This is a genomic window from Erwinia sp. OLFS4, from assembly GCF_002752165.1.
Lineage (GTDB): Bacteria > Pseudomonadota > Gammaproteobacteria > Enterobacterales > Enterobacteriaceae > Izhakiella.
In genome coordinates this window covers 1-57,671 of record NZ_MOMB01000050.1, presented here as the reverse complement: position 1 = coordinate 57,671, position 57,671 = coordinate 1, and the positions used below count along the sequence as shown (strand labels likewise).

53 protein-coding genes and 2 pseudogenes (1 of these 55 running past the window's edge) are annotated in these 57,671 nt (G+C 52.2%); 24 read left to right on the top strand and 31 right to left on the bottom strand.

Translation table 11 applies throughout. The features are described 5' to 3' along the window. The 6 genes from BL249_RS11370 to serC form a co-directional block, all read right to left on the bottom strand. On the bottom strand, positions 1 to 391 hold the 5' end (the start) of the coding sequence (locus BL249_RS11370; protein WP_099705250.1) for a DNA internalization-related competence protein ComEC/Rec2. Its footprint begins 1,877 nt before the window's first position; 391 of the gene's 2,268 nt are visible here — the first part of the coding sequence; its start codon is at positions 389 to 391; its stop codon lies beyond the left edge, outside the window. 176 nt (positions 392 to 567) lie between these two features. Further along, positions 568 to 852, bottom strand: a complete 285-nt coding sequence (gene ihfB, locus BL249_RS11365) for an integration host factor subunit beta (RefSeq protein WP_099705249.1) — start codon at positions 850 to 852, stop codon at positions 568 to 570. A 91-nt stretch (positions 853 to 943) separates the two neighbouring features. After that, positions 944 to 2,617 carry a 30S ribosomal protein S1 gene (rpsA, locus tag BL249_RS11360; protein WP_099705248.1) on the bottom strand — a complete coding sequence of 558 codons (1,674 nt, stop codon included), beginning with the start codon at positions 2,615 to 2,617 and terminating at the stop codon, positions 944 to 946. A 105-nt stretch (positions 2,618 to 2,722) separates the two neighbouring features. Beyond that, positions 2,723 to 3,412, bottom strand: coding sequence for a (d)CMP kinase (gene cmk / locus BL249_RS11355; RefSeq protein WP_099705247.1), 690 nt, complete (start codon positions 3,410 to 3,412; stop codon positions 2,723 to 2,725). Between the two features lie 167 nt (positions 3,413 to 3,579). Then, entirely contained in the window at positions 3,580 to 4,866 is a 1,287-nt protein-coding gene (gene aroA, locus BL249_RS11350) for a 3-phosphoshikimate 1-carboxyvinyltransferase (protein ID WP_099705246.1), read from the bottom strand. 94 nt (positions 4,867 to 4,960) lie between these two features. Beyond that, positions 4,961 to 6,046 (bottom strand): 3-phosphoserine/phosphohydroxythreonine transaminase, encoded by a 1,086-nt coding sequence (gene serC / locus BL249_RS11345; RefSeq protein WP_099705245.1) that lies wholly within the window; start codon positions 6,044 to 6,046, stop codon positions 4,961 to 4,963. 302 nt (positions 6,047 to 6,348) lie between these two features. On the opposite strand from serC, the gene ycaO reads away from it, so the two are divergent. The 4 genes from ycaO (at position 6,349) to pflA (ending at position 12,552) form a co-directional block, all read left to right on the top strand. Then, on the top strand, positions 6,349 to 8,106 hold the full coding sequence (gene ycaO / locus BL249_RS11335) for a 30S ribosomal protein S12 methylthiotransferase accessory factor YcaO (protein WP_099705243.1): 1,758 nt from the start codon (positions 6,349 to 6,351) through the stop codon (positions 8,104 to 8,106). A 325-nt stretch (positions 8,107 to 8,431) separates the two neighbouring features. Then, positions 8,432 to 9,289 carry a formate transporter FocA gene (gene focA, locus BL249_RS11330; RefSeq protein WP_099705242.1) on the top strand — a complete coding sequence of 286 codons (858 nt, stop codon included), beginning with the start codon at positions 8,432 to 8,434 and terminating at the stop codon, positions 9,287 to 9,289. 76 nt (positions 9,290 to 9,365) lie between these two features. Continuing rightward, positions 9,366 to 11,648 (top strand): formate C-acetyltransferase, encoded by a 2,283-nt coding sequence (gene pflB / locus BL249_RS11325; RefSeq protein WP_099705241.1) that lies wholly within the window; start codon positions 9,366 to 9,368, stop codon positions 11,646 to 11,648. 163 nt (positions 11,649 to 11,811) lie between these two features. After that, positions 11,812 to 12,552 (top strand): pyruvate formate lyase 1-activating protein, encoded by a 741-nt coding sequence (pflA, locus tag BL249_RS11320; protein ID WP_099705240.1) that lies wholly within the window; start codon positions 11,812 to 11,814, stop codon positions 12,550 to 12,552. Between the two features lie 56 nt (positions 12,553 to 12,608). On the opposite strand, the gene BL249_RS11315 is transcribed toward pflA, so the two are convergent. The 7 genes and pseudogenes from BL249_RS11315 to lrp form a co-directional block, all read right to left on the bottom strand. After that, complete coding sequence (locus BL249_RS11315; RefSeq protein ID WP_099705239.1) at positions 12,609 to 13,760, bottom strand: MFS transporter; 1,152 nt, start codon at positions 13,758 to 13,760, stop codon at positions 12,609 to 12,611. 642 nt (positions 13,761 to 14,402) lie between these two features. Further along, a complete protein-coding gene (gene serS, locus BL249_RS11305) occupies positions 14,403 to 15,695 on the bottom strand; it encodes a serine--tRNA ligase (RefSeq protein WP_099705237.1) in 1,293 nt (430 codons plus the stop codon). Positions 15,696 to 15,787: 92 nt separating this feature from the next. Then, the gene (locus BL249_RS11300) at positions 15,788 to 17,137 is read right to left on the bottom strand and encodes a replication-associated recombination protein A (protein WP_099705236.1); all 1,350 of its coding nucleotides are present in this window, start codon (positions 17,135 to 17,137) and stop codon (positions 15,788 to 15,790) included. 7 nt (positions 17,138 to 17,144) lie between these two features. Next, entirely contained in the window at positions 17,145 to 17,756 is a 612-nt protein-coding gene (lolA, locus tag BL249_RS11295; protein WP_099705235.1) for an outer membrane lipoprotein chaperone LolA, read from the bottom strand. 179 nt (positions 17,757 to 17,935) lie between these two features. After that, a pseudogene (locus BL249_RS11290) lies at positions 17,936 to 20,077 on the bottom strand (DNA translocase FtsK); the annotation flags it as partial. A gap of 624 nt (positions 20,078 to 20,701) precedes the next feature. Beyond that, positions 20,702 to 21,103: pseudogene (locus BL249_RS19500) on the bottom strand (DNA translocase FtsK 4TM domain-containing protein); the annotation flags it as partial. 231 nt (positions 21,104 to 21,334) lie between these two features. Next, a complete protein-coding gene (lrp, locus tag BL249_RS11285; protein WP_017347019.1) occupies positions 21,335 to 21,829 on the bottom strand; it encodes a leucine-responsive transcriptional regulator Lrp in 495 nt (164 codons plus the stop codon). 509 nt (positions 21,830 to 22,338) lie between these two features. On the opposite strand from lrp, the gene trxB reads away from it, so the two are divergent. From trxB to infA, 5 genes are all read left to right on the top strand, one after another. Next, positions 22,339 to 23,304, top strand: coding sequence for a thioredoxin-disulfide reductase (gene trxB, locus BL249_RS11275; RefSeq protein ID WP_099705232.1), 966 nt, complete (start codon positions 22,339 to 22,341; stop codon positions 23,302 to 23,304). A gap of 137 nt (positions 23,305 to 23,441) precedes the next feature. After that, positions 23,442 to 25,211: a heme ABC transporter permease/ATP-binding protein CydD gene (gene cydD, locus BL249_RS11270; RefSeq protein ID WP_099705231.1), complete on the top strand. Its 1,770-nt coding sequence runs from the start codon at positions 23,442 to 23,444 to the stop codon at positions 25,209 to 25,211. Further along, entirely contained in the window at positions 25,211 to 26,941 is a 1,731-nt protein-coding gene (gene cydC / locus BL249_RS11265; protein WP_099705230.1) for a heme ABC transporter ATP-binding protein/permease CydC, read from the top strand. The genes cydD and cydC overlap by 1 nt, the downstream gene beginning before the upstream one ends. Before the next feature lie 31 nt (positions 26,942 to 26,972). Next, positions 26,973 to 27,665 (top strand): leucyl/phenylalanyl-tRNA--protein transferase, encoded by a 693-nt coding sequence (gene aat, locus BL249_RS11260; RefSeq protein WP_099705229.1) that lies wholly within the window; start codon positions 26,973 to 26,975, stop codon positions 27,663 to 27,665. Positions 27,666 to 28,000: 335 nt separating this feature from the next. Next, positions 28,001 to 28,219, top strand: a complete 219-nt coding sequence (infA, locus tag BL249_RS11250; protein WP_002211347.1) for a translation initiation factor IF-1 — start codon at positions 28,001 to 28,003, stop codon at positions 28,217 to 28,219. Between the two features lie 95 nt (positions 28,220 to 28,314). Here infA and clpA read toward each other — a convergent pair whose 3' ends face one another. Next, positions 28,315 to 30,591 (bottom strand): ATP-dependent Clp protease ATP-binding subunit ClpA, encoded by a 2,277-nt coding sequence (gene clpA, locus BL249_RS11245; protein WP_099705228.1) that lies wholly within the window; start codon positions 30,589 to 30,591, stop codon positions 28,315 to 28,317. A 28-nt stretch (positions 30,592 to 30,619) separates the two neighbouring features. Next, complete coding sequence (gene clpS, locus BL249_RS11240) at positions 30,620 to 30,940, bottom strand: ATP-dependent Clp protease adapter ClpS (RefSeq protein ID WP_099705227.1); 321 nt, start codon at positions 30,938 to 30,940, stop codon at positions 30,620 to 30,622. 313 nt (positions 30,941 to 31,253) lie between these two features. Between clpS and cspD the strand changes: the two genes are divergently transcribed. Then, positions 31,254 to 31,475, top strand: a complete 222-nt coding sequence (cspD, locus tag BL249_RS11235) for a cold shock-like protein CspD (RefSeq protein ID WP_099705226.1) — start codon at positions 31,254 to 31,256, stop codon at positions 31,473 to 31,475. A gap of 126 nt (positions 31,476 to 31,601) precedes the next feature. On the opposite strand, the gene BL249_RS11230 is transcribed toward cspD, so the two are convergent. After that, a complete protein-coding gene (locus tag BL249_RS11230; RefSeq protein WP_099705225.1) occupies positions 31,602 to 33,269 on the bottom strand; it encodes an ATP-dependent nuclease in 1,668 nt (555 codons plus the stop codon). Between the two features lie 135 nt (positions 33,270 to 33,404). Here BL249_RS11230 and BL249_RS11225 point away from each other — a divergent pair, with 135 nt between their 5' ends. Both BL249_RS11225 and poxB read left to right on the top strand, forming a co-directional pair. Continuing rightward, a complete protein-coding gene (locus tag BL249_RS11225) occupies positions 33,405 to 34,304 on the top strand; it encodes a lysine exporter LysO family protein (protein ID WP_099705224.1) in 900 nt (299 codons plus the stop codon). A gap of 113 nt (positions 34,305 to 34,417) precedes the next feature. Then, positions 34,418 to 36,139, top strand: a complete 1,722-nt coding sequence (gene poxB, locus BL249_RS11220; protein ID WP_099705223.1) for a ubiquinone-dependent pyruvate dehydrogenase — start codon at positions 34,418 to 34,420, stop codon at positions 36,137 to 36,139. Between the two features lie 108 nt (positions 36,140 to 36,247). On the opposite strand, the gene BL249_RS11215 is transcribed toward poxB, so the two are convergent. After that, positions 36,248 to 37,072: an N-acetylmuramoyl-L-alanine amidase gene (locus BL249_RS11215; RefSeq protein ID WP_275094172.1), complete on the bottom strand. Its 825-nt coding sequence runs from the start codon at positions 37,070 to 37,072 to the stop codon at positions 36,248 to 36,250. Beyond that, a complete protein-coding gene (locus BL249_RS19010; protein ID WP_158233098.1) occupies positions 37,069 to 37,230 on the bottom strand; it encodes a hypothetical protein in 162 nt (53 codons plus the stop codon). The genes BL249_RS11215 and BL249_RS19010 overlap by 4 nt, the downstream gene beginning before the upstream one ends. 107 nt (positions 37,231 to 37,337) lie before the next feature. Here BL249_RS19010 and BL249_RS11210 point away from each other — a divergent pair, with 107 nt between their 5' ends. The 6 genes from BL249_RS11210 (at position 37,338) to BL249_RS19005 (ending at position 41,437) form a co-directional block, all read left to right on the top strand. Next, positions 37,338 to 37,877, top strand: coding sequence for a lipoprotein (locus BL249_RS11210; RefSeq protein ID WP_099705221.1), 540 nt, complete (start codon positions 37,338 to 37,340; stop codon positions 37,875 to 37,877). Between the two features lie 183 nt (positions 37,878 to 38,060). Continuing rightward, positions 38,061 to 38,789 (top strand): arginine ABC transporter ATP-binding protein ArtP, encoded by a 729-nt coding sequence (artP, locus tag BL249_RS11205; RefSeq protein ID WP_099705311.1) that lies wholly within the window; start codon positions 38,061 to 38,063, stop codon positions 38,787 to 38,789. A 17-nt stretch (positions 38,790 to 38,806) separates the two neighbouring features. Beyond that, positions 38,807 to 39,538, top strand: a complete 732-nt coding sequence (gene artJ / locus BL249_RS11200) for an arginine ABC transporter substrate-binding protein (RefSeq protein WP_099705310.1) — start codon at positions 38,807 to 38,809, stop codon at positions 39,536 to 39,538. 4 nt (positions 39,539 to 39,542) lie between these two features. Beyond that, the gene (gene artQ / locus BL249_RS11195; protein ID WP_099705220.1) at positions 39,543 to 40,265 is read left to right on the top strand and encodes an arginine ABC transporter permease ArtQ; all 723 of its coding nucleotides are present in this window, start codon (positions 39,543 to 39,545) and stop codon (positions 40,263 to 40,265) included. After that, complete coding sequence (artM, locus tag BL249_RS11190) at positions 40,259 to 40,927, top strand: arginine ABC transporter permease ArtM (RefSeq protein WP_099705219.1); 669 nt, start codon at positions 40,259 to 40,261, stop codon at positions 40,925 to 40,927. The genes artQ and artM overlap by 7 nt, the downstream gene beginning before the upstream one ends. A gap of 360 nt (positions 40,928 to 41,287) precedes the next feature. Further along, on the top strand, positions 41,288 to 41,437 hold the full coding sequence (locus BL249_RS19005) for a hypothetical protein (protein WP_158233097.1): 150 nt from the start codon (positions 41,288 to 41,290) through the stop codon (positions 41,435 to 41,437). A 169-nt stretch (positions 41,438 to 41,606) separates the two neighbouring features. On the opposite strand, the gene rlmC is transcribed toward BL249_RS19005, so the two are convergent. The 6 genes from rlmC to potF all read right to left on the bottom strand — a co-directional run bounded on the left by rlmC (position 41,607) and on the right by potF (position 47,831). Further along, positions 41,607 to 42,740, bottom strand: a complete 1,134-nt coding sequence (gene rlmC / locus BL249_RS11180; protein WP_099705217.1) for a 23S rRNA (uracil(747)-C(5))-methyltransferase RlmC — start codon at positions 42,738 to 42,740, stop codon at positions 41,607 to 41,609. 52 nt (positions 42,741 to 42,792) lie between these two features. Continuing rightward, positions 42,793 to 43,272 carry a YbjO family protein gene (locus BL249_RS11175; RefSeq protein WP_099705216.1) on the bottom strand — a complete coding sequence of 160 codons (480 nt, stop codon included), beginning with the start codon at positions 43,270 to 43,272 and terminating at the stop codon, positions 42,793 to 42,795. Positions 43,273 to 43,614: 342 nt separating this feature from the next. Continuing rightward, positions 43,615 to 44,460, bottom strand: a complete 846-nt coding sequence (gene potI / locus BL249_RS11170) for a putrescine ABC transporter permease PotI (protein WP_099705215.1) — start codon at positions 44,458 to 44,460, stop codon at positions 43,615 to 43,617. Continuing rightward, the gene (gene potH / locus BL249_RS11165) at positions 44,457 to 45,416 is read right to left on the bottom strand and encodes a putrescine ABC transporter permease PotH (protein ID WP_099705214.1); all 960 of its coding nucleotides are present in this window, start codon (positions 45,414 to 45,416) and stop codon (positions 44,457 to 44,459) included. Before potH ends, potI begins: the two co-directional genes overlap by 4 nt. 12 nt (positions 45,417 to 45,428) lie before the next feature. Continuing rightward, positions 45,429 to 46,562: a putrescine ABC transporter ATP-binding subunit PotG gene (gene potG / locus BL249_RS11160; protein ID WP_099705213.1), complete on the bottom strand. Its 1,134-nt coding sequence runs from the start codon at positions 46,560 to 46,562 to the stop codon at positions 45,429 to 45,431. Positions 46,563 to 46,724: 162 nt separating this feature from the next. Beyond that, entirely contained in the window at positions 46,725 to 47,831 is a 1,107-nt protein-coding gene (gene potF, locus BL249_RS11155) for a spermidine/putrescine ABC transporter substrate-binding protein PotF (RefSeq protein WP_099705212.1), read from the bottom strand. Between the two features lie 108 nt (positions 47,832 to 47,939). Here potF and BL249_RS18775 point away from each other — a divergent pair, with 108 nt between their 5' ends. Beyond that, the gene (locus BL249_RS18775; RefSeq protein ID WP_143354769.1) at positions 47,940 to 48,170 is read left to right on the top strand and encodes a hypothetical protein; all 231 of its coding nucleotides are present in this window, start codon (positions 47,940 to 47,942) and stop codon (positions 48,168 to 48,170) included. A gap of 84 nt (positions 48,171 to 48,254) precedes the next feature. Here BL249_RS18775 and BL249_RS11150 read toward each other — a convergent pair whose 3' ends face one another. The 4 genes from BL249_RS11150 to BL249_RS11135 form a co-directional block, all read right to left on the bottom strand. After that, a complete protein-coding gene (locus BL249_RS11150; protein ID WP_099705211.1) occupies positions 48,255 to 48,731 on the bottom strand; it encodes a YbjN domain-containing protein in 477 nt (158 codons plus the stop codon). A gap of 119 nt (positions 48,732 to 48,850) precedes the next feature. Continuing rightward, positions 48,851 to 49,723: a 30S ribosomal protein S6--L-glutamate ligase gene (rimK, locus tag BL249_RS11145; RefSeq protein ID WP_099705309.1), complete on the bottom strand. Its 873-nt coding sequence runs from the start codon at positions 49,721 to 49,723 to the stop codon at positions 48,851 to 48,853. A gap of 20 nt (positions 49,724 to 49,743) precedes the next feature. Continuing rightward, a complete protein-coding gene (gene nfsA / locus BL249_RS11140; protein WP_099705210.1) occupies positions 49,744 to 50,466 on the bottom strand; it encodes an oxygen-insensitive NADPH nitroreductase in 723 nt (240 codons plus the stop codon). A gap of 26 nt (positions 50,467 to 50,492) precedes the next feature. Beyond that, entirely contained in the window at positions 50,493 to 50,726 is a 234-nt protein-coding gene (locus BL249_RS11135; RefSeq protein WP_099740112.1) for a DUF1418 family protein, read from the bottom strand. A gap of 186 nt (positions 50,727 to 50,912) precedes the next feature. On the opposite strand from BL249_RS11135, the gene BL249_RS11130 reads away from it, so the two are divergent. Further along, complete coding sequence (locus BL249_RS11130; protein WP_099705208.1) at positions 50,913 to 51,176, top strand: GrxA family glutaredoxin; 264 nt, start codon at positions 50,913 to 50,915, stop codon at positions 51,174 to 51,176. 31 nt (positions 51,177 to 51,207) lie between these two features. Here the strand turns inward: BL249_RS11130 and ybjM are convergent, their stop codons facing one another. After that, positions 51,208 to 51,582, bottom strand: coding sequence for an inner membrane protein YbjM (gene ybjM, locus BL249_RS11125; RefSeq protein ID WP_143354768.1), 375 nt, complete (start codon positions 51,580 to 51,582; stop codon positions 51,208 to 51,210). 267 nt (positions 51,583 to 51,849) lie between these two features. Between ybjM and BL249_RS11120 the strand changes: the two genes are divergently transcribed. Together BL249_RS11120 and ybjG are read left to right on the top strand one after the other, a co-directional pair. Further along, the gene (locus BL249_RS11120; RefSeq protein WP_099705206.1) at positions 51,850 to 53,538 is read left to right on the top strand and encodes an aspartate:alanine antiporter; all 1,689 of its coding nucleotides are present in this window, start codon (positions 51,850 to 51,852) and stop codon (positions 53,536 to 53,538) included. A 418-nt stretch (positions 53,539 to 53,956) separates the two neighbouring features. Then, positions 53,957 to 54,562, top strand: coding sequence for an undecaprenyl-diphosphate phosphatase (ybjG, locus tag BL249_RS11110; protein WP_099705204.1), 606 nt, complete (start codon positions 53,957 to 53,959; stop codon positions 54,560 to 54,562). A gap of 43 nt (positions 54,563 to 54,605) precedes the next feature. Here ybjG and BL249_RS11105 read toward each other — a convergent pair whose 3' ends face one another. Further along, the gene (locus tag BL249_RS11105; protein WP_099705203.1) at positions 54,606 to 55,808 is read right to left on the bottom strand and encodes a serine hydrolase; all 1,203 of its coding nucleotides are present in this window, start codon (positions 55,806 to 55,808) and stop codon (positions 54,606 to 54,608) included. Positions 55,809 to 56,080: 272 nt separating this feature from the next. On the opposite strand from BL249_RS11105, the gene BL249_RS11100 reads away from it, so the two are divergent. Further along, on the top strand, positions 56,081 to 56,767 hold the full coding sequence (locus BL249_RS11100; RefSeq protein WP_099705202.1) for an HAD family hydrolase: 687 nt from the start codon (positions 56,081 to 56,083) through the stop codon (positions 56,765 to 56,767). Positions 56,768 to 57,049: 282 nt separating this feature from the next. On the opposite strand, the gene BL249_RS11090 is transcribed toward BL249_RS11100, so the two are convergent. Then, positions 57,050 to 57,481 (bottom strand): hypothetical protein, encoded by a 432-nt coding sequence (locus BL249_RS11090; protein WP_099705200.1) that lies wholly within the window; start codon positions 57,479 to 57,481, stop codon positions 57,050 to 57,052. Between the two features lie 59 nt (positions 57,482 to 57,540). Between BL249_RS11090 and BL249_RS11085 the strand changes: the two genes are divergently transcribed. Continuing rightward, positions 57,541 to 57,671, top strand: a 131-nt coding sequence (locus BL249_RS11085) for an IS1 family transposase (protein ID WP_342633895.1), incomplete at its 3' end; no start/stop codon positions are given.

The following is a 57,671-nucleotide window of genomic DNA, read 5'->3' as shown; positions in this document are numbered from 1 at the left end:
GCCCGCTGCAAAATTGCGTCATCTGGCTGCCGCGGGGGTAAATTATCGCCCGTAACGGCGGGAACTGCGGCTGATGATTAATCCGATCGAGACGGATCTGAATACGGTGTTTATCGGGCTGTACCTCGGTTACCGTGACCTGGGCTTCCACGTTGCCACAGCTGAGGTTATTCATTTGTGTTAACAGGCGTTGCCCCTGCCAGGCAGACCAGCTAAACAGTAGCAGCAGCAGACCGCCATACCACATCCCGCGCCAAGGCAGGCGCAGCAGTAAAACGCCACAACAGGCGGTCAGCCCGAGGATAGACGTTGCCGGCAGCGCCGGCAGGAAGGCCAGCGGCAGGGTTGCCAGAACGGTTATTAGCGCCAGCTGAGTTAAGTTAACCACCATACTTTTCCCCTTCAGTCAGAAGAAAAGTATGCCTTGCCAGCCGTTATGCTTCGCCGGCCATACTGCCGTGATGCGTGTCGCTACGTAAAATTTTTAACGCATAACTGAAATTTCACGCCCGTTACGCAAGGCAAAAAAAAACGACACCGTAGTGTCGTTTTTTGCCAGTCGGTGAATTAACCGTAGATATTTGCCCGATCGCGTAGCTCTTTGCCCGGTTTAAAATGGGGAACGTATTTACCTTCCAGATCCACTTTGTCACCCGTTTTAGGATTACGTCCGGTACGGGGAGCACGGTAATGCAAAGAGAAACTACCAAAGCCGCGGATTTCAATGCGTTCACCTTGTGACAACGTTGTTGCCATATGTTCGAGCATTTCTTTAACCGCATCCTCAACGACTTTCGCCGGAATATGAGTTTGCTGGCCTGCAAGTCTTTCAATCAGTTCTGACTTGGTCATAAATCCTCCGGTTAATTCCTTGAGCATAGAGTGTAGCAATTATCTATCCCGTCAGAGCGACACACTGGCGCCGCCCTGCAGGATAATGATATTACTCGCCTTTCGCTGCTTTGAACGCTTCAGCCATTGCGTTAGAGAAGTTACCCTCTTCCGGCTTATTGTTCACAGTGGCAATGGCATCTTTCTCATCAGCTTCGTCTTTCGCACGAACTGACAGGCTGACAACACGGTTTTTGCGGTCGACGCCTGTAAATTTGGCTTCAACTTCATCACCCACGTTCAGCACCTGAGTTGCATCTTCAATGCGATCGCGTGAAGCTTCAGAAGCACGCAGATAACCTTCCACGCCGTCAGCTAATTCAACTGTAGCACCTTTCGAGTCAACTGCCGTGACTTTACCAGTAACAATGGCACCTTTCTTATTCAGAGAGATGTAATTGTTGAACGGGTCTTCTGCCAGCTGCTTAACACCAAGGGAGATACGTTCACGTTCGGCATCAACCTGCAGCACCACAGCGGCGATTTCATCACCTTTCTTGTACTCGCGCACCGCTTCTTCGCCAGTGGCATTCCAGGAAATGTCAGACAGGTGAACCAGACCGTCGATACCGCCATCAAGGCCGATGAAGATACCAAAGTCAGTGATTGACTTGATTTTACCTTCAACGCGATCGCCTTTGTTGTGGGTTTCTGCAAACTGCTGCCATGGATTGGCTTTGCACTGCTTGAGGCCCAGAGAGATACGGCGACGCTCTTCGTCGATATCCAGTACCATGACTTCAACCACATCACCGACGTTAACCACTTTCGACGGATGAATGTTTTTGTTAGTCCAGTCCATTTCAGAAACGTGAACCAGTCCTTCCACGCCTTCTTCGATCTCAACGAAGCAGCCGTAATCAGTCAGATTGGTTACGCGACCGGTCAGGCGGGTGCCTTCCGGGTAACGCTTAGCGATAGCAACCCACGGATCTTCGCCCAGCTGTTTCAGGCCAAGAGAAACACGGGTACGCTCGCGGTCGAATTTCAGCACTTTAACAGTGATTTCATCGCCCACGTTAACGATTTCGCTCGGATGCTTAACGCGTTTCCACGCCATATCGGTGATGTGCAGCAGGCCATCGACGCCGCCCAGATCAACGAATGCACCGTAGTCGGTAAGGTTCTTAACGATACCTTTAACTTCCATGCCTTCCTGCAGGTTTTCCAGCAGCTGATCGCGTTCTGCACTGTTTTCTGATTCGATAACAGCACGACGTGATACCACAACGTTGTTGCGCTTCTGGTCGAGCTTGATCACTTTGAATTCCAGCTCTTTACCTTCCAGGTGCAGGGTATCCCGTACCGGACGCACGTCTACCAGAGAACCCGGCAGGAACGCACGAATACCGTTCAGCTCAACTGTGAAGCCACCTTTAACTTTGCCGTTGATAACACCGGTAACAGTTTCAGCGTCTTCGTATGCTTTTTCCAGCGTGATCCAGGCTTCATGACGTTTAGCTTTCTCACGGGATAGCAGGGTTTCACCGAAGCCATCTTCTACTGCGTCCAGCGCAACGTCAACTTCGTCACCAACCTGGATTTCCAGCTCGCCGGCTGCGTTCTTAAACTGCTCTGCAGGGATTGCAGATTCAGATTTCAGACCCGCATCAACCAGAACTACGTCTTTGTCGATAGAGACAACAACGCCACGAACGATGGAACCCGGACGGGTTTCGATTTCTTTCAGGGACTCTTCAAAGAGTTGAGCAAAAGATTCAGTCATATTGATAATCTTAGGATTCTTCAATTTAACGTCCACCTGACGTCATTGTCGGATGGGGTTGTTTCACATACCTGCAAACATCCTGTCAGCAGGGGTACTACAAATTTAAGCCGAGGGCAGTGCCAGCTTTTCACGGGCATAATTTAGTGCTTTTTCAATCACCTGCTCAATCGTCATACTGGTAGAATCCAGTACTAATGCATCCGTGGCAGGGACTAACGGGGCGACAGCACGGTTACGATCGCGGTCGTCGCGTTCTGTTATCTCGGCTAAAAGGCGCTCAAAGTTAACACTAAAGCCCTTCTGCTGCAACTGTAGCATACGGCGGCGAGCGCGCTCTTCTGCGCTGGCATCAAGAAAAATTTTTACCGGCGCATCAGGAAAAACCACCGTTCCCATATCCCGTCCGTCGGCAATCAGACCCGGCGCATCACGAAAAGCACGCTGGCGACGCAGCAACGCTTCACGTACCCGGGGAAATACCGCAACTTTCGAGGCGGTATTACTGACTTCCTGAGAACGGATTTCCGTCGTCACATCTTCGCCTTCCAGAACCACGCGGGTCTCGCCCTGATTAACATCAAAACGGACATCAAGGTGCGCCGCTACCGGTACCAGGGCCTCTTCCGAAGTGATATCGATATGATGATGCAAAGCAGCCAGTGCCAGCACCCGATAAATTGCGCCGGAATCAAGTAAACGCCAGGATAAAGCCGCTGCCATCGCTTTACACAGCGTTCCCTTCCCTGCACCACCTGGCCCATCAATGGTTATCACCGGGACTATTGCTGTCATTTATTCTCTCCTGTCGGTGTTAAGCCTGTTTTTATGGCGGCAACCGCTGTGCATTATACGCAGCCATACGACGAATAGTTACCCCTGCAGGGATGATAGAATAAAATAGCCGGCACATTGTGAAAAAGTGCCGTGGCAGCAGCGAACGCTACCAGCCACGTCATGTTTTAGCGCGACTGACTGATGCGGGCAAACTGGTCAAAATAGTCAGGGAAGGTTTTCGCCGTGCAGCCAGGATCAAGGATTGTCACCGGCGTATCGGACAACGCAACCAGCGAAAAACACATTGCCATCCGGTGATCATTATAGGTGGCAATGCTGGCTTCTTTTAGTTTCTGCGGCGGTGTGATGCTGATATAGTCATGTCCCTCTTCAACCCCGGCGCCAACTTTACGCAATTCGGTTGCCATTGCCGCCAGACGGTCAGTCTCTTTTACCCGCCAGTTGTAGATATTACGCATGACGGTTGTGCCCTCAGCAAACAGCGCGGTGGTCGCGATAGTCATCGCGGCATCGGGGATATGGTTCATATCCATGTCTATTGCTTTTAACTCACCGCGCGAACAGCTGATAGAATCGGCGGCCCATTCAATCGTTGCGCCCATTTTTTCCAGCACGTCGGCAAAGCGGATATCACCCTGTACGCTGTTTTTACCAATACCGGTCACTTTTACCGTTCCGCCTTTGATTGCCGCCGCGGCGAGAAAATAGGACGCCGATGACGCATCCCCCTCCACCAGGTAGTGCCCGGGAGAGTGGTAACGCTGCCCGCCTTTGATGCGAAACACCTGGTAATCATGGTTTTCAACCTCAACGGCAAAGGCTTTCATCAAATGCAGGGTAATATCAATATAAGGTTTAGAGACCAGCTCACCCTTGATAGTTATCACCGTATCCTGCGGCGCCAGTGGCGCTGTCATTAATAATGCGGTGAGAAACTGGCTGGAAACCGATCCATCCACCACAACCTGTCCACCGCTAAACCCGCCGCGCAGACGCAGCGGCGGATAATGTTCCTGTTCAGTGTAATCAATCCGCGCGCCGCCCTGGCGCAACGCATCAACCAGATGGCCAATCGGCCGCTCTTTCATACGCGGTTCACCGGTTAACAGCAGATCGTTATCAGCAAGACAGAGCGCCGCCGCCAGCGGACGCATTGCCGTTCCGGCATTACCTAAAAAAAGCGCCTGCGGACGGTCACTGCGTAACGGGCCGTTAATACCGGTCACTTCACAGGTACGACGATCGTCAGAAAGCCAGTATTTCACACCCAGCAGGGCCAGGGCGTTCAGCATATGACGCACATCATCGCTGTCGAGCAAATTTGTCAGTCGCGTGGTGCCGGACGCCATCGCTGCCAGTAACAAGGCGCGATTAGACACGCTTTTAGAACCCGGCAGGTTAACGATACCATTAACCCGGGAAACCGGTTGTAATTTCAGGGAGTCCTGCATGTGAAACCTATTCTCCAGCGATAAAAGCGCTGAAGCTGCCGGAGCAATACTTCAGCGCCATCATTTTGTAATGCGATTAAACGTGTTTTATCAATCAACCGTGGCGGCGTTCAAAGTCGGTCATAAAATCAGTCAGCGCTCTGACCCCTTCCAGCGGCATCGCATTATAAATAGATGCCCGCATACCGCCGACCACGCGGTGACCTTTCAGCGCATGTAACCCTGCTTTCAGTGATTCCGCCAGAAACAGGCTGTCCAGCGAGGCATCGGCCAGCTGAAAAGGGACATTCATCCGTGAACGGTTTGCCGGCGCGACATCATTACGATAAAAGTCGCTGTTGTCGATAACACCATACAGTAAATCGGCTTTTGCCTGATTACGCTTGTCCAGTTCGTTGACACCACCCTGCTCTTTCAGCCACTTAAATACCAGGCCAGAGAGATACCAGGCAAAGGTCGGCGGGGTATTAAACATGGAATCATTGTCGCTTAACACCTTATAATCAAGCACGGAAGGTAGCACCTGACGCGCCTTGCCAAGCAGGTCTTCGCGCACCACTACCACCGTCAGCCCGGCCGGCCCGATATTTTTTTGCGCCCCGGCATAGATAACGCCGTAGCGGCTGACGTCAATCGGACGGGAAAGCAGCGTCGACGACAGGTCAGCAACCACCACTTTATCGCCAAAATCAGGCTGTTCTTCAATAGCAATCCCATCAATGGTTTCGTTGGGACAAAAATGCAGATAAGCCGCATCCTCTTTTAACTGCCATTCGCGCATCGGGCGGATAGCGCGGCGACCGTCAACGGTGGTTCTTGCGTCAATAACATTAGGTGTACAGTATTTTTTCGCTTCCTTGATGGCACTGGCGGCCCAATAGCCGCCGTCGACATAGTCGGCGTGCGAATTGTCGCCAAGCAGATTAAGTGGCACCGCGGCGAACTGGGCTCTGGCCCCGCCGTGACAGAATAACACTTTATAATCAGCGGGGACCTTCAGCAAATCGCGAAAATCCTTCTCCGCTTCTTCGGCAACCTGAATAAACTCCTTGCTACGATGACTGATTTCCATCACCGATGTACCCGACCCCTGCCAGTTGCACAGTTCCTGTTCAGCACGACGCAACACTTCCACCGGCAGCATTGCCGGGCCGGAGCTAAAATTGAAGACCTGACTCATTTATCCTCACCACTCATTATGAATAAACCCGCTTTCCATACTCGGTTTTAACACCCCGCCCCAGACGCTGCAATGACTTATCCGCCAGGCGAGCCAGTTTTTCACCTTTGCCCCCCGCAGAAGATAGCGGAGCACTGCACGCAAACAGCATTTCATGACAGCCGGCAGCAGCAGGCCGTTGCCTCTGGCCATGAGCAGAATCAGCGGCGACTAAAATGTCAGCACAGCGATAGCGATTCCCCCTAAAACACCGTATGATTGCGCGCTTTCCGCACAACTATCGTTAATTATAGTGGGCCGTTATGACGCAAACCTATATTCCAGGCAAAGACGCCGCGCTGGAAGATTCTATCGCGCGCTTCCAGCAAAAACTTCAGGATCTTGGCTTTAATATTGAAGAAGCCTCCTGGCTGAATCCTGTCCCCCACGTCTGGTCAGTGCATATCCGCGACCGTGACTGCCCGCTTTGCTTTACAAATGGCAAAGGTGCCAGCAAAAAAGCCGCCCTGGCATCGGCCCTTGGCGAATACTTTGAACGCCTTTCGACCAACTATTTCTTTGCCGATTTCTGGCTGGGTGAATCGCTGGCTAACGGTGATTTTGTTCATTATCCCAATGAAAAATGGTTTCCTCTGCCAGAGGATAATTGCTTGCCTGCCGGGATCCTGGATGAAAAGCTGCGCCATTTTTACGATCCGGAAAATGAATTAACCGCCAGCGCGCTGGTGGATTTGCAATCCGGCAACCGTACGCGAGGCATCTGTACCCTTCCCTTTGTGCGTCAGTCAGACCAGAAAACGGTCTATATCCCGATGAATATTATTGGCAACCTCTATGTTTCCAACGGGATGTCTGCCGGGAATACCCGTAATGAAGCCCGGGTGCAGGCCTTGTCAGAAGTCTTTGAACGCTATATTAAAAACCGTATTATTGCTGAAGCCATCAGCCTTCCGGCTATTCCGCAAAGCGTCCTGTCACGCTATCCTGGGGTCGTTGAGGCCATTGAAAAATTAGAAGCAGAAGGGTTTCCCATTTTCGCTTACGACGCCTCACTGGGGGGACGTTACCCGGTTATCTGTGTGGTGCTGTTTAATCCGGCCAATGGGACCTGTTTCGCTTCGTTTGGCGCCCATCCGGATTTTGGTGTCGCGCTGGAGCGCACCGTTACTGAGTTATTGCAGGGGCGCAGTCTGAAAGATCTGGATGTGTTTACCCCACCGACCTTCGATGATGAAGAAGTGGCAGAACATGCCAATCTTGAAACCCACTTTATTGATTCAAGCGGGGCAATTTCCTGGGATCTGTTTAAGTCTGCCGCCGATTACCCCTTCGTTGACTGGCGTTTCGACGGCACCACAGAGGAAGAATTTGCCACGCTGATGGCGATTTTCCAGGCGGAAGATAAAGAAGTATATATCGCGGATTATGAACATCTCGATGTTTACGCCTGCCGCATTGTGGTGCCCGGCATGTCTGATATTTATCCGGCTGAAGATCTGTTACTGGCGAACAACAATATGGGCGCCGCGCTGCGGGACACCCTGCTTTCTCTGCCCGCCAGCCGCTGGCCAGCCGACGCATATCTGGCACTAATTGAACAGCTTGACGAAGAAGGCTATGACGACTTCACCCGCGTGCGTGAACTGCTTGGCCTGGCGAGCGGTAAAGATAATGGCTGGTACACGCTGCGAATAGGTGAACTGAAAGCCATGCTGGCACTGGCCGGTGGTGATTTAGAACAGGCACTGATCTGGACCGAATGGACAATGGAATTTAACAGCTCGGTGTTTACCCCGGCACGTGCTAACTACTATCGCTGTCTGCAAACGCAGTTATTGCTGGCCATGGAACCCCAGCGCGATCCGCAACAATACCAGCATGCCTTTATCCGCATGTACGGTGCGCAGGCGGTTGCCGACGCCAGTGCCGCCCTGAACGGTAGCGCACCGTTTTATGGTCTGCCGGCGGTTGATGCAGATTTCAACGCTTTCCCTGCCCATCAGGCGTTGCTGGCAGCCTATGAAAAGCTGCAGCAGGCGAAAAGACGCTTCTGGAAATAACCGATGAACTGGCTACCGCGAGGTAGCCATTATTTTTTGAAAATTTTTCAATGTAATCCGCACGTCTTCCCACCAGTAATTGTCAGATAAATCAACTTACCCTCTCTTTCGCCTGCCGTCCGCGTCCTGACCTATCGTCAACTTAAAAAATAATCGTATAAATTAAAATTATTTTTCTATTTTATTATCAATGAATTATATAAAAACAGCCGTGCACAGCTCGTTATTAACGGTCAAGTGGTCAGGCCAATATGATCCAGGTCAAATTCATCTCTATAATGATTTGTTAGTATTTCTTTATTGAAAATATTGGGAGACAGTTGACGTGAGCGCTGACAACCCGTTTAATTTGCTGATGCCGGCCGAAATGGCCAAAGTGGCTGAAGATGCCGGCGTTTATAAAGCAACAAAGCACCCTTTTACCACCTTTTTCCTCGCCATAACGGCTGGCGTCTTTATTTCTATCGCTTTCGTTTTTTATATCACTGCCACTACCGGCACCAGCGCCATGCCTTTTGGCATTGCCAGACTGATCGGCGGCATTTGTTTTTCACTTGGCTTAATGCTGGTGGTGGTATGCGGCGCCGATCTGTTCACCTCTAGCGTACTGACCGTTGTCGCCAAAGCCAGTGGACGTATCAGCTGGGCACAACTGTTACGTAACTGGCTCAATGTCTATATTGGTAATCTTTTCGGCGCACTGTTTTTCGTCGCTCTGATGTGGTTTTCCAGTGAGCATATGACCGCGAATGGTGCCTGGGGTGTCAACGTTTTGCAAACTGCCGATCATAAACTGCATCACACCTTTATCGAAGCGGTCTGCCTCGGTATTCTGGCAAACCTGATGGTTTGTCTTGCGGTATGGATGAGCTATTCAGGCAGAACCCTGCTGGACAAAATGTTTGCCATGGTTCTGCCAGTGGCCATGTTCGTCGCCAGCGGCTTTGAGCACAGCATCGCCAATATGTTTCTTATCCCGCTTGGTATTATTATCAGAGACTTTGCTTCAGCGGATTTCTGGCAAATGACCGGGCTGAGCGCCGCCCGCTTTCCTTCTCTGACCGTCACAGATTTTATTATCAATAACCTGATTCCGGTAACCCTTGGCAACATTATTGGTGGCGGACTACTGGTAGGACTCACTTACTGGGTAATTTATCTGCGGGAATCGGGCCAGCATTAATCTTTACGATTAACTCACCTCCCGTCAACGACGTGAGGACATCAGGAAAATTTTATATCATAAGGCAGGTACTATCATGACCGGGTTGAATGAAAAAATGTCGGCTGCATGGCGTGGTTTCCAGCAAGGCGAATGGCAGAACGGCATCAATGTTCGTGACTTCATCCAGAAAAACTATACACCTTATGAAGGTGATGAAGCTTTTCTTAGCGGTGCCACTCACGCCACAACGCAGCTGTGGGAAAGCGTGATGGAAGGCATTAAAATTGAAAACCGTACCCACGCACCGGTCGATTTTGATACCGCCCTCGCGTCAACAATCACCTCACACGATGCCGGCTATATTGACAAAAATCTTGAAAAAATCGTTGGTCTGCAGACGGAAGCGCCGTTAAAACGCGCCATTATTCCGTTTGGTGGTATCAAAATGGTGGAGGGTTCCTGCAAGGCTTACAACCGCGAACTGGATCCGGCGCTAAAAAAAATATTTACCGAATACCGTAAAACTCATAACCAGGGGGTATTCGATGTCTATACCCCGGATATTCTGCGCTGCCGCAAATCCGGCGTGCTAACCGGCCTGCCGGACGCTTATGGTCGTGGACGTATTATCGGCGACTACCGGCGGGTTGCGCTGTATGGTATTGATTATCTTATGCAGGATAAGCTGGCCCAGTTTAACTCCCTGCAACAGGATCTGGAAAACGGGGTCAATCTGGAAGCGACTATCCGTTTGCGCGAAGAAATTTCAGACCAGTATCACGCGCTGAACCAGATGAAAGAGATGGCGGCTAAATATGGCTGTGACATTTCCGCGCCAGCCGCTGATGCCCGTCAGGCGGTACAATGGGTCTATTTCGGTTACCTGGCAGCAGTTAAATCGCAGAATGGCGCAGCCATGTCATTCGGCCGCGTGTCAACCTTCCTTGACGTCTATTTCGAACGCGATATGCAGGAAGGCAAGCTGAATGAAGAACAGGCGCAGGAACTGATTGACCATCTGGTGATGAAGCTACGTATGGTGCGTTTCCTGCGTACACCCGAATATGATGAACTGTTCTCCGGCGACCCGATCTGGGCGACAGAATCACTGGCCGGCATGGGGCTGGATGGCCGTACGCTAGTCACCAAAAACAGCTTCCGCTTCCTCAATACTCTCTACACTATGGGTCCGTCACCGGAGCCGAACATGACCATTTTATGGTCCGAAAAACTGCCAGTTAACTTTAAACGCTATGCCGCTAAAGTCTCGATCGATACCTCTTCATTGCAGTATGAAAATGACGATCTGATGCGTCCTGACTTCAACAACGATGACTACGCCATCGCCTGCTGTGTCAGCCCGATGATTGTCGGCAAACAGATGCAGTTTTTTGGCGCCCGCGCCAACCTGGCAAAAACACTGCTGTACGCAATTAATGGCGGTGTCGATGAAAAGATGAAAATGCAGGTCGGACCGAAAGAAGCGCCGATTACAGACGACGTACTGGAGTTTACCAGCGTGATGGCACGCATGGACCACTTTATGGACTGGCTGGCAAAACAGTATGTCACCGCACTGAATATCATTCATTATATGCATGATAAATACAGTTACGAAGCCTCGCTGATGGCGCTGCATGACCGGGATGTTTATCGCACCATGGCCTGCGGTATCGCCGGTCTGTCGGTGGCGGCTGACTCGCTGTCTGCAATTAAATATGCCAAAGTGAAACCGGTGCGTGATGCCGATGGTCTGGCGATTGACTTCGAGATTGAAGGTGAATATCCACAGTTCGGTAATAACGATGCGCGCGTTGATGATCTGGCCTGTGACCTGGTAGAACGCTTTATGAAAAAAATTCAGAAGCTGACCACCTATCGCGGTGCCGTCGCCACACAATCAGTGCTGACGATTACCTCTAATGTGGTTTATGGTAAGAAAACGGGTAACACACCGGATGGCCGTCGTGCCGGTGCGCCGTTTGGCCCGGGCGCTAATCCGATGCACGGTCGTGACCAGAAAGGTGCCGTTGCCTCACTGACGTCTGTGGCGAAACTGCCTTTTGCCTATGCAAAAGATGGAATTTCTTATACTTTCTCCATTATTCCAAATGCACTGGGTAAAGACGATAACGTGCGCCGCACCAATCTTGCCGGTCTGATGGATGGTTATTTCCATCATGAAGCGGATATCGAAGGTGGCCAGCACCTTAACGTCAACGTCATGAACCGTGAAATGTTGCTTGATGCGATGGATCATCCGGAAAATTATCCGCAGCTGACCATTCGCGTTTCAGGTTACGCCGTCCGCTTTAACTCGCTGACCAAAGAGCAGCAGCAGGACGTGATTACCCGTACCTTTACCCAGACGATGTAATCTCTGGCAGGTAACGGATGGTTCAGGCAAAAGGCTCCCGCTGGGAGCCTTTTTATTCAAGTCAGATTTGCTGGCTTTCTGTGCAGGACGCCAGCAAATCTCACTTCACGCAGCCACAAGACTGCCCCTCGCCAGGCGGGGATATTATGGGGAGAACATCGCAATGTCAGTTAAAGGCCGCATTCACTCTTTTGAATCCTGCGGAACCGTGGATGGCCCGGGCATCCGTTTTATCACCTTTTTTCAGGGCTGCCTGATGCGCTGCCTCTATTGCCATAACCGCGACACCTGGGACACCCACGTTGGCCGTGAAATCAGCGTAGAAGAACTGATGAAAGAGGTGGTGTCCTATCGCCATTTTATGAACGCGTCCGGCGGCGGCGTCACCGCCTCCGGTGGCGAGGCTATCCTGCAGGCTGAGTTTGTCCGTGACTGGTTTCGCGCCTGCCGGGCGGAAGGCATCAGCACCTGCCTGGATACCAATGGTTTTGTCCGCCGCTATGAACCGGTTATCGACGAATTGCTTGATGTGACCGACCTGGTGATGCTCGATCTTAAACAGATTAATGATGATATTCACCAGATTCTGGTGGGAGTCTCTAACCACCGCACCCTTGACTTTGCCCGCTATCTGGCGAAAAAGAATGTCCGCACCTGGATTCGTTTTGTAGTGGTGCCCGGCTATTCCGATGATGATGACTCAGTGCACCGGCTGGGCGAATTCACCCGCGACATGCAGAATATTGAAAAAATTGAACTGCTACCTTATCACGAACTGGGCAAACACAAATGGATAGCCATGGGGGAAGAGTACAAACTGGAAGGGGTCCATCCGCCGACAACAGAAACCATGGAACGGGTTAAAAATATACTGCTCAGCTACGGTCATCAGGTGATGTACTGATAGTGCAGCGTGAGGAAAAAGGCGACATTATGTCGCCTTTTTCACGCCAATCCCCGTCAGGCATGCGCCACCGGCGTGGCATGGTGGTCGGCCTTGCGCAACAGCATCAGCAGATACACGCAGGCCACTGCGGCAATCATGACAAACAGTAATTCATCGGAATAATTCTGCATCAGCAATGCGGTCATACTGGGACCCACCAGACTGCCGGTGGTGTAGCTCAGCAGCAGGGCCTGATTCATGGCAACCAGCTGATGATGGGGCACCGTCTCACACGCCCAGGACATCGCCACCGGGTAAAGGGTAAAGCCGGCACAACCTAACACAAACAGCGCCGGGGCCATTGCCGCATTACTCAGCATCGCCATAGCACCAAGAATAACCACGAATACCTGCACCCGCAGTACCGTCAGACGACCAAAACGATCCGCCAGTCGCCCAATGGGCCACTGACCAACAATACCCGCGCTGACCAGTAAAGCCATCCAGTAACCAACCCGGGCATCACTCATACCCTGATGAGAGAGGTATACCGGCATCAGACCGTATAATGAACCGAGCAGAATACCGGAAATAATGCAGCCATTGATACCGAGGCGAGAACTGCGCCGCCGCAGCATCGGCCAGAGATTCGATGGTGTTTCTTCAGCATGCTCACTGCTGGCCATAATTTTAACGAACACCAGCGGCAGCATGCCGGCGACCACCACAGCCACCACCCACGGCAAGACGCTGAACAATTCGGTGGACACTTTGCTGACCAGCAGCTGCCCGGCTACCGTACCCAGATAGTACACAATCATATAGGCCGCCAGCAGCTGACCACGGTTTTTCAGAGTACCACTGCACAACAAGGCACTTTCCACCACCACCCAGATTAGCGCGCAGCCGACACCGGCAGCGAAGCGCCACAATGACCAGTTCCAGAAGCCTTGTGAAAAACCCATGGCCAGCGTAGCCAGCGCAAACAGGGCACTGGCCAGATAATAGCTACGGTTAAAGCCCGCGCGCTTAACCAGCCAGCCGGCCATCAGTGTCCCCGCCAGATTACCGCTGTAATAGGCAGAGCTGACCACACCTACCTGCCAGGTAGGCAGCAAATCGTGGCTCAGCCACAGCGGCACCAGCGTATTTAAAACCGCAATAGATACCGTCAGCAGCATCATGCCACACAGTAATAAAACGACGGAACGGGACCAGGTCAGCATAGTAAAAAACCGGCAACAGGAAACATTTTGCCGGCATATTGCCATTACCATGGCTAATGTCAATGAACAAAAATTAACCACGGCACATTTTGCCGTGGTTTGATTTAATTTTTTTATTAACAGTAAGTTAGCGCAAACGATTGTCAGCGCCTGCTGGCAGTTATCTCATTGAAATATCAGATATGAATGACGGTGTCTGCGTCATTATCGATGAGATTAATTACTGGAAGATTTTCAGCTAACAAACCCGTTAGTCCCCGTGACAGAAACCGACACTGATCGCCGGGTTATCTGACTCAAATTCCGGGGGTTCCCCCTGCATAATGCGCCGTTTCCCTTGTTTTGTCGGTTTATGGAACATAAAAGATCCGCCCACATCCCGGTGCGTCCTGCAATCGCAATCGTGGCCCTGGCAGTGATTGATATTATTATAAAACGTGTCGGTACCTGAACAGGCAGTGAGAAGCAGAACGATTAAACCGCATACGTTGCATTTAATCATGACATTTCCTTATGTATAAATCCGTTGGTGCAGCAACGCTGACAGAAACAGATACGATGGCGGCCAGTCCGCGATCTTAGGGTAACAGGCAGAATAGCAGACTGCATCCTGCAGCCTGCTCTGTATTTTGAATAAACAGGCTAACCAATAAACTCCAGCCCTTTCATGTAAGGCCGCAGCACGTCAGGCACCGCAATACGTCCGTCGGCTTGCTGATAGTTTTCCATCACCGCCACCAGCGTACGCCCGACCGCCAGACCAGAACCGTTCAGGGTATGCAACAGACGGGTTTTCTTCTCGCCTTTCGCCCGGCAACGAGCCTGCATACGCCGCGCCTGAAAATCCCCCATATTTGAGCAGGAGGAGATTTCACGGTAAGTGTCCTGTGCCGGTAGCCACACTTCCAGATCGTAGGTTTTGCAGGCACCAAATCCCATGTCACCGGTGCAAAGCAGAACTTTACGATAGGGTAACCTGAGCAGCTGTAACACTTTTTCGGCGTGTCCCACTAACTCTTCCAGCGCCTGCATGGAGGTGTCAGGATTGACGATCTGCACCATCTCAACCTTATCAAACTGGTGCATGCGAATCAGCCCGCGGGTATCACGACCATAGGCTCCGGCTTCCGAGCGAAAGCAGGGAGTATGTGCTGTCAGTTTGAGCGGTAACCGCTCTTCTTCAACAATTTCATCGCGTACCAGGTTAGTTAATGGCACTTCAGCGGTCGGGATCAACGCATAGTTACTGCTGCTGGCCTCTTCTTCCAGTGGTCGGGTATGAAAAAGATCTTCGCCAAATTTTGGCAGCTGGCCGGTACCGTATAACGTGGCATGATTAACCAGGTAGGGAACATAGGTTTCACTGTAACCATGTTCACCGGTATGCAGGTCCAGCATAAACTGACTCAGCGCCCGGTGCATCAGGGCGATCTGCCCTTGCATCACCACAAAGCGTGAACCGGTCAGTTTGGCCGCTGAGGCAAAATCCAGCCCTTTGGCCCTTTCCCCTAATTCAACATGATCACGCACCGCAAAATCAAACTGGCGGGGTTCTCCCCAACGGCTGACTTCCAGGTTTTCCGAATCATCTTTACCTGCCGGTACCTCTTCTGCGGGAATATTGGGGATGGTTAACGCCAGCTGCCGGATCTGCTCCTGCAGCGTATCAAGCTCTGTTTTTGCCGCATCAAGCCGTTCACCAAGCAGGTTAACTTCACTGCGCAGCGGGTCAATATCCTCACCGCGCGCTTTTGCCTGGCCGATAGCTTTGGAGCGGGCATTACGCTCTGCCTGCAAGGTTTCAGTTTCCACCTGCAGCACTTTGCGGCGCTCTTCATAAGATTGCAAAGTGGCAACATCCAGTTTAAAGCCTCGGCGTGCCAGTTTTTCAGCAACTGCGTCTGGCTCATTACGCAGCAGATTGGGATCGAGCATTGTTGTCCTGTGCTTATTGTAATTAAAAGTATCCGGAGGGTCGTACACGCCGTAGCGAATACGTTGAAATTATTGCTAACCTTACCGCAAGGTTATGATCGGCGGTAGCGTTTTATCGGGCTATTTTGATCCTGTTCATCCAGCCACGCCAGCTTTTCAGCGATTTTAGCTTCAAGACCGCGGGAAGACGGCTGATAATAACGTTTGTCTGCCATTTCAGGCGGAAAATAATTCTCGCCTGCGGCGTAAGCATTAGGCTCATCGTGGGCATAGCGATAATCAGCACCCAGCCCCATCTCCTTCATTAGTCGGGTCGGCGCATTGCGCAGATGTTGCGGCACGTCATAATCCGGATTATCGCGCGCATCGCGCATCGCGGCGTTAAAAGCGTTATATACGGCGTTACTTTTAGCGGCACAGGCCAGATAAACAATTGCCTGGGCAATGGCTCGTTCACCTTCAGCCGGACCAACCCGGGTAAAACAGTCCCAGGCGGCAATCGCTACCTGCATACCCCGGGGATCGGCATTACCAACGTCTTCAGAAGCAATTGCCAGCAGCCTGCGGGCAACATACAGCGGATCGCCTCCGGCGGTAATAATGCGCGCATACCAGTAAAGCGCCGCATCCGGTGCCGAACCACGTACCGATTTATGCAGCGCCGAAATTAAGTCGTAATAACGGTCACCTTTATTGTCAAAACGCGCGCTTCGCTCCCCCGATACCGCGTTTAATAACGCTGGCGTCAGTTCACGTTGCCCTTGTTCGTTGACCTCGGCCATATCCGCCATCATCTCAAGGGTGTTGAGTGCGCGCCGGGCATCACCATTCACCAGCCGGGCAATCATATTGCGCGTTTCCGCCGGCAGCACGAGGTTTTCCTTACCGTAGCCGCGTTCGCTGTCCTCCATCGCCTGACTCAGCACCCGTTCAATATCCTCAGTGCTCAGTGATTTCAGCAGATACACCCTGGCGCGGGACAGCAACGCAGAATTCAGCTCGAAAGACGGATTTTCCGTGGTGGCACCAATAAAGGTTACCGTACCGTCTTCGATATGGGGTAAAAAGGCATCCTGTTGACTTTTATTAAAGCGATGCACTTCATCAACAAACAGGATGGTATGGCGCCCGGCCTGACGATTTTGGCGGGCGCGCTCAATGGCTTCTCTGATCTCTTTCACGCCGGACGTCACCGCCGGGATTCGTTCAACGTCAGCCTGAGCATAACGGCCGATAATCTCAGCGAGGGTGGTTTTTCCAGTGCCCGGCGGCCCCCAGAGAATCATCGAATGCAGATGCCCGGCCTCAATGGCTCTGGGCAAAGGCTTGCCGGCCGCCAGCAAATGCAGCTGTCCGATATACTGCTGCAGGGTTCCCGGCCGCATACGCGCAGCCAGCGGCTGGAAACTCTGGTCAGAAAAATCCAAAGAGAGCGTACTCACGCAAACCTCACTGGCGCTGATCGTCCACCGTGACCCCTTTCGGCGGCGTAAAGGTAAATTTGTCCGGGCTTATCGCACCATTTTGCTGACTTTTCAACGTATAGTGACTGCGCTGACCATCCTGCTCGATTGCGCTGAACTGATTGATGGTGCCTGACGGCGTCACGCTAATCGTAAATTGCTTCAGATTACCGTTATCCTTTTTCGGTGTCAGGACAAAATTATCACCCTGCTGCTTCACGTTGTACTGCGCCCAGTCGCCTGACTGATTGCGGGCAATAAGCATAAAGGGCGTATTGCCGGTGGCATCTTTCAGCCAGGTGGCGCTGACCTGCTCAACAAAAGGATTATAGAACCACAGCGTTTTGCCGTCAGAAATCAGCACGCTTTCATCCGGCGCCGTCATGTGCCAGTTAAACAGATCCGGACGCTTAACCCACAGTTCCCCCTGGCCGTCCTGCACGTTGGCGCCACTGGCATCTGTGACTTTCTGGCTGAAACTGGCATGAAAACTGCTGACCTTATTCAGACGCTGCTGCAAATCCCGCGAAGCGTCCGCCAGCGCGCCTGTCGAAACCAGGGCGCACAGTAAGCTACAGGCAATAACAGGTTTTTTCATCGGTCATCCTTCTTAAAAAAGCCGTTCTCCGCCGTCATGGCGAGGGAGGTCAACAACAAATTACGCTAATACAAAACAGGCCAACAGCAGATTACCCTGAATCATTACGCCGGGCATCTGCGGTTAAAAATCAATGGGCCAGGCAAGCCTGACCCACACACAGAACAGAAACGCTGTAATCACATTTCATGCGGCGGCGGCGCCAGCACTTCACGGTTGCCGTTATGGCCAGGCGCAGAAACAATCCCCTGCATTTCCATCTGTTCAACAATGCGTGCTGCCCGGTTATAACCAATGCGGAACTGACGCTGTACCCCGGAAATAGAAGCGCGACGCTTTTCCACCACAAAGCTGACGGCCTGGTCAAACAACGGATCGAGCTCTTCGTCGCCTTCAATACCGCCACCACCAGCTTCACTATCTTCGCCGCCAGTGAGAATGCCCTCTTTGTATGCAGGACGCTCACGTGCTTTCCAGTCCTGCACCACGGCATGGACTTCCTGGTCACGGACAAAAGCACCGTGAACGCGTACCGGAATGGATGAGTTAGGCGCCAGATAGAGCATATCCCCCATCCCCAGCAACGACTCAGCGCCGCCCTGATCGAGAATCGTACGCGAATCAATTTTGCTGGAAACGGTAAAGGCAATGCGCGTAGGAATGTTAGCTTTAATCAGGCCGGTGATAACATCCACCGAAGGACGCTGGGTAGCCAGTACCAGGTGGATACCAGCAGCACGCGCCTTCTGTGCCAGACGCGCAATCAGCTCTTCTACTTTTTTGCCAACCGTCATCATCAGGTCAGCAAATTCATCAACCATCACCACGATATAGGGTTCTTTTTCCAGTACCGGCGGTGAGATATCCATACTGTCGGTGGGTTTCCAGAACGGATCGGGTATCGGACGCCCCATGGCTTCAGCCATATCAACTTTTTCGTTGTAGCCGGCAATATTACGTACGCCCAGCGCTGACATCAGCTTATAGCGACGCTCCATTTCCACGACGCACCAGCGTAATGCGTTTGCCGCATCTTTCATGTCGGTGACCACTTCAGTCAGCAGATGCGGAATACCTTCATAAACCGAAAGCTCAAGCATTTTCGGATCGATCATGATAAAGCGCACTTCTTTCGGTGTCGCTTTATACAGCATGCTGAGGATCATGGCGTTAACGCCGACCGATTTCCCGGAACCGGTTGTACCTGCCACCAGCAGATGTGGCATCTTGCCCAAATCGGCCACCACCGGATCGCCAGAAATATCTTTACCTAACACAATCGACAATGGCGACGGATTGTCACGAAATGCCGGACAGTCCAGCACTTCGCGTAAATAGACGGTCTGGCGATGTTTATTCGGTAATTCAAGGCCGACATAAGGCCGGCCGGGGATCACTTCCACGACTCGCACCGCCACCGCAGAGAGCGAACGGGCCAGGTCACGCGACAGGTTGGAAATCCGCGCTGCTTTTACGCCAGGCGCCAGGTCCAGTTCAAAACGGGTAATCACCGGCCCCGGTGAACTGCCTACTACGTCAGCTTTGACCCGGTAATCCGCCAGCCGGGCTTCAATAAGGCGCGAAGTCTGTTCCAGAGCAAAATGGTCCACTGGCTCGGTTTCTGCAGGCGGCGACGCAAGCAGCTCCAGCGTGGGCAACGGCGTAGTCGGCCGCTGAACTGGCTGCTCATCGCGCACCAGAAACGGATGAAACAGACTCTCTTTAAACGCCTCTGCCGGCGAGGGCGTCTGCGCCGCCGGTTGCGGAGTAAAAGCAGTTTGTGCAGCGCCAAATGGCGAAGAGTCTGCGTCTAAATGTGCCGGTGGCTGGTCAGGTGAAGAAGGCGTCGTCGTTGAGGGCGCAGTGGTAAACCGGGGGGCAAGCGGGTTGTTATCCCCCCGATCTGTCACCGGAGAAAAATGAAAAGCATTGCCCGTATCGAGTTCAACCCGTGAACGTTGTTCATCGTTTTGCGGCGTCTCTCCTTCGGCGTCATAACGCTGACGCTGCTGTTCGGCAAACTGACGGGCCAGCGCCGCTTGTTGCAATGCCTCTTCATCTTCTTCACTTAAAGGCTCACCATAGCGCTGTTGCTGTTGTGCAAGAAAAGCGTCACGCAACGCGGCTTGTTGCTCCGCATCGTCCTCAGGCGGTGCCTGGCGCAGCTGACTTTCCTGTTCACGCACTTTCTCTTCAGCCATCCGCTGAGAGGGCAGTTTAATACCATAAGAGGCCAGCTCCCGGCGCGTCGGTAATTTAACTTTATTAGGCCGGGGTAATTCAGGGCCAATGCCCTGTTTAACCTGCGGGTTGTAATCGTCATCTCCGCTGATAGCACTAAACCCCGGCATAAAAGAGGCTGAGTCAGCATGGCTGGCAGCAATCACCGGGGCGTCTGCTGCTGGCAACGTATCGGGCTGCACCGGCGCCGGATGAGTAAAATCGAAAGGTGAACGGCTCTGCGACGTTTGCCCGTTTGCTGCCGCTTGGCCATGACCGTTGTTCAGTGGCTGCGAAGGAGAAGGCGTTTCCTGAGGCATATCGAAACGATACAGCGGCGGGTTTTCCTGCGGCGCTGAGGGTGTGTGCTCAGGCTGGCTGACAGCAGGCGGCCGATCGCCATGGGTTTCGGGGACAGCAAACCGTACACTGTCAGCCGTAGCGTCGTCATCGCGGTTAACCCGGGCAAACAGCGGGTCCTGCGTCTCGTCTTCGTCGGTTATCACACGCTTCGGCGCCGCCAGCAGAATGTCATCATCATCTTCCGCCTGGGCGGCACGATGGATGGTTTCATCAAATTCAGCGCGCGCTTCCTGTTCTTCAGTCCAGGGCTCATCATGACGCGACCGGTTGCTGGCAAAGGTCAGCATCCCCATGATCACCGCGCCAATTTTTTCAGCAATGGTCAGCCATGACCAGCCGGTGTACAGCGTAATGCCGGCAGCCCAGACGCATAGCAGCGTCAAGGTACCACCAGCCGGACTGAACCAGGGCGCAATCGCATTACTGACCAGACTGCCAATCACGCCGCCGGAAGCAAAATACCAGATATCATCGGCATTTAAAGCCGCCAGACCACAGGTTGTTATTACCAGTGCCAGCACGCCAATAAGCCGTAAACCGACGCCAAAATAATCGATATAGTCGTAATGGTCACGCTGACGGAAAGTTATCCAGCACAGGCCAACAATCACCGGTGGAATAGCATAAGCCATGATGCCGAAAATAAATAACAGCGTATCGGCCATCCAGGCGCCAATACTTCCCCCAAGATTATGAATAGGTTCATGCCAGGCGGTTTGTGACCAGCTGGGATCGGAAGGATTGAAACTGACCAGTGCAACCATCAGATAAATGGCAAACAAGGTAACCAGAATCAACAGGGCTTCAAGCAGGCGGCGGCCGCTGCTCATGGGTCGTAATGTGACGTCTTTATCTTCTGTATATTCCTGGCTCAAGAGAACTCTCCAGGTGCCTGTGAACTAAACAGATAACAGCGCCGGACCTTCCCGGACGCTGAACCTGTATGAATGCACAGGAGTGTAACCAAAACTCGCAGGTTTTGCACCTGTCCTGTGTTACCGGGTTTTAATGACCAGCCGGTTACTTTGTTTCACTTCTTCCATGACAACGTAGGTCCGCGTATCGTTCACGCCTGGCAGACGCAGCAGGGTTTCACCCAGCAATTTACGGTAGGCGGACATATCCGGTACGCGGGTTTTCAGCAAATAGTCAAAATCGCCTGAAACCAGATGACATTCCTGAGTTTCCTCAAGTTTTTGCACGGCGGCGTTAAACTGTTCAAACACATCCGGTGCGCCACGATTCAGAGTTATCTCAACGAAAACCAGCAGCGAGGCGTCCAGATAGTGCGGGTTGAGCAGTGCGGTATATCCCAGAATAAAACCCTGACGCTCAAGACGACGTACGCGCTCAAGACAAGGCGTCGGTGATAAGCCAACCCGTTTTGATAACTCAACATTGGAGATGCGGCCATCTTTTTGCAACTCATTGAGAATATTTCTGTCAATACGGTCGAGATCTTTACCGGGGCGTTTTTTATTGTCTACCATTATTATTGTCTCTCTCAAATCCTTCCCTTAACCTGCCATACCCTGAACAACATCAATGTGCCGGGATCTCATGGGGAAGACGATGACCTGATGCCTGATTAAGCGCCTATTCCTCTGACGTATACGGTTTATCCACGTCATACGCCAGAAAGAACGCCAGGTTGAGTCTATGCTGTCGGTTTCACTGGCGGTTTGTCTCCCGCCTGCGCCTGACAGTCTCTCTGCTTCCTGTATTGTTTTCGCAAAACGTCAGGCGATTGTCAAAGTAAAACAGCAAGAATCAGTACAACATTCCATAAAGCAGCGCGGCATTATGATTTTAAATGGATATTTTGTCGCATTTGCCACCAGTACTCCCTGCCCTGCCGGACCTGAATATTATAACCGTCACCGTTGTCTGACAGAGGCGGAGATCAAGGTGATGGTTAACATCACGGGATAACGCTTTTTTTGCTGTCGATTATTTCCTACAATCCTAGCCATATCTTAGCCAGTTGAATGAGGGTTTCATGAGTACGGTCAAACACAGTAAGCTTTTGATCCTGGGGTCAGGACCGGCGGGCTACACCGCTGCAGTTTATGCAGCACGTGCAAACCTGAAACCGGTGTTGATTACCGGTCTTGAAAAGGGTGGCCAGCTGACCACCACCACCGACGTGGAAAACTGGCCCGGCGATCCGCACGATCTCACCGGTCCGCTGCTGATGGAACGTATGCAGGAACACGCCGAGAAATTCAATACGGAAATTATTTTCGACCATATCCATACGGTCGATTTGCAAAATCGCCCGTTTCGCCTGACCGGCGATAGCGGTGTATACACGGCTGACGCCTTGATTATCGCCACCGGCGCATCTGCACGCTATCTGGGTCTGCCTTCAGAAGAAGCGTATAAAGGAAAAGGTGTTTCAGCCTGTGCCACCTGTGACGGTTTCTTTTATCGTAATCAAAAAGTGGCGGTTGTCGGCGGCGGCAACACCGCGGTTGAAGAAGCGCTTTACCTGTCAAATATCGCCGCAGAAGTCCATCTTGTGCACCGCCGCGACAGCTTCCGTGCGGAAAAAATTCTGGTCGATCGTTTGATGGAAAAAGTGGCCAGCGGCAAAATTGTGTTGCATACCGATCGCACGCTTGATGAAGTGATTGGCGATGATATGGGCGTTAGCGCAGTGCGGCTGCGCGCAACCAACCAATCCGACCACAGCGAAATCGTTGAGGTTGCAGGCTGCTTTATTGCTATTGGCCACAGTCCGAACACCGCAATTTTTGCCGGACAGCTGGCGCTGGAAAACGGCTACATCAAAGTCGCATCAGGCAGTCATGGCAACGCCACTCAGACCAGCATTGCCGGGGTATTTGCCGCGGGTGATGTCATGGATCATATCTATCGTCAGGCCATCACCTCTGCCGGTAGCGGTTGTATGGCGGCGCTGGATGCTGAACGCTATCTGGATGGCCTGGTTAAAAAAACGTAACACGTAGTTTAACTTCCTGATCACAATTAAAAAAGGCGACATTACCCGGTCGCCTTTTTGCTTTGCTGCGGGTAACATGACCCCCATTTCCCGTTTAAACGCCGCACTGACTGTGGCAAAAACCGATCTGGCCGACGATGAATAAAACCCGACAGCAGCAACTCACCCGTTGGTTACGCCAACAAACGGCACCGGCTAACCGCTGGTTACGTATTTCATCGCTGCTCGGTGTTATCAGCGCGCTGATTCTGGTAGGCCAGGCATGGCTGCTGGCAACGCTGCTTCAGGCCCTGATTAGCGATCAAATACCGCGTGGTAAACTGACAGCACACTTTCTGCTGCTGATTACCTGCTTTGTCCTGCGTGCGTTTCTTCATCTGGCTCGCGAACAAGCTGGCTTCCGCTGCGGGCAGAGCGTACGCCGTGCCTTGCGCCGCCAGGTGCTCGATCGCCTGGCGGCGGCAGGACCGGCCTGGATTCAGGGCAAACCGGCCGGCAGCTGGGCAACGTTATTGCTGGAACAAATTGAAGAGATGCACGACTACTATGCGCGCTATCTGCCACAAATGATGTTAGCCGCACTGATCCCTGCTTTTATTCTGATTGCCATTTTCCCGATAAACTGGGCCGCCGCGCTGATATTGCTGGCTACCGCGCCGCTTATTCCCTTTTTTATGGCGCTGGTCGGCATGGGGGCGGCTGACACTAACCGGCGTAATTTTCAGGCACTCAGCCGCCTTAGCGGCCAGTTTCTCGACCGCTTGCGTGGACTCGACACCTTGCGCCTGTTTCACCGTGCCGGGGCAGAGAAGATTGCCATTGGCCAATCCACTGAACAATTTCGCCAGCGCACCATGGAAGTCCTGCGTCTGGCGTTTCTCTCCTCTGCTGTGCTGGAGTTTTTTGCCTCACTCTCCATCGCCATCGTTGCCGTCTATTTCGGTTTCTCTTATCTCGGTCAGTTTCATTTCGGCAGTTATGACACCGGTGTCACCCTGTTCGCCGGTTTCCTCGCACTGATTCTGGCACCCGAATTTTTTCAGCCATTGCGGGATCTGGGTACCTTTTATCATGCAAAAGCACAGGCCGCCGGGGCAGCCGACACCCTGGAACAGTTTCTCAGTCAGTCTCCTGCCAGCCCTCAGCCTGAGGGAACGCATTTGCTGCCTGCCGGTAACCCCTTACAGATTGAGGCGCAAAACCTGTTTATTCACTCGGCAACAGGCGCAACGCTGGCCGGACCGCTCAATTTTCAGATTAACGCCGGCGATCGTATCGCCATTGTCGGCCTGAGTGGCTCAGGAAAAACCTCGCTGTTTAACGTACTGATGGGCTTTTTGCCATACCAGGGGTCTTTGACGCTTAATGGGCACGAACTGCGGGATATTGCGCCAACCAGCTGGCAACAGCAGCTGGCATGGCTGGGACAGAATCCCCATCTTCCGGCGCCAGACATACGGGAAAATATAGTGACAACCCCCCTGCCTGATCCTTGCCGTATTCAACAGGTGCTTGAACAAGCCGGAGTCAGCGAATTTATCGACCGTCTTCCTGCCGGGCTGGATACCCCGATTGATGAACAGGCCAGCGGGCTTTCTGTCGGTCAGGCACAGCGCATTGCGCTGGCACGCACCCTGCTGAAACCCTCGTTGTTGTTGCTACTGGATGAACCAGCCGCCAGCCTCGACGCCCTGAGTGAAAGATTAGTCAGTCAGTGCCTGCTGGCGGCTTCCCACCAGCAAACAACGCTGCTTATCACCCATCAGTTAGAGCAGCTGGAAAACTGGGACACCATCTGGGTGATGAATGATGGCGAGATTGTTCAGCAAGGTAATAAGCAGACCTTACTGCAACAACCTGGTATCTTTGCCAGTTTACTCAATCAACGGATGAGTGAGGTGTCCTGATGAAACAACTGCTCCCTTACCTGGCACTCTACCGTCGTCATAGTATCCGCCTGTTACTTGGCATCGTGCTGGCCGTCGTGACGCTGCTTGCCAGTATTGGCTTACTGACACTGTCGGGCTGGTTTCTGGCGGCAGCGTCACTGGCCGGCTTTGCCGGTTTATACAGCTTCAACTATATGTTGCCGGCTGCAGGGGTACGTGGCGCGGCAATTATACGCACCGCGGGACGCTATTTTGAACGTCTGGTCAGCCATGACGGAACATTTCGCGTGTTACAGCACCTGCGCGTCACCACCTTCACCCGTCTGCTGCCACTGACGCCGGGCCGGCTGTACCGTTTCCAGCAGGGTGACCTGCTAAATCGGCTGGTCGCCGACGTTGACACACTGGATCACCTTTATCTGAGAGTTATCTCCCCGCTGGTCGGGGCACTCTGTGTTGTTCTGGTGGTAATGGTGGGCCTGAGCTGGCTCGACGTACCGCTGGCACTGACTCTGGGGCTGATTCTTCTGCTTACACTGCTGGCACTGCCACCGCTGTTTTATCGCCTCGGTTACCCGGTTGGCGTAGCACTGACGCAGCAACGCAGCGCCTGGCGCAGTCTGCTGATGCGCTGGTTGCAGGGGATGGCGGAACTGCGCATCTACGGCATCGAGCCGGATTACCGCCAGAAACTGGACAAGGTGGAACAGCAATGGCAGGCAACACAGCAGCAGCAATCAAGACTTAGCGCCAGCTCTCAGGCCGGATTACTGCTGATTAGCGGTCTGACGGTGACCTTAATACTCTGGCTAAGTGCCGGCGGTGTTGGCAGTACGCTAAGCCCTGGCGCGGCTATTGCCCTGTTTGTTTTTTGTTGCCTCGCAGCGTTTGAGGCGCTGGCCCCGGTGGCAAACGCATTCCAGTATCTGGGACAGGTGATTGCTTCCGCAGAACGTATTAGCGAAATCACACAACAACAACCGGGCGTACGCTTCGCAGGGGACAGACAACAAAGCGCACAGCAAGTCAGTCTGACGCTGCAACAGGTTAGCTTTAGCTATGAAAACGCCACTTTTCCCGCGCTGCAGCAGGTTTCACTGCAATTGCGTGCGGGTGAAAAGCTGGCGCTAATCGGCCGCACCGGCAGCGGTAAATCTACCCTATTACAGTTAATTACCCGCGCCTGGGACCCGCAGCAGGGTGAAATCACGCTGAATGATTATCCTCTGGCGAGCTGGCAGGAGCATGCGCTGCGAAAAATGACCACCGTTGTCAGCCAGCGGGTGCATCTGTTTAGCGCCACGCTACGCGATAACTTATTACTGGCCGCGCCTGGCGCCAGCGACAGCCAGCTGGTTTCTGCCCTGCAGCAGGTGGGACTGGAAAAATTGCTGGCGGATCCCCAGGGGCTGCACGCCTGGCTCGGTGACGGCGGTCGCCAGCTTTCTGGTGGTGAACGCCGCAGACTGGGTATTGCCCGCGCCCTGTTGCATGACGGCGCGCTGTGGCTGCTGGACGAACCGACTGAAGGGCTTGATGCCCACACAGAGCAGCAAATTTTGCATTTACTCCACCAGGTTACGCACGATAAGAGTGTCATTATGGTGACACACCGGTTGCAGGGAATTGAAAATATGGACAGAATCGGGGTGATGGATGGCGGACAGCTGGTTGAACTGGGTAGCCATGAAGCCTTAATGGCAAAAGGCGGACGCTACAGCGATTTTCAGCAACGCTTTACGCTATAGTGAAAACAGGTTTCGTCAAAAAACGATTATCATGCGCCTGATTCAGCTTTCCCGGGATTCAATTCAGTTTCCGCCGCCAGAGATGGCGCTGCGGGAACCCAACGGTCTGCTTGCTATGGGAGGAGACCTGAGTCCCGCGCGCCTGCTGAATGCCTACCATCGCGGTATTTTTCCCTGGTTCTCCCCGGGCGATCCCATATTGTGGTGGTCACCGGACCCACGTGCGGTGCTGTGGCCGGATGCGTTTCGCCTCAGCCGCAGTATGAAGCATTTTCACAAACACTCGCCTTATCAGGTCACGCTGAACCAGGCGTTTCCTGATGTCATCAATGGCTGCGCCAGCGGGCGTGATGAAGGTACCTGGATAACCCCGGAAGTACAGCGGGCCTGGATTAAACTCTGGCAACGGGGACATGCGCACTCTATTGACGTCTGGCAGGATGAAACTCTGGTGGGCGGCATGTATGGCCTTAGCCTCGGGCAAATTTTCTGTGGAGAGTCAATGTTCAGCCGGCGGGTAAATGCCTCGAAAACCGCGCTGCTGGTATTTGCAGATTACTTCCAGCAGCAGAGAGGACGGCTGATTGACTGCCAGGTATTAAATCCGCATACCCAATCGCTGGGCGCCAGCGAAATTCCCCGTGCCCGATATCTGACTTATCTTGATGAACTCGCCGGGTCTGCAGTTACCGCTGGCTGCTGGCAGGCAAAGCGTCTTTTCTGACCATAATGATTTCTGCACAACAACCGATATTTGGTGATATAATCGCTGGATATGATCAGTAATCCAGGCTCGCCGTAAATCGGGCTGGAACCGGCCCCGTTGGGAATAACCAGGCATTTTATCGAACTGACTTACCGGTGTTAACCGCGAGTCGCTCCTTATCCGCTTTTCTCCCGCAGACGTCATTACTGAAGGTATTTATCGCCGCGTGGTTGTTCACAGGAACCTGACCGCCGGCCCGTGTTGGTATTTGCACCAGCAATTCTTTACATAAATCTGGAAATTCGGCATTATCTTGCCGGTCCAAATTAAGGTTGTCATACCCAGAGGATTCGATGGCAAAAGAAGACAATATTGAAATGCAGGGTACCGTACTGGATACGTTACCTAATACCATGTTCCGTGTTGAGCTGGAAAATGGTCACGTGGTTACCGCTCATATCTCCGGTAAAATGCGCAAAAACTATATCCGCATCCTGACGGGCGACAAAGTCACTGTTGAGCTGACCCCGTACGACCTGAGCAAAGGCCGCATTGTCTTCCGTAGTCGCTGATTGACAGGCGGCCGACCGAGACATCAGTCAGGTGCTCCTGCCGCAGTAAAAAAGGCCGACGTATGTCGGCCTTTCGCTTTATCCGTCGCGGCTGTTTAATGTACCGTCCCTTCGGCTTTGCGTTTCTCAGCACTCAGGAAATGGTAAGTCAGCTGGTTTTTTTCTTTATCCAGCGCCACCGAAACCGAACCGCCGTTCACCAGCGAACCAAACAACAGTTCGTTTGCCAGCGGTTTTTTCAGATTGTCCTGCACGGTACGTGCCATCGGACGGGCACCCATGGCTTTATCGTACCCTTTTTCAGCCAGCCAGGCACGTGCATCATCGCTGACTTCCAGTGATACCCCTTTTGCATCCAGCTGCGCCTGCAGTTCAACAATAAACTTATCCACCACCTGATGAATCACCGCCGTCGACAGATGGTTAAACCAGATAATATTGTCCAGCCGGTTGCGGAATTCCGGGGTAAAGACTTTGCGGATCTCCTCCATTGCGTCGGTGCTGTTATCCTGATGAATAAGCCCGATAGACTTACGTTCAGTTTCACGTACGCCGGCATTGGTGGTCATAACAAACACCACGTTACGAAAATCGGCTTTGCGGCCATTATTATCAGTCAGCATACCGTTGTCCATCACCTGCAACAGCAGGTTAAACACATCCGGGTGCGCTTTTTCAATCTCGTCAAGCAGCACCACAGCATGCGGATGTTTAATCACTGCATCGGTAAGTAAGCCCCCCTGATCAAAACCGACATAGCCGGGAGGTGCACCAATCAGACGGCTGACCGTGTGACGCTCCATATATTCCGACATATCAAAGCGCAGCAGCTCAATACCGAGCGCACGGGCTAACTGAACGGTTACCTCGGTTTTACCCACGCCGGTGGGACCGGCAAACAGGAAGGAACCAACCGGTTTACGTTCGTGCCCCAGACCTGCCCGACTCATTTTAATTGCTTCCGTCAGGGCTTCAATGGCATTGTCCTGGCCAAACACCAGCATTTTCAGGCGTTCGCCAAGGTTTTTTAAGGTATCGCGGTCCGTAGCAGAAACGCTCTGTTCAGGAATACGGGCGATACGCGCCACCACCGTTTCAATGTCGGCGACATTGACGGTTTTTTTACGTTTACTGGCAGGAGCCAGACGCGCCCGCGCGCCGGCTTCGTCAATGACGTCAATGGCTTTGTCAGGCAGATGACGATCGTTAATATATTTCACCGCCAGTTCTACCGCCGCACGCACCGCTTTTGCCGTGTAGCGAACGTCATGATGCGCTTCGTATTTCGGTTTCAGTCCGTTCAGTATCTGTACCGTTTCTTCCACCGAAGGTTCAGTAATATCAATTTTCTGGAAGCGGCGCGCCAGCGCCCGATCTTTCTCAAAAATATTGCTGAATTCCTGATAGGTAGTTGAACCCATCACGCGGATTTTACCGCTGGAAAGCAGCGGCTTGATTAGATTCGCCGCATCCACCTGACCGCCTGACGCCGCACCAGCGCCAATGATGGTATGAATTTCGTCAATAAACAGAATGCTGCTGTTATCCTGTTCAAGCTGTTTGAGCAGCGCTTTAAAACGTTTCTCAAAATCGCCACGGTATTTGGTACCGGCCAGCAATGAACCAATATCCAGCGAATAAATCGTGCACTCTTTCATTACTTCGGGTACATCACCCTGCACAATCCGCCAGGCCAGTCCCTCGGCAATCGCCGTTTTACCGACACCCGATTCCCCCACCAGCAAAGGGTTATTTTTGCGGCGACGACACAATACCTGAATCGTCCGCTCTAACTCTTTGTCACGGCCAATCAGCGGATCTATGCCGCCAACACGAGCAAGCTGATTCAAATTGGTGGTGAAGTTCTCCATACGTTCCTCCCCCCCGGCCTGCTCTTCGTTAACTGGATTTTCAGAACCCTGCTGCGGGTTAGTTTCGTCTTTTCGCGTACCGTGCGAAATAAAGTTGACCACATCAAGCCGGCTGACTTCATGTTTGCGTAGCAGGTAAGCCGCCTGGGACTCCTGCTCGCTGAAAATAGCGACCAGTACGTTGGCGCCGGCCACTTCACTGCGGCCTGATGATTGTACGTGGAATACGGCACGCTGAAGTACCCGCTGAAAGCTGAGAGTCGGCTGTGTGTCCCGCTCCTCTTCAGCCGCTGGCAGTACCGGCGTGGTCTGTTCGATAAAAGCTTCGAGTTCCTGACGAAGGGCGACAATATCAACCGTACAGGCTTCAAGCGCTTCCCTGGCTGACGGGTTACTGAGCAATGCCAGCAACAGATGCTCGACGGTCATAAATTCATGTCGGTGCTCGCGCGCTCTGGCGAAAGCCATATTTAAACTGAGTTCCAGTTCTTGATTGAGCATAGGCACCTCCCCCAATTAAATCGCCTTTTCAGGCTTTTTCCAACGTACACAGCAACGGATGCTCATTCTCCCTGGCATATTTATTCACGAGAGCAACTTTGGTTTCCGCAACTTCCGCAGTAAACACACCACAAATTGCTTTGCCCTGATAATGCACCGTAAGCATCAGTTGCGTTGCACGTTCAACATCATAAGAAAAGAACTTTTGCAGAACGTCAATAACAAATTCCATCGGTGTATAATCGTCATTGTTAAGTATAACTTTATACATCGAAGGGGGTTTCAGCCCTTCATGCAGCTTGTCTTCTGCAAGATGCTCAAAGTTAAGCCAGTCGTTTGTATTACCCATTACGCACCCAGTGTTATCAACATTCGTAAACTCTCGCAACCTCTGTTTTAGCCTATTCAGTTTAACCAATTAAAACAGTGCTCGCTGACGGCATAAAAAAGTCTGAATTTGAACCTGCGCGACCTTTATCACAAAAACTCATCAGAGCGTTATCTGCCTCAAATTTTGACGATCCAACCAGTGGATAACGTTGACGCTGCAGGACATTACCCTACATTGTACCAGTACAGGCTGACCATCGTTAATAGCTTAACAGGCAACCAGGCCTGATAACCTCACTCAACAATCACTGTCATGCGAGGGATCCAGCAACATGGAGACGGGTACTGTTAAATGGTTTAATAATGCCAAAGGCTTCGGCTTTATCTGTCCGGTTGGTGGCGGCGAGGATATTTTCGCACACTACTCATCTATCCGGATGGATGGTTACAGAACGCTGAAAGCCGGACAACAAGTCCAGTTTGATGTACATCAAGGGCCAAAAGGTAATCACGCCAGTCTTATCGTCCCGGTTGAAACGGCTGCCGCGACCTGAACCCTGTCATCACATTCTGAGCAACCTGCGGAAAAAATGCCAGTCGTTATGGCTGGCATTTTTTCCGAAAACAGGCCGCCGCTGTTAAATAAAATGGGGTCAGGCAGCCGCTTTTTCAAAGATGATTTACAAATCTTTTTCGTCGCTATTGAGTTGAGCCTGTTGCAATACCTGAGTAAACATCTGTTGTAACAGCACAGGAATGGCACCACGTCCGCGTTCTGCGGCATCCAGCGCCACGGCAATTGCCAGTCCCGGCTTAGACGCCTGATGGATAGCCTTAGTGATAGCACGGTGCATCCCTGTCGCTACGCCCGGCGGCAGACGTGCAATACGATGATAAACCTCTGAGAAACCCGACTTGTACAGGAAATGCTCCATATCCAATGCGGGTAATTGCGTCACGTAGCGCGCCAGCATATCAGCCGGCACATCACCGGCCAGGCTGCGGGCGCTAGCCGCATATTTCTGCCCGGCGGCATCGCCATCCGTCAGTACGTGCCAGCCGATACCCATACGCTGGGCAAAACGTAATAGCGGACGTAACCCTGCCTGAGCATACTCAATCACCCGGATGCCTTCCGCAGCAAAATGAAATCCGCTCTGGCGGGCAAGCTCATTGATAATCCATACCTCGGTCTCCCCTTCCACCAGTAACCAGCAGCGGGCAAAAAGTGCCGAAGGCCGGTTAAATCGAATATGAAACGCAATACGCCGGCTCTCTTCAGCATTCATGCCCTGCGTGCCGATGCGCCATGCCTTAATACAGCGGGAATTTCTCACCAGCCGGCATAGCTGTTCCACCGGCGTTTGCGACAAAAGTTCGCTGGAATTAGTGGTGATGATTTTTTGTAGCGGCAGCAGTTCTAACATGCCCGACGCCACCGAAAGCATAATCGGGTGAAGCCGGGTTTCCGGTTCTTCAAGGATAAGCAGCGGTCGGGCCAGCGGATCGAGTACCTCTCCCCCGCGTGCCTGCAACAACAATGCGAACATCCGCAGCAGGGTTCGCCGGCTGCGTCTGTCACTGTCTGCCAGCATATGATTAATCGTATCAAGATGGCGCCAGCTTTGCCGTGAAGCCCGGGCATCAGGTGGTAAAGGATGATGCTCCAGCCCGCTATCAGCGGGCTGGACAGCAAAATAGTGTTCCATGAGCTGTTGCAGGGTTTTTACCCCCTGACGCAGTGATTCCTGCGGCAGCGGGCGCGCATCATGCCAGTGTGACATTAACAGGTTAAGTTCATCTGCCAGCTGTCCTGCTTCACGCAGCGGTAATCCACTCACACCATTATTTTGTCGGGCAATCCGCGCATCACGCAGACGCAGCACCGGATGCAAACGCCGCAGCAGCGCAATCGATTGTGCGGTTGCCCCGGCAGCCAGCACCTGCCCCTGCGGGTTGATAAATGCCTGCGATGAATGGATATTGCCCTGGCTATCCCGTTGCGCCGCCAGCTGATAGCAGAGACGATGACAGCGATCGTCATCATGGCAATAGAGAACCGGACGCAGTGGCTGATAGCGATGGGTAAAAGCATCACCCGGCCGCGCCTCTTTGAAATAAAACTGAATATGCAGCTGGCGCCAGGCTTTTTCTCCCGGTGGCTGAAAAAAATCCTGTTTCCGAAAAACAGGTTGTGTCCTGTGGGGAGCAAAAGCAAGCGACAATGCGTCCAGTAAACTGGTTTTACCCCATGCATTCTCACCAATCAGCACATTATTATCTTCAAGTGCCAGCGAAAGGCGGTTAATGCCGCGAAATCCCATAATTTCGATATGCTCCAGAATCATGCTCGCATTCCGTCTCTCCATGTCGATGATGCGAGCATGAAAGATGAGCACGCTAAGGTCAAGCAGGCCTTTACTCGCCGGAAAAATTTCGCTAGTTTTGCGCCGCCCCCCGTCCCTTTCAAGGATGATATTGTCATGTATTCCGGACTGCTGATTATTTTGTTACCGCTGATTATCGGTTATTTATTACCCCTCATCTGGCGACCTCTGCTGATTGCTATCAATAAACTGCTCAGCGCCATGGTCTATATTATCTTGTTTTTTATGGGAATAAGTCTGGCATTCCTGGAAAATCTTGGCAGTAATTTACTCAATATTGCCCGTATCAGTCTGATCAGCGCACTGTGTATCATCCTGTGCAATCTTATTGGTCTGCTGCTACTGGCACGACGCTATCCCTGGCAACACAGGCATCACCAACAGGCGTTGCCTTCGCGCTTACAGATGGCACTGGAGTCCCTGAAATTAGGACTGGTGGTGCTGGCGGGTTTCATCAGTGGCCTCAGCCACTGGTCACCGCTGCGTCATGCCAGTGAAGCCAGCGAATATGCCCTGCTTTTGCTGTTATTTCTGGTCGGCCTGCAGCTGCGCGGCAGCGGCATGACGCTGCGTCAGATCGTGCTGAACCGGCGCGGAATGATGATCGCCTGCATAGTATGGATTACCTCGCTGGCTGGCGGTGCAGTGGCATCGCTGCTAACCGGGGTCCCACTCAATACCGGGCTGGCACTCGGTTCCGGATTTGGCTGGTATTCACTGTCAGGCATTCTGATGACGGAATCATTTGGACCGATGATAGGCAGCGCAGCATTTTTTAACGATTTGTTGCGCGAACTGCTGGCAATTACGCTTATTCCGGCGCTTATTCTGCGTCATCGCACCAGCGCGCTGGGCTTGTGCGGCGCTACGTCCATGGATTTTACCCTGCCGGTTTTACAGCGCAGCGGCGGCAATGAAATTGTACCGGCGGCTATTGTGCACGGCTTCCTGCTCAGCCTGCTGGCACCGGTGATGATGGCACTGTTTTCCGCCTGAGGTCGCGTTTTTCTTCCTTATCGGCAAAATATCCTGCGCCGGCATGGGCTATGCTTTGTGCGGATTATTTCATTCTACCAGGATGAAAAACTCACTGAATAAAGGAAGATAACATGAAGCAGACGGTTGCAGCCTTCGTGGCTAAGACGCTTGAAAACGCCGGGGTTAAACGTATCTGGGGCGTCACCGGAGACTCACTAAACGGTCTCAGCGACAGCCTCAACAGGATGGGAACCATTGAATGGGTGGCGACCCGGCACGAAGAAGTTGCCGCATTTGCCGCCGGAGCCGAAGCCCATATCAGCGGCGAACTGGCGGTATGTGCCGGCTCCTGTGGGCCTGGTAATTTACATCTGATCAACGGCCTGTTTGACTGCCATCGTAATCATGTGCCGGTGCTTGCCATCGCCGCTCACATCCCGTCAAGTGAAATCGGCAGTAACTATTTTCAGGAAACCCATCCTCAGGAGCTGTTCCGCGAATGCAGCCATTATTGCGAGCTGGTTTCCAATCCGGAGCAGTTACCGCAGGTTCTGGGAATTGCGATGCGCCAGGCGATTTTAAAGCGCGGGGTTTCCGTGGTCGTACTGCCAGGTGATGTCGCCTTACGCCCGGCGCCGGAAGAGGCGCACACGGCGTGGTATCCTCCGGCCGCGCCGCTGGTTATACCGGATTATGATGAACTCAGTCGCCTCGCCAGCGAACTGAATCAGGCAGGTAATATCGCCCTGATGTGCGGCAGCGGTTGTGCCGGTGCACATGCCGAGGTGATAGAACTGGCGAAAACGCTGAAGGCACCGGTTGTGCATGCCCTGCGCGGTAAAGAACATCTTGAATATGACAATCCTTATGATGTCGGTATGACCGGCCTGATCGGCTTTTCGTCTGGCTATCATGCCATGATGAATGCCGATACCTTGCTCTTGCTAGGAACCCAGTTTCCCTACCGGGCTTTTTACCCGGAAAAAGCAAAAATCATTCAGATTGATATAAACCCCGCCAGTCTCGGCTCGCACTGTCATCCTGATATGGCACTGGTTGGCGACATTAAATCCACCCTCAGCGCCCTGCTGCCGCGCCTGACGTTGAAAACTGACAGCCGTTTTCTCGACAACGCATTAGCGCATTATGCTGACAGCCGTAAAGCGCTTGACGAACTGGCCAGCGCCAACGATAAACAGGCCATTCATCCCCAGTATCTGGCTCATCAAATCAGCGAGCTGGCGGCCGACGATGCTATCTTTACCTGTGATGTCGGCACCCCCACCGTCTGGGCTGCGCGCTATCTGAAAATGAATGGAAAACGGCGTTTACTCGGTTCATTTAACCATGGCTCCATGGCTAACGCCATGCCACAAGCGCTGGGCGCTCAGGCTATCGATCGCCAGCGTCAGGTCATTGCTTTGTCCGGCGATGGCGGCTTCAGTATGCTGATGGGCGACTTTCTTTCCGTTGCGCAACTAAACCTGCCGGTGAAAATCGTGGTATTTAATAATAGCACCCTGGGTTTTGTTGCCATGGAGATGAAAGCCGGCGGCTATCTGACTGACGGCACAGACCTGCACAACCCCGATTTCGCCGCCATTGCCCGGGCCTGTGGCGTAAAAGGTATCCGGGTTGAGCGAGCCTCTGAGTTAACCGGGGCGCTGCAAGCCGCCTTTGCCCATGATGGCCCGGTGCTGGTAGATGTGGTGACGGCAAAAGACGAACTGGCAATGCCGCCGCAGATTAAAATGGAACAGGCAAAAGGATTCAGTCTTTATATGCTGCGCGCCCTGATTAACGGACGCGGTGATGAGGTGGTGGAACTGGCGAAAACCAACTGGCTGCGCTAACCCCGCCGGCAGAAAAAACCGCCATCAGGCTACGTCTGACACACGGACGCAACGGCGCCCGTTTCGCGGCAATTTCTGGCGTCATAGCCTGGCGGGACGCGTCGCTTTCTAACGCGATCCATATTTTTCCAGCAGGGCACTGACAATCGCCAGGGTTTGTGCATCGGCGAGGCCACGATAGTCCTGTGGCCGGAAATGCATCTGAAAAGCGGCAATCACTTTTCGTTGCTGTTGGTCTGTCATTTGTGCCTCTACCTGATAACCATAAGCTGCCAGCCGCGACAGTAACTGTCTGACCGGAACCGGGGCGTCAGGCGGCTGCCCGTGCAAATAATAACTGACGCGCGCCGCATCCGGCCAGGCGCCTAGTCCCTGACGCGCCAGCTGCTGCCAGGGAAACAGCGGGCCGGGGTCCTGTTTACGCTGTGGCGCCACATCACTGTGACCAATAATATCCTGAGGTCGTAAACCGTAACGTCTGACTAAATCCTGTAGTAACGGCACCAGCGCCGCTATCTGCGGCTGGCAGAAAGGCGACCAGATTTGCTGGCTGTTCACCCAGCGGTAGCCTGAATTTACCAGCTCAATGCCAATCGAGGTGTCATTGAGGCGCGTGGCACCGCGCCAGTAGCTGCTGCCAGCATGCCAGGCCAGCTGTTGTTCGGGCACCAGTTGCCAGATCAGCGGCTGCCCGCCCCGCAGCGGCGGATGGGACGCAATAAGATAATGGGCGCTGACATTATCACCGGTCAGCGCACTGATCGAACGGGGAAAATCTTCTGCGGTATAGTGGATAATGATCAGTTTGACCCGGGGTTCGGCCCCTTTTGCCGGATGACGTAAATCGGCAATATAGCCCTGTCGCTGTTCGAGGCCTTGCGAAGCACAGCCTGCCAGCAGCAGGATAATCAGTAATCCGAGGGCGCGCATCAGCACCCTGCCTTAACGGCATTGCCGCTGGCACGCCCGGTGCGGGCGTAGCGTTCCTGTTCTGTGGAATGCGGCGCAACATCATGGTCAAACGGATGAACCAGGCGACAACTCGCGCCGCAGACCGGTCCATCCAGCATCGGTAAGAGTGAAACGGTCATCCCTTTTCCTCTGTTTGCAGGCTGATTAAAAGGTAGCCCAATGTGATTAAACAGAACGGCTATAATTGTGTTAAAAAACGCCATCCGTAAATAATAAGGAAATCAAGATGAAAAAAACCGCGCTTGTTGCGCTCGCCCCGCTGGCTTTACTCCTTAGCGCCTGTACCACCGTGCATCCCGTTTATAAAGACAACGGTCGCCGTATCGGTCCTTGTACCAGCGGGGGTCCTGACAGCGTAGCGCAAGCTTTCTACGATCTACGTCTCCAGCATCCGCTACAGGGTATCCCGGATAGCGCCACGTTAAACAGCTATCGTCCTTATCTGAGTGACAATCTTTATCAGTCGCTGCGCCATGCCGCCAACAATCCGCAGCAACGCAGTCGTTTGCAGGGAGATATTTTTTCAAGCGTCGCCGCAGGCCCCGATAGTGCCAGGGTGATGGATGCCTCCTCTGTACCTGGCGGCGATGCACGCAATATTCCCCTGCGGGTCAGCCTGAGCCGCAACGGCAACCCGGAGATTCGCTGGCAGGACGAAGTACTTATGGTGCATGAAGGACGCTGCTGGGCCATTGATGATGTGCGTTATCTGGCAAAATCGCCGCATATCGATAATGCCAGCCTGACCGGCGCGCTGGAAAAATAATCCTGCAGACAAGGCAAACGGCTAACGCCGTGTTCCCCGTTTGCCTTAGCCAGACAGCAGGCGCTATCTTGTGCTGTCCTTTTGTCTGCCGCTAATCATAAATAAATTTCAACGCATCCTGATTGCATAACTATGCTGTCAGCGTTAAGATCTGCGCTATCTATCGCTATTCATTTTTTTCGCATGAGTATTCAACTTAACGCCATTAACTGCTTTTATGGCTCACAGCAGGCTTTGTTCGATATCGATCTCAGCTGCCCGCAGGGCGAGACCCTGGTGATGCTTGGCCCCAGCGGTGCAGGGAAAAGCTCGCTGTTACGGGTGCTGAATCTGCTGGAAATGCCACGTACCGGCAAGCTAAGTATTGCCGGTTCTCAGTTCGATTTCGCGGCTAAACCCGACGATGACGCCATTCGTACCCTACGCCAGAATGTCGGTATGGTATTTCAGCAATATCACCTCTGGCCGCATCTGACGGTAATGCATAATCTGACGGAAGCCCCCTGCCGCGTGCTTGGACTTAGCCGGAATCAGGCCCAGCAGCGTGCCAGTAAACTGCTCAAGCGCCTGCGCCTTGACAGCTTTGCCGATCGCTATCCGCTGCATCTTTCCGGTGGTCAGCAGCAGCGGGTCGCCATCGCCAGGGCGCTGATGATGGAACCACAGGTGTTGCTGTTTGACGAACCCACCGCCGCCCTCGATCCGGAAATCACCGGTCAGGTGGTGGAAATTATCCAGGAACTGTCGCAAACCAACATTACTCAGGTGATTGTCACCCATGAAGTTGAGGTGGCGAAAAAAACTGCCACCCGGGTGGTGTATATGGAAAATGGGCGCATCGTAGAACAAGGTGATGCCAGCTGCTTTACCCAACCGCAAACCGAGGCGTTTGCCAGCTATCTATCGCATTAATGCAGGACGGATATAAAATGAACAAAGTGATTATTGCCGCCGTACTGGCCGGTTTAAGTCTCAGCGCCAGCGCCGCGCAGACTATTCGTTTCGCCACAGAAGCCGCTTACCCTCCTTTTGAATTTGTTGATTCAGAAAATAAAATTCGCGGTTTTGATATCGATCTTGCCAACGCGGTGTGCAAAGAAATTGCCGCCAGCTGTACCTTTACCAACCAGGCTTTCGACAGTCTGATCCCCAGCCTTAAATTCCGCCGCTTTGACGCGGTAATTGCCGGCATGGACATTACGCCTGAACGCCAACAGCAGGTATTATTCAGTGAACCTTATTATGACAATTCCGCGCTGTTCATTGCCCAAAAAGGCAAGGTAGCCAGCCTTGCTGCACTAAAAGGACTGCGCGTGGGTGTACAGAACGGCACGACTCATCAGAAATACCTTCTTGATAAACATCAGGAAATTAAAACCATTCCTTACGACAGCTATCAGAATGCCATGCTTGACCTGCAAAACGGTCGTATTGATGCCGTATTTGGCGATACTGCCGTGGTAAACGAGTGGCTGAAACAACACAGTGAACTGGCGCCGGTTGGCGATAAGATTACTGATAAAGATTATTTTGGTGCCGGTCTGGCAATTGCAGTGCGTCAGGGTAACAGCGATTTGCAACAGCAATTTAATCGCGCACTGGACAAAATCAAAGCCGACGGTACTTATAAAACCATCTACCACAAATGGTTCCAGCATTAATTGAATGAATGAATTTATCTCTCTTGCAAGCGCCGCCGGAACCACCGTCGGCCTTGCCATTTGCGCGCTACTGATAGGGATGATACTGGCCATGCTGTTTGCCAGCTGCGAAGTATCACGCTTTAAGCCACTGGCCTGGCTGGCGACCGTTGTGGTCACCCTGATCCGCGGTCTGCCGGAAATTCTGGTGGTGCTGGCAATTTATTTTGGCGCCTCGCAACTGCTGATCACGCTGTCCGATGGTTTTACGCTGCATTTAGGCTTGTTTACCCTGGCGGTGAAAATGCCGATAGAAAACTTTAATGTCAGCCCCTTTCTCTGCGGCGTGGTTGCGCTTTCCCTGCTTTACTCCGCCTATGCATCGCAAACCCTGCGCGGCGCGCTGAAGGCGATAGCACCCGGTCAGTGGGAGTCAGGAATGGCACTGGGCATGCGCAAAAGTACGCTTTTCATCCGGCTTATCATGCCGCAAATGTGGCGCCATGCTTTGCCTGGTCTGGGTAACCAATGGCTGGTATTACTAAAAGATACTGCACTGGTGTCACTAATTAGCGTCAATGATATTATGCTGCAAACCAAAAGTATCATCAGCTACACCCAGAAACCCTTTAGCGGCTATCTGATTGCCGCCGCAATTTATCTGGTTATCACTCTGCTCAGCCAGCAGCTGTTGCGCTATATCGATGCCCGGGCGACGCGTTTTGAACGGGGAGACCACCGATGCTGAGTTACTTTCCTGAACTGTTAACAGGCTTGCAGACCAGTCTGACGCTGACGGCCATTTCGTTGATCCTGGCCCTGTTGCTGGCCGTGCTGTTTACCATCATTCTGACGCTGAAGGTACCGGTTTTTAGCCAGGCTGTACGCGGTTATATTACGCTGTTTACCGGTACACCGCTGCTGGTACAAATTTTCCTTATTTATTACGGACCAGGGCAGTTTCCCGCACTCCAGCATATCCACTGGCTATGGCAGCTGCTTTCCCAGCCCTGGCTGTGTGCGCTGCTGGCGCTGGCGCTTAACAGCGCCGCCTATACCAGCCAGCTTTTTTATGGTGCCATCCGGGCAATTCCATCCGGCCAATGGCAGTCATGTGCGGCGCTGGGCATGAGCCGCAAGGAAACATTGCATATTTTGTTGCCTTACGCTTTCAAGCGCGCGCTCTCTGCGTATTCCAACGAAGTGGTGCTGGTATTTAAAAGTACCTCACTGGCTTACACCATCACGCTGATGGACGTTATGGGCCACGGACAAATGCTGTTTGGCCGGACTTATGACGTTATGGTCTACGTCGCCGCTGGCGTCATTTATCTGTGCGTCAATGGGCTGCTGACACTGCTGATGCGTCTGATTGAGCGTCGTGCGCTGGCATTTGAACAACGAAACTAACCACCTGCGTGGCGCTGCCGCCGGTGAGGCCGCAGCGCTGCCTGCATAAAATTGCGTCATTGTGCATAAATTCTGCCGCTGAGCGCCCGCGCCTTAATCACATATTTAAACGTCCTGACTTGCGCAATATTCAGTGCAATGGCATGTTGATAACAGACTGATGATGGCCGTCTGAGCGTGAGGATACTCTGATGAAAACCGGCCTGTATGCTCTGCTGTTCATGCTGAACACGCTGACGACTTACGCCGGTGAACAAATACGCGTTGCCTGTTCCGCCACTTACCCCCATTTGAATATATCAATGTCAAAATCAACCAGTTGGTTTTGACATTGATTTATCTAACGCGCTCTGTCAGCACATGAATGCCGAATCCGGACGTTTGACGTCATTGCAACAGCTGCAAGGAAAACGCCCCGGCGTCGGTAGCGCAACTACCCATCAGGCTTATTTCCGCCAACGCTATCCGCAGATAATCGCCGTCCCTTACGACAGCTACATTAAACATTAATGCAATGCTGGATTTACAAAATCAGCGTCTGGATGCCGTAGTAGCCGATGCTGCCACGGCCAGACAGTGGCGCAGGAGAATAACGGGTTACGTGAGCGCTTTAATCACGCGCTGGCCGGGCTGGAAAAAACGACCTGCCTGAAGCTCTGTACAAGCAGTGGTTTTCTGATTAATCCTCAATACGCGTTAACAGAACCAGCACCTCATAGTGGCTGGTATGGGGAAACATATCAAACAGCTGTACCCGGCTGAGCTGATAACCGCCCAGATGCGCCAGATCCTGAACCAGGCTTTCGGCCTGACAGCTGGAATAAAGGATCCAGCGTGGCGCATTTTTTGCCAGCCACAGACACAGTTCAGCCCCTATTCCGCGCCGCGGCGGATTCACCAGCACCAGATCAGGTGCCTGCGCTTTTGCTTCGGCAAAGGCGGTGGAATCCAGCGCGGAAAACCTGACGTTATCCAGGCCGAGGGCCTGAGCGGACTGGCGCGCGCAGGTTATCGCCTCGGGGCTTATTTCGATGCCGGTCACAGACATCGCCGGGGTCGCGCAGTGCAAACCAAAACCACCCACACCACAGAACAGATCCCACAGCGTGCTGACAGGCAATCCGGCAATCCAGCGACCCGCACTGGCATACAGGTCAGCGGCAACGCTGGCGTTGGTCTGGAAAAAACTGCCGGGTCTGATCCACAGCGGTATCTGATTAAGCTGCTCAGCCAGCGCCCGATCCTCACTGAGGAAAATCTCTTCTTCACCTTCGAGAATAGCCATATGCACCGGCTGAATATTGACGCTGATCACCCGCAGCTGTGGCAATTGCTGCCGCAACCAGGGAAGCGCCGCCTGGAGCTGAGGCAGCTTTGCCCGCGAGCGCAGTACAAAACGCAGCATCATCTCACCACTGTAACGGCTTTCCGTTAGCAAAATGTATTTCAGCTCCCCGCGCCGGCGGGCCACGTTATAGGGGGTCAGGCCAGCACGGGCAATGAAAGGTTTCAGGCTGGCAAAAACCGCTGCGAAGCTGGCAGGATAAAGCGGACAGTGGCAAAGGTCGACGCCATGGCCATCCCGCTGCATAATGCCAAATAACGGCCGCTCAACGCTACCGCTGACCACCATTTTCGCTTTGTTACGAAACCCCTGCTCAGGCGACGCCTGTGGTGCCAGCCATTCCTCGACATTAAACGGCTGCAGCAGGGTTTCAAGATAAGATTGTTTTTGACTAAGCTGCGCCGGATAAGGGATCTCCAGCCACTGGCAGGAGCGACAGCGCCCGGCGTCATAAAGCGCGCAATGCATCAGAAAACCTGTTGTCGTTGGTCAAGCGGAGGGGGATTGTATCACCACCGTATCAGGCTTGCCGGAAAAATTGCCGGCTGCTGCCAGGCAGAAACAACAGTAAAATCAGCAGCAGGTCGGGAAATTTCTGCGCAATAAGCCGGTGGATAATCTGCGTATTATTTTCACCACTAATACTGAATATTTCCGGATATACCCATCCCATTGACGCCACAAATAAATAACTAAGCGCAATAATCTGGCTAAAAACATATCCCCAGCGCGCCCAGTTTCTGCCCTGAATAATGCCGAAAGCGCAACGTAATTCAAAAAAAAACAGCAGCTGACTGCCAATAAATATCAGCGTGGAATCCCAGGCCTGGGCACTACGATGAACAAAATTCATCAGTTCCTGCAGACCGAGTTCACTACTCAACAGCAGTACATCCAGCAGCCGGATTGCAATAATCGCAATGCCGGTAACCAACACCGCAACGGGAGCGGAGCCAGATTGTCCTGTCGTCACAGGCGGTCCCCGAAAGATATCAGACATTGCCCCCTCTCCTGCCAGCGATTGTTCAGATTCGCGCGATGCGTTAACAAGGCAGCTAACAATATTCATGCTGGTTTTATTATTAGCGCAATCTGACAATAGTTTCCATCACCGGGACCTTTATAAATAATGTATTTTCCTAAAATCGGATTACTACACAAAATATAAGTCATTTATTTACGGTCGGCCGCGAGCCGGCGATATTTTCACCACGGCTCAGCGGCCACCGCCTGCATGCTATTTGCCGGACTATACGGCCGGTTTCACTCAACGCTGACATCCGCGCACCACTCTGGCAATGCGCTGTTATCCGCCTGCAGGCGTTGACAGACAATCGGCAGATTAATGTCCTGCCCGTGCGCGCTGAATATCACGCTGTCGCTGTTTTTCTTCATGAGCCATAATGCGCCAGGCAATAAAACCAACCACGCCAACCACCAGCAGGATCAACGAAGCCAGCGCATTAATTTCCGGGTTAATTCCCCGTCTTACCGTGGCAAAAATCGCCATTGGCAACGTCGTAGCACCGGGACCGGTAACAAAACTGGCAATCACCAGATCATCCAGTGACAGGGTAAATGCCAGTAACCAGCCGGTGACGATAGCCGGCAGAATCATAGGTACAGTGATGACAAAGAAAACTTTCAGCGGTGTTGCACCAAGGTCCATCGCCGCTTCTTCAATCGAGCGATCGAGTTCGCGCAGACGGGCATTGATCACCACCGCCACGTATGCCGTACAAAACGTGACATGTGCCAGCCAGATCGTCACCATGCCGCGATCTCCCGGCCAGCCGAATGCATTGCCCATGGCAACAAACAGCAGCAGCAATGACAATCCGGTTATCACGTCAGGCATTACCAGCGGTGCGGTAAGCATAAAGGCAAACCCGGTCGAGCCACGGAAACGCCCAAAACGGACGATGACGACGGCTGCTAAGGTGCCCAGCACCACCGCGCTGGTAGCGGATAAAGCCGCAATAGTCAGGCTAAGGCTGACGGCGCTTATCATGGCATCATCATGAAACAGCACGTTATACCAGTGCAGTGAGAAGCGCTCCCACGCCGCCAGCTGGGAAGCATTGAACGAGTACACCACCAGCAACAACATCGGCGCATAGAGGAAAAAGAAACAGAGCACCAGAATGGCCAGCCGGCCTTTGGAACGCACGTAAGGAAGCTGATTCATGCGTTTTTCTCCACCGATTTGTTCTGCTGTTTGTGGAACCAGATAATTGGCAATATCAGAATCAACAGAATAATCACCGCCAGTGCAGAGGCAACCGGCCAGTCACGATTATTAAAAAACTCCTGCCACAACACGCGACCAATCATGATGCTGTCAGGCCCGCCTAATAATTCCGGAATTACATATTCCCCGACTGCCGGAATAAATACCAACATTGATCCGGCGATCACGCCGCCTCTGGTCAACGGCACAATAACGCTGAAGAAAGTTTTTAGTGGTCGGGCGCCGAGATCAAGGGAGGCTTCTACCAGTGAATAATCAAGACGGGTCAGCGCGGTGTAAATTGGCAGCACCATAAACGGCAGATAACAATAAACAATGCCAATATATACCGCCAGATTGGTGTACAAAATCGTTAAAGGATGGTCAATGATACCCAGCCAAATCAATAAATTATTCAGCACGCCATTATTATTGAGTATCCCCATCCAGGCATAAACGCGTACCAGAAAAGACGTCCATGAAGGCAGCAAAATTAACAGCAGCAGGATACTGCGCGAAGTGGGTCTGGCGTGTGCAATAGCCCAGGCAAGGGGATAGCCAATCAGCAGGCAGATCAGGGTCGAAATTGCCGCAACCTGTAAAGAGTGAAGATACGCATCCACATACAACGGATCGTCAGTCAGCGTACTGTAATTGGCAAAATTGAGTATCATGGTCAGCTGACCATCTGCCCAGCTCAGCAATTGTGTATAAGGAGGAATCGCCCGGGCAATATCAGCAAAGCTGATTTTCAGCACAATCAGAAACGGCAGCATAAACAGCAGTGCCAGCCAGCAATAAGGCACCGCAATAACCAGCTTACGGCCGTGACGCATATGAAACCGGGTCAGCCAGCGTTTAACGCCGGCAGGCTGAGAGGACGGCAGCGCCGCGCGTTCAGTAACTTGAGTCATCTTGCCTCCGGCTTATACCGTCAACACCACACAGCTGTCACTTTCCCAGCACAGGCGGACTTCATCCCCCCAGGTGGGCGCACCTTTGCGAAAACGAAAGCTATTTTGCAGCTGCGCGCTTAACATCTGACCGCTCTTTAACCGCACATGATAAATCGACAGGTCACCAAGATAAGCAATATGCACCACTTCGCCGGTGGCAAAATTAAAACCATCGGCCGGCACCTCTTCACACAGCATCACTTTTTCCGGACGCAGCGCAACCGACACCGGGACACCCGCCACCACCGATACATCGGAAGCTACCTTCAGCGGATGCACCAGTGCCGGACTGTCAATGATTAATCCATCTTCCTGTCGTTCGCGCAGCAGACCTTCGAATACGGTCACTGAACCAATAAATTCAGCACTGAACCTGGTGGTTGGATGTTCATAAATCTCTTCCGGCTCGCCGATTTGCACAAATTTTCCACGGTTCATAATGGCAATTCGCCCGGCCATCGTCATCGCCTCTTCCTGATCGTGGGTCACCATCACACAGGTCACCCCAACACGTTCAAGAATATCCACCACTTCCAGCTGCATACGATCGCGTAGTTTTTTATCCAGCGCGCCCATCGGTTCATCCAGTAATAGCAGACGGGGGCGTTTGGCAAGACTTCTGGCCAGCGCGACGCGCTGACGCTGACCGCCAGACAGCTGATGAGGTTTACGCTTTGCATATTCGCTCATATGCACCAGCGCCAGCATCTCGCTGACACGGCTGGCAATTTCTGCTTTCGGCAGCCTATCCTGCTTAAGCCCGAAAGCAATATTTTGCTCCACCGTCATATGAGGAAACAGCGCATAGGACTGAAACATCATATTAATTGGTCGCTGATAAGGCGGCACCAGCGATAAATCCTGTCCGTCAAGAATGATTTGACCGTGTGTCGGCGTTTCAAAGCCCGCCAGCATGCGCAGCAAGGTTGATTTACCACAGCCGGACGCACCCAGCAGCGCAAAAATTTCACCTTTAAATATGGTCAGACTGACATCGTCCACGGCGTGCTGACCATCATAGGAGCGGGTCAGGTTGCGGATCTCCAGCAGCGGCGTCATCGCCTTGCCGGTTTTGCTTTGAGGGCGGGGAATCGCGTCGTTCACTTACCTTACTCTCCGGCGCTAAATCGGTATCTGCGGCAGCCTGCCGCCTGAAAAATAAAGCAGAGGCCGCAAGCTGCCCCTGTTAACAGCGTTCCCCGCCCTGATGGTAAAAAACGGGGAACAGCCTAAGTATAGAAAACGCTGAACAGGTTTCGTGATTAATTATTTACCACTCTTCACCCGGGTCCACTCACGGGTACGAACCCGATCAAGTTTCGGCTGCTGGACCTTAAGCAGGAACAGCTTAGCCATAGTATCCGGTGTCGGATAAATCCCCGGATTTTTGCGCACACTGTCATCAACCAGTGGCAGTGACGCTTTGTTACCACTGGCATAGAACATTTTGTTAGAGATGTTGGCAATAACGGCAGGTTCCATCAGGTAATTAAGAAACTGATAAGCAGCATCGGTATTTTTGGCGTCTTTGGGAATAGCCAGCATATCAAAGAATGCCAGCGCGCCCTCTTTGGGAATACTGTAGGCAATATGCACGCCATTTTTCGCTTCAACTGCCCGGTTTTTCGCCTGTAATACATCCCCCGCCCAGCCAATGGCAACGCAGGTATTACCGTTGGCCAGATCGTTAATGTACTGCGATGAATGAAAATAGCGAATACTCGGCCGCAGCTTCAGTAATAAATCAGCGGCAGCTTTATAATCTTCCGGCTGGCTACTGTTAGGATCTTTCCCCATATAATTAAGTACGGTGGCAAAAATTTCCTCGGGCGCGTCAAGAAAAGAGACGCCGCAGCTTTTCAGCTTCTCAAGGTTTTCCGGTTTCAGTACCAGATCCCAGCTATCAACAGGGGCATCTTTACCCAGAACCTGTTTAACTTTATCCACGTTGTAGCCGATGCCGGTGGTCGCCCATAAATAAGGGATAGCATATTTATTTCCGGGATCGTGCTGCTGGAGTTTTTTCAGTAAATCGGGATCGAGATTTTTATAGTTTGGCAGCTTACTTTTATCCAGCGGCTGAAACACGCCGGACTGCAGCTGGCGGGCAAGGAAACTTGACGAAGGCACCACCACGTCATAACCGGTATTACCGGCCATCAGTTTACCTTCCAGCACTTCGTTGGAATCAAAAACATCGTAAACGACTTTAATACCGCTTTGCTTTTCGAAGTTCGGCACCGTGTCAGCAGCGATATAATCCGACCAGTTATAAACATGCAACGTCTTATCTTCAGCCATTACGCCCGCAGAAGCAGCCATCACCATGCCAGTGACCACAGCTGACAACCATTTTTTACGTTGGTTGAACATGTTTCCATCCTCCAGAAAGGGATCAATTACTGCTTAGTATTACTGACAGACCGTAATGACGAGCCTAAGAATGCGCGTGCCGCAACAAGCCGTTACAATGAATGAATATTGATCGTAACGCTAATAGCAAAAAACGATGCCAGCCACGACCTTGCAGGCAAACTACCGCCACGCAAGAATAGCCGTACTCACCGGGTCAGACCAGACCTTAGCTTAAAAAACACCTTTTATCGATTTTGTCTGCTTATTTGCTTTATGGGATGCGTCACTCAGGGAATAGCGCCGAAGGATATCTGGCAATATCCGGCAGAATACAGCATAAAACAGGGTGATGACTGAGAAAAAACTGCTTACTCACCAGGCAATTTGCCGCTAATCTGGTCTGGAAACACTTTCCGCGGCGGCAACCTGCCGCTGAGGTTATTAGTGGAGAGCGTGCAACTGGCTGGTTGCCCGGGGTTCATCCTCTTCTGCGCCGATCAGTAAATGATTGGCAAAAGCCTCCAGTATAATCATTGAAATCTGTTCTTCACTTTGCTTCATAAAGTGAATGAACTGACCCAGGGTAATGCCGGCCGCCACGCTGAGCGACTGACAGACCACCAGTTTTGGCAGGTTGTCATCCTGAATATCAACAAAAGCTTTAATTGTCAGCGAACTGGCGTTGATTTGTGATAAATCACCAACGAGTGGAATCAGTGCCGTTGGTTTGACTTCTGCCAGCGCGGAAAAAAGAATCACGTTATCGATAAGGTCAATTTTTGCGTCGAATATGCCATCAAAATTTTGCATATGCGGCAAATGTAAAGCCTGACAGCTATCGCATTCAAACCAGATAATATTTTGCTGATCCAGCCAGCGACGTATCTGGTCGATGTCCGGGATCGTCAGTGAATCCATAATAGCCTGTCTCGTACCGCAAAAATAAAGTGGCCATGATTTTACGGAAATTAACGGCTAAAAACCATAATCAATAATCAAAGCCTGGCTGGGACGGTGCTTTTCAGAGCCGGACTGCTTCACAGCTGCTCTTCCAGCCAGCCAATCATCATGCCGGCAATATTGAGCCCGGTCGTTTTTTCAATGCCTTCCAGCCCCGGCGACGCATTCACTTCCAGCACCAGCGGCCCCCGTCTGGCGCGCAAAATATCCACACCGGCGACGTCAAGCCCCAGCGTACTGGCCGCTCTGATCGCAATGTCTCTTTCCTGCGGCGTGATCACGACCGATCTGGCCCGGCCACCACGGTGCAGATTGGATCGAAAATCACCGTCTTTGGCCTCACGTTCAATCGCCGCCACAACTTCATCACCAATCACAAAACAGCGAATGTCGCGGCCGTGCGCTTCCTTAATAAACTCCTGCACCAGGATGTGGGCTTTCAGACCGCGAAAAGCGTCAATAACACTCTCTGCGGCCTGGCGCGTTTCTGCCAGTACCACCCCGATTCCCTGGGTACCTTCCACCAGCTTCACTACCAGCGGCGCACCGCCAACCATTTCAATAAGGTCCTGGGTGTCGTCAGGTGAATGAGCAAAACCGGTCAGCGGTAAATCAATACCCTGCCTGGCCAGCAGCTGCATGGCGCGCAGCTTATCGCGTGCCTGAGTAATTGCCAGCGAAGCATTAAGCGGGTAGCTGCCGCACATTTCAAACTGACGCAACACCGCCGTGCCATAAAACGTAATTGCCGCGCCAATACGTGGAATTACCGCATCAAAACAGGCTAGCTGACGGCCATGATAGTGCACTGCTGGCTGCGCCGGGTTGATATTCATATAACAACTGAGGGGATCGATAATTTCAGCCCGATGGCCGCGCTCGCACGCGGCTTCCATCAAACGGCGGCTGGAATAAAGCGATCCGTCACAGGTAAGAATGGCTATTTTCACCCAGGCCTCCGCCGCCGTGGTTAACGAGTGGCCCACCCTTGCTGATGGAGATAATCCAGCATAAAAGCCCGATTTTCTTTAATAATAGTGCGCTGAATATGTTCGCTCCAGCTATCGACACGCCGGTTAGTATCGCGGCTGGCATAGTAATCACGCTGCTGCTGGTCATAGTCAGCCAGTAACGCCGGATCAACTGGCTGATAACGATTTTCATGCATCATCATTTTTGCTGGCATACGCGGCTTCAGATCGGGCTGATATTCAGGCCAGCCCAGACAGAGACCAAACAGCGGCAGCACATATTTCGGGCATTCAAGCAGTGCCGTCACTTCAGCAATATTATTGCGGATACCGCCGATAAAACAGCCGCCAAGACCGAGTGATTCAGCGGCCAGCATGGCATTTTGTCCCATCAGAGCCGTATCAATACAGGCCAGCAGCAGCTGCTCAGCCAGCCCGAGTTGCGCGGCCGGACAAATCTGCTGATGGCGGTTAAAATCGCCACAAAATACCCAGAACTCAGCAGCTGCAGCAACGTAGCGCTGGCCACCGCTTAACCTGACCAGCTGCTCGCGCAGCGCCGGGTCGGTAATGCGAATAATAGAAGAACACTGAAGAAAGCTGGAGCTGGAAGCCGACTGAGCGGCAGCCAGAATCGCTTCCCGTTGATCGGCTGCAATTGGCTGATCGTTAAAAGAACGTATTGAACGGTGGGCACGCTGAAGCGCAATAGTGGGGGTCATGTAAAACTCCTTATTTACCTGGCATATCAGTTCTTACGCACCGGCAACCAGCTACGTAACGTTCGCCAGGCTAATATTGCCACGGCGGGTAGCATCAGGGCGATATCAGTAAGCACCAGTCCCCTGGCCAGTAGCGACAGATTCAGGTCAAATGGAAGCGGCAAAAGCCGCCGTAACAGCAGAACCGCTGCAATCACCAGCACAATGCCGACAACCTCAAGCGCCAGCACAGGCCATGGCATACGACCAAAAGCACGCATCGGCTGCTCCTGACTCTGGTTCGATAAGATGTCATGCAGCTTAGCCGGCTGCTGAGTCCATAGCCAGCGTTTATCAGTCTGACAGGCAAATCCTGCTTTCAATCCCTTAATGAAGCGGGCATGATAGCGCGGATGACACTACATCATGTGATGCACGTCACAAATTAACGTTATAAGGAGCAAGCGATGTTTGCAGTGATTTTTGGCCGCCCAGGCTGCCCTTACTGTGTCCGCGCTAAAGAACTGGCAGAAAAGCTGACGCAGGAGCGTGACGATTTTAATTTCCGCTACGTGGATATCCACGCAGAGGGTATCTCCAAAGCCGATCTGGAAAAAACGGTCGGTAAACCGGTGGAAACCGTGCCACAAATCTTTCTCGATCAAAATCATGTTGGCGGTTATACCGAATTTGCTGCCTATGCGAAAACGCATCTCGGTCTTTATCAGTAAGCGTGTCCCAGCCTGCCAGCCGGCAGGCTGATTATTGTTCCCGACGACGCAGCTGACCAAACATTCTGCATAACATTACCGCCAGCGCCCCCAGGCCACACCAGTAAATCGCACTCAGTACAAACGCACATTCCTGCCAGAAGCTGTGAAAAGGCATGCTGCCTTTTTCCACCAGCAGCAAACAGAAGGGCGTTGCCAGAACCCCAGCAACCACAGCCATCATCAGCGGAACTTTCTTACTGAGTAACCCGGCAACCGCGCCAGGCAGTAAGAACAGCAGCATCGCCAGCTGGCCCTGATGCACGGGTAAATAAGCCCGCAGAATATGATAACGCACGACAAAGAAGATCACGCCATAACAAACAGTGCAGATACCTACACCCGACCAGGAAAGGCTTTTAAACATCAATGAACTCCGGGTAGCCTCCGGCGCGCTGCCGGCAAATAAAACATCATTAATTTTTAACAAAATTAAATGCTAAATTTACTGCTTTCCCTGGAATTTTACTGGCTGAAAAATAAGAAATGACTAAAATATCGGGAAAATGGACGATTTTCTCTGCGGTTTATCTTGATTGAAATACTTGTTCTGATATTTCACTGGACCGCTGGCTTAATGTAGCCTGAAAATCCAATATTCACAACAGGTTACTGGTAAACAAGAAGTTAAATCGTGAATATAAACATCTCAAGATTGTTAAGTAATAATGACATTTTATTATTATTTGTTGTCTTAGCGCTCGGCCTCTGTTTAGGCAAGATTCGTCTTGGCCCGATTCAGCTCGGCAATGCCATTGGCGTGCTGGTCGTTTCTCTGTTACTGGGACAACACCATTTCACCATCAATAGCGATGCGCTTAATCTCGGGTTTATGCTATTTATTTTTTGTGTTGGCATAGAAGCGGGTCCCAACTTTTTTTCGATTTTTTTCCGCGACGGTAAAAACTATCTGATACTGGCGCTGGTGATGGTGGTTAGCGCAAGCATTATCGCCCTCGGACTTGGCTATCTGTTTCACTGGAACATTGGTTTAACCGCCGGTATGCTCGCCGGCGCCATGACCTCTACGCCGGTACTGGTAGGCGCCGGCGATACCCTGCGCCAGACGGTCGGTAATCCGGCAACACTGGCCCGGTTACAGGACGATCTCAGCCTGGGTTATGCCCTGACCTACCTTATCGGTCTGGTCAGCCTGATTATTGCCGCCCGTTATCTGCCACGATTACAGCATCAGGATCTGTTTACCAGTGCTCAGCAAATTGCCCGTGAACGCGGACTCGACAGCGACTGCCAGCGTAAAGTGTGGCTACCGGTGATCCGCGCTTATCGGGTCGGTCCGGAATTAGTGGCCTGGGCCGATGGTAAAAACCTGCGTGAACTGGGGATTTATCGCCAGACCGGATGCTATATTGAACGTATCCGACGCAATGGTATTCTTGCCAGCCCCGACGGTGATGCCGTTTTACAAGAAAATGACGAAATATCCCTGGTCGGTTATCCCGAAGCGCATGCGCGCCTCAATCCCAGCTTTCGCCACGGTAAAGAAGTCTTTGAACGCGATCTGCTTGATATGCGTATTGTTACCGAAGAAATTGTGGTGAAAAATCACAATGCGGTAAACAAACGCCTCAGTCACCTGCGTCTGACCGATCATGGCTGCTTTCTGAATCGCGTTATCCGCAGCCAGATAGCGATGCCCATTGATGACAGTATCATTCTCAATAAAGGCGATGTATTACAGGTCAGTGGCGAAGCGCGGCGGGTTAAGTCGCTTGCTGACCGGATTGGATTTATTTCTATTCACAGCCAGCTGACTGATCTACTGGCATTTTGCGCATTTTTTGTCCTTGGACTGATGTTCGGTATGATCACCTTTCAGTTCAGCAGCTTTAGTTTTGGACCAGGTAATGCTGCCGGACTACTGTTTGCTGGCATCATGCTCGGTTTTCTGCGCGCCAATCACCCGACCTTTGGCTATATTCCGCAGGGTGCACTGAATATGGTTAAAGAATTTGGCCTGATGGTTTTTATGGCCGGTGTGGGCCTGAGCGCCGGTAGCGGCCTGTCGAACGGGCTGGGCGACACCGGTCTGATGATGCTGCTTTCCGGTATTGCCGTTAGTCTGGTCCCGGTGGTTTTATGCTTTCTGTTCGGCGTCTGGGTACTGAAAATGAACCGCGCCCTGTTGTTTGGCGCTATTATGGGGGCCCGCACCTGTGCGCCGGCAATGGAGATCATCAATGATGCCTCTGGCAGTAACATCCCGGCACTGGGCTATGCCGGAACCTATGCCATTGCTAACGTTCTGCTAACGTTAGCAGGAACGTTAATTGTGGTTATCTGGCCATTGCTGGAAAGATAAATTTTTTTGCAGACGCGCAGAACTTTCCGCCACAGACGCAGTCTGACTTAATGCCACTGCTTTTCTTTGAAATCCCCAAATTGAGGAGCCCGTTAATTTATTAACGGGTTTTTTCTTTTCTGCGTAGTCTGCCCGTCTGTGCTGACGACAGCAACCCCGGATTACCATTTACTGAAGCCCGGTCACGCAATAGGCCCCTGCTGATTTACATTTTAAAAAAAACGCCGGTTAGCACTGTAAACCTCAACAGAAGTAAAACCATTAACAATATTCGGCACGATTTTCTTTACCCGGCGCCAGTGGATTCCTATCTTAACTCTCTCGATTTTATCTGCCCAGCTACGCCGTTTCAGGCAGAGGGCAATGATACGCTCTCTTAGCCCGGTTTTTTCTGAGGGATATATAAAGGCAGTCACCTATGGAATCATTGAACAGCACACTGTTTTTGTGGATTAACGCCACGCCCCACTCACCCGACTGGTTAATCAGTCTGGCCACTTTCTTTGCCCGCGATATGATAGCCATAGTACCGGGATTGATTATTGCGCTCTGGCTGTGGGGACCGCGTGAGGAAGTGAGCGTTCAGCGTGTACTGGTGCTGAAGACCAGCATTGCCCTGGTCTATGCAATGACCATTGCCTGGTGCCTCAGCTTGCTGTTTCCACATCCCCGTCCTTTTGCTATAGGCCTGGGTTACCAGCTGTTACCGCATATCGCTAACGACTCATTTCCCAGCGATCATGGCACCGCAATTTTTACCTTCGCGTTAGCCTTTCTCTGCTGGCACCGTCGCTGGTCCGGCAGCCTGCTGCTGGCTATCGGCATAGCTATTGCGTGGTCACGCATCTATCTCGGGATCCACTGGCCGCTGGATATGCTGGGTGGATTACTGGTCGGCGGATTAGGCTGCCTGTTTTCACACATGGCCTGGCAGCTGTATGGCAACGCGGTGCTACAACACTGCGCCTCGCTGTACCGGTTAATATTCGCGATTCCTATCCGCAAAGGCTGGGTAAGAGGCTGATTTTCAGCATATGCGGGAAGGCGCAGGCATTCCCGCCGTTTTATCAGCCGAACCACTTACTCAATAATATGCTGATTTTTAACACAATAAAATCCCATATACGGCTAAAAATCCCGCCCTCTTTTACCTCTTCCTGCACCACCAGCGGACGCTGACCAATGGTTTTATTGTTTAGCTGAAAATCAATAGTACCAACCACCTGATTTTTGTTTAACGGTGCCTGCAGCTGCGGCTGGTTTAACACCAGGCGAGCGGTCAGGTTTTTCAGCTGACCTTTTGGGATCGTCATTGCCGCGTCTTCAGCGACGCCAAGCGTGACCTGACGACGATCGCCATACCAGACGCGCTGAGTAGTAAAAACATTGCCTGCTTTAACCGGAATGACGGTTTCAAAGTAGCGAAATCCCCAGCTGAGCAACTTTTCGCTTTCGCGAAAACGAATTGCATCGGATTTTGCCCCCAGTACCACGGCAATCAGCCGCTGGTTAGCGTCGGTGGCCGACGACACCAGGTTATAACCCGCGCCGTTGGTATACCCGGTTTTGATACCATCAACATTGAGATGACTGCTCCATAACAGACGATTACGGTTCATCTGGCGGATTTTATTAAAAGTGAATACTTTTTCTTTGTTCAGGGCGTATTCGTCGGGCACATCATGAATCAACGCCTGGCCAATCAGTGCCATATCACGCGAGGTACTGTACTGCTTTTCTGAGTCAAGACCGTGCACGGTGGCAAAATGGGTATTATTCAGGCCAAGCTGGCCTGCATAGCGGTTCATCAGGCTAACAAAAGCATCCTGACTGCCCGCGATATAATCGGCCAGCGCAATACTGGCATCATTACCGGACTGAATAACAATCCCCCGGTTCAAATCGGCCACGGAGACCCGATCACCGGGCTTTAGAAACATCAGTGACGATCCTTGCAATAGCGGGTTACCGGTTGCCCAGGCATCGTTACCGATGGTAACGATATTTTCCGGCGCAATGCGGCCCGATTTGATAGCCTGCCCGATAACATAACTGGCCATCATTTTTGTCAGACTGGCGGGGTCCAGTCGCTGGTCAACATTTTCCCCGGCAAGGATCTTCCCGCTGTGATAATCCATCAGCACCCAGGCCCGGGCTTCAATTTGCGGTGCCGCCGCAACGTCTTCGGCAAAAGAAAATGGTGAAAAAAACATCAGCAGTGACGCGCGCGCCAGCGTGCTGATGATGGCTGGTAACGTGATTTTCTTCATGGTGCAACCCTGTATCCATATGAAAAAAAAGATTATCGGCATCCCGCGATAAGCACCCTTTACCCTAACGCGTCTGCCACATTAATTGAATGTTCACAGGGTAAAGTTAATTAGAGTTTGTTCGATATTCCTGACGTGCCATAGGCTGTACGCCAGTTATGCACCGGCAGATTCAGATTATCACCAGGCAATAATCTGAATTTAGTCAGAACAGTTAAGCTGGTCACAAAAGTTAGTTAATCTGAAATCAATTTGTCAGAGGAGTAACGACCATGGATTTAGCGCTGTTTGATCTTGACGAAACGCTCATCTGTGAAGACAGTTCAGGCCTGTGGCTGCGCTGGCTGGTGTCACAGGGTTTTGCGCCTGCGGAAATACTGGAAAAAGAGCGCGCCATGATGACCGACTATTATGCGGGCAACCTGGCAATGGACGCGTATATGGCGCTGACGCTGGCACCGCTTGCTGGCATGAGCGTCGCCACCGTCGATGGCTGGATCCGTCGTTTTATTCAGCGCGATATCCTGTCACGTATTTATCCCGCCGCCCGCGAACGCCTGAACTGGCATCTTTCCCGTGGGGATAACATTCTGGTTATCTCTGCCAGCGGCGAACATCTGGTGGCACCGATTGCGCACCGATTGGGGGCCCACGGCGCGCTGGCAATTGGCGTTGAAACCGCTGAGCAACGTTATACCGGCAATATTTATGGCACCCTGACCTACAAAGAAGGAAAAGTCATCCGGCTACAGCAATGGTTAAGCCAGCAGGCGCCCGAGCGTCCTTTTCAGCACCTGTGGGCCTACAGTGACTCCATCAACGATCTGCCGTTGCTTGAACATGCCGATTATCCCGTAGTGGTGAATCCCAACCCCCAGCTGAGTAAGCTGGCACAGGATCGCGGCTGGCAGATCAGCCTTTGGGGACGTTACGCTAAAACTCAGGCCGTCGCCGGTTGAACGCCTGCATAAACCAGTTTGCAGCCACAGGCCTGGTCGGTCAGAACATAAAAATAGCCGTCCGGGCCGGCAGGCAATTCCCTCTGCGCTTGGCGCAATCGGCCAGCAAACGCCGCGTCATGCCGGAAAATGCTCGTTGTGGTAAAATGCCATAGCCGTTTGTGCCAGCGACATTTTTCAGTCAAAAACCGGCTTTCAGCCTGTCCGACCGCCAGCTTACTGAAACAAGACGTTGTCATGACTATTGAATGGCCGGAAGAGATGCGCTAAAAATATTCCCGGCTATTGTTGCGAATTTTTTTCAAAGAACTTCCTGATAAAAATGCGCCAGAACATATTGCGGATTTTCGCAATCAAAGATCTTTTCTGGCGCAGAGCGTGATAAATTTTTTTCCTGTCTTTTTTTACCTTATCTCTGATTGCTATATCATCTGATGTCAGCCAGATAGATGAACTATTATTCAATGATGACAACAAGCCAACCGGTGGAAAAACAGCTTTTATTTTTAGCACCGCACTTTCGCGCAGAAAAGGCCAGCGGTCACTTTCAATCCAAACAGGAAATAAAAACGCATTTAACTTTCTGGCGCCTGCCAGATTGATAATATACGCATAGGCTCCGGAACACTGGCTGACACTCACCAGTTTCCGTGTATTTACGATAGATTTAGCCCCCAGTGAAATGTATTTATCCACTTTGCTGAGTAACACCACGCGGTGATGCCTCTAATTGGTTGAATCTGATGTATAATGCGGGCTTTTGAGGTTCTCTTATGGCCAGCGTTAACGTTCATTGTCCCCGTTGTCAGTCTGTTCAGGTTTACCGCCATGGTCAGAACCCTAAAGGCTATGACAGATTTCGCTGCCGTGACTGCCACCGCGTGTTTCAACTCACTTACGCTTA

What these genes read in the sequence shown, in the direction of transcription:
- ihfB (WP_099705249.1), bottom strand. Translation starts at nt 852, where the DNA reads ATGACCAAGTCAGAACTGATTGAAAGACTTGCAGGCCAGCAAACTCAT.
- rpsA (WP_099705248.1), bottom strand. Translation starts at nt 2,617, where the DNA reads ATGACTGAATCTTTTGCTCAACTCTTTGAAGAGTCCCTGAAAGAAATC.
- cmk (WP_099705247.1), bottom strand. Translation starts at nt 3,412, where the DNA reads ATGACAGCAATAGTCCCGGTGATAACCATTGATGGGCCAGGTGGTGCA.
- aroA (WP_099705246.1), bottom strand. Translation starts at nt 4,866, where the DNA reads ATGCAGGACTCCCTGAAATTACAACCGGTTTCCCGGGTTAATGGTATC.
- serC (WP_099705245.1), bottom strand. Translation starts at nt 6,046, where the DNA reads ATGAGTCAGGTCTTCAATTTTAGCTCCGGCCCGGCAATGCTGCCGGTG.
- ycaO (WP_099705243.1), top strand. Translation starts at nt 6,349, where the DNA reads ATGACGCAAACCTATATTCCAGGCAAAGACGCCGCGCTGGAAGATTCT.
- pflB (WP_099705241.1), top strand. Translation starts at nt 9,366, where the DNA reads ATGACCGGGTTGAATGAAAAAATGTCGGCTGCATGGCGTGGTTTCCAG.
- pflA (WP_099705240.1), top strand. Translation starts at nt 11,812, where the DNA reads ATGTCAGTTAAAGGCCGCATTCACTCTTTTGAATCCTGCGGAACCGTG.
- BL249_RS11315 (WP_099705239.1), bottom strand. Translation starts at nt 13,760, where the DNA reads ATGCTGACCTGGTCCCGTTCCGTCGTTTTATTACTGTGTGGCATGATG.
- serS (WP_099705237.1), bottom strand. Translation starts at nt 15,695, where the DNA reads ATGCTCGATCCCAATCTGCTGCGTAATGAGCCAGACGCAGTTGCTGAA.
- lolA (WP_099705235.1), bottom strand. Translation starts at nt 17,756, where the DNA reads ATGAAAAAACCTGTTATTGCCTGTAGCTTACTGTGCGCCCTGGTTTCG.
- lrp (WP_017347019.1), bottom strand. Translation starts at nt 21,829, where the DNA reads ATGGTAGACAATAAAAAACGCCCCGGTAAAGATCTCGACCGTATTGAC.
- trxB (WP_099705232.1), top strand. Translation starts at nt 22,339, where the DNA reads ATGAGTACGGTCAAACACAGTAAGCTTTTGATCCTGGGGTCAGGACCG.
- cydD (WP_099705231.1), top strand. Translation starts at nt 23,442, where the DNA reads ATGAATAAAACCCGACAGCAGCAACTCACCCGTTGGTTACGCCAACAA.
- cydC (WP_099705230.1), top strand. Translation starts at nt 25,211, where the DNA reads ATGAAACAACTGCTCCCTTACCTGGCACTCTACCGTCGTCATAGTATC.
- aat (WP_099705229.1), top strand. Translation starts at nt 26,973, where the DNA reads ATGCGCCTGATTCAGCTTTCCCGGGATTCAATTCAGTTTCCGCCGCCA.
- infA (WP_002211347.1), top strand. Translation starts at nt 28,001, where the DNA reads ATGGCAAAAGAAGACAATATTGAAATGCAGGGTACCGTACTGGATACG.
- clpA (WP_099705228.1), bottom strand. Translation starts at nt 30,591, where the DNA reads ATGCTCAATCAAGAACTGGAACTCAGTTTAAATATGGCTTTCGCCAGA.
- clpS (WP_099705227.1), bottom strand. Translation starts at nt 30,940, where the DNA reads ATGGGTAATACAAACGACTGGCTTAACTTTGAGCATCTTGCAGAAGAC.
- cspD (WP_099705226.1), top strand. Translation starts at nt 31,254, where the DNA reads ATGGAGACGGGTACTGTTAAATGGTTTAATAATGCCAAAGGCTTCGGC.
- BL249_RS11230 (WP_099705225.1), bottom strand. Translation starts at nt 33,269, where the DNA reads ATGATTCTGGAGCATATCGAAATTATGGGATTTCGCGGCATTAACCGC.
- BL249_RS11225 (WP_099705224.1), top strand. Translation starts at nt 33,405, where the DNA reads ATGTATTCCGGACTGCTGATTATTTTGTTACCGCTGATTATCGGTTAT.
- poxB (WP_099705223.1), top strand. Translation starts at nt 34,418, where the DNA reads ATGAAGCAGACGGTTGCAGCCTTCGTGGCTAAGACGCTTGAAAACGCC.
- BL249_RS19010 (WP_158233098.1), bottom strand. Translation starts at nt 37,230, where the DNA reads ATGACCGTTTCACTCTTACCGATGCTGGATGGACCGGTCTGCGGCGCG.
- BL249_RS11210 (WP_099705221.1), top strand. Translation starts at nt 37,338, where the DNA reads ATGAAAAAAACCGCGCTTGTTGCGCTCGCCCCGCTGGCTTTACTCCTT.
- artP (WP_099705311.1), top strand. Translation starts at nt 38,061, where the DNA reads ATGAGTATTCAACTTAACGCCATTAACTGCTTTTATGGCTCACAGCAG.
- artJ (WP_099705310.1), top strand. Translation starts at nt 38,807, where the DNA reads ATGAACAAAGTGATTATTGCCGCCGTACTGGCCGGTTTAAGTCTCAGC.
- artQ (WP_099705220.1), top strand. Translation starts at nt 39,543, where the DNA reads ATGAATGAATTTATCTCTCTTGCAAGCGCCGCCGGAACCACCGTCGGC.
- artM (WP_099705219.1), top strand. Translation starts at nt 40,259, where the DNA reads ATGCTGAGTTACTTTCCTGAACTGTTAACAGGCTTGCAGACCAGTCTG.
- BL249_RS19005 (WP_158233097.1), top strand. Translation starts at nt 41,288, where the DNA reads ATGAATGCCGAATCCGGACGTTTGACGTCATTGCAACAGCTGCAAGGA.
- rlmC (WP_099705217.1), bottom strand. Translation starts at nt 42,740, where the DNA reads ATGCATTGCGCGCTTTATGACGCCGGGCGCTGTCGCTCCTGCCAGTGG.
- BL249_RS11175 (WP_099705216.1), bottom strand. Translation starts at nt 43,272, where the DNA reads ATGTCTGATATCTTTCGGGGACCGCCTGTGACGACAGGACAATCTGGC.
- potI (WP_099705215.1), bottom strand. Translation starts at nt 44,460, where the DNA reads ATGAATCAGCTTCCTTACGTGCGTTCCAAAGGCCGGCTGGCCATTCTG.
- potH (WP_099705214.1), bottom strand. Translation starts at nt 45,416, where the DNA reads ATGACTCAAGTTACTGAACGCGCGGCGCTGCCGTCCTCTCAGCCTGCC.
- potF (WP_099705212.1), bottom strand. Translation starts at nt 47,831, where the DNA reads ATGTTCAACCAACGTAAAAAATGGTTGTCAGCTGTGGTCACTGGCATG.
- BL249_RS11150 (WP_099705211.1), bottom strand. Translation starts at nt 48,731, where the DNA reads ATGGATTCACTGACGATCCCGGACATCGACCAGATACGTCGCTGGCTG.
- nfsA (WP_099705210.1), bottom strand. Translation starts at nt 50,466, where the DNA reads ATGACCCCCACTATTGCGCTTCAGCGTGCCCACCGTTCAATACGTTCT.
- BL249_RS11135 (WP_099740112.1), bottom strand. Translation starts at nt 50,726, where the DNA reads ATGCGTGCTTTTGGTCGTATGCCATGGCCTGTGCTGGCGCTTGAGGTT.
- BL249_RS11130 (WP_099705208.1), top strand. Translation starts at nt 50,913, where the DNA reads ATGTTTGCAGTGATTTTTGGCCGCCCAGGCTGCCCTTACTGTGTCCGC.
- ybjM (WP_143354768.1), bottom strand. Translation starts at nt 51,582, where the DNA reads ATGTTTAAAAGCCTTTCCTGGTCGGGTGTAGGTATCTGCACTGTTTGT.
- ybjG (WP_099705204.1), top strand. Translation starts at nt 53,957, where the DNA reads ATGGAATCATTGAACAGCACACTGTTTTTGTGGATTAACGCCACGCCC.
- BL249_RS11105 (WP_099705203.1), bottom strand. Translation starts at nt 55,808, where the DNA reads ATGAAGAAAATCACGTTACCAGCCATCATCAGCACGCTGGCGCGCGCG.
- BL249_RS11100 (WP_099705202.1), top strand. Translation starts at nt 56,081, where the DNA reads ATGGATTTAGCGCTGTTTGATCTTGACGAAACGCTCATCTGTGAAGAC.